The following is a 55,115-nucleotide window of genomic DNA, read 5'->3' as shown; positions in this document are numbered from 1 at the left end:
TCCAGGTGATCGGCGCTGCCAGCTATGCGGCGCCGCTTCTGTCCACCATCATCCTTGTCCTGTCTGGATTTGCCGAACCAAGTTGGCGAATCCTGCTTGCCTGCGTGCTGATCACCGGTGGCGCTCTATTGGCCGCGCGCGACATGCTCCGGCCGGGCAGCCGTACTGCGCCGGCTGAATAGATTAGCCCGGACACACTCTAGCCCGGTTCCCAGCCGGGCGGCGCCATTTCGAAGCTTGAGAATTCGAAGGCAGGCGCCACTGTGCATCCGACAAGCGTAAAAGCGCCAAACGGCTCCGCAGACTGCCAGACATCTGCCGGAACTACGGCCTGCGGGCGCTGGCCTGCCGCGATGTCGGCACCGAGAACGACTTCGTCCATGGACGTGCCATCGGACATCCTCAGCCTCAGAGGGTCGCCCGCATAGAAATGCCAGACCTCGGCTGCATCGCGCACCCGGTGCCAATGAGATCGCTGTCCGGCCTCCAGCAGGTAGTAGATCGCAGTCGATCTTCCGCGACCGCTTCCATCCTGATCGCGAAAGGTTTCGACAAACCATCCACCCTCCGGGTGCGGCTGCATCCCGAGGGCCTGGACGATATCGAGTGCTTGTGACGCGGTTTCGGCCATTGAAGTCGGGCCTGCCCTAATCAGAAATTGTCCTTGCGCTTACGGATCTCCGTAAAGACTTCCTCGTTGGTCTTGCTCTCCATCACAAGGTTGCGGCGGATGGCCGGGTCGGCGGCTCGCAGGAAGGGATTGGTTTCCTTCTCCAGCCCCATCATGGTCGGGATGGTGAACTTGCCTTGCGCGCGGTCTGCTTCGATCTGCTCGGCCCGCGCCTTCAGCCGCTCGTTGTCGGGATCGATGGTCACCGCAAAACGGGCGTTCGACAGTGTATATTCATGGCCGAAATAGATGGCCGTCTCATCCGGCAGGACAGAGAGCTTCTGAAGCGAATGCCACATGTCAGCTGCCGTGCGTTCGAAGAGCCGTCCGCAGCCGAGAGCAAATAGCGTGTCTGCGGCAAACAGGATCTTGTCGTCGGGGAAATGATAGCAGATGTGTCCGGCAGTATGTCCGGGCGTCTCGATCACACGCACGAGGTGTTCGCCGAAATGGAATTCGTCACCATCGGCCATGGTCTTGTCCAGGCCGGGAATGGCAAGGGCCTCGTTGACCGGTCCGATGATCTCGCAGCCGAACTTCTCCTTCAGCGCGAGATTGGCTTCCACGTGATCGATGTGATGATGGGTGGTGAAGATATGGGTGATCTTCCAGCCGCGCCGCGCCGCGGCCTCGAGGATCGGTCCCTCTTCCGGTGCATCGATTGTGGCGGTCAGGTCCGTTTCGGGATCGTGGACGAGAACGCCATAGTTATCTGTCCGACACGAGAAAACTTCGATTTCCAACGCACGCATCCAAAGACCCCATTCATGAAAACATTGGCGGCAATGTAGGGGTTGAAGACTTGAAGTCCAACCGCTGTCCGGTATCATTTCGCAAATGTCTGCCGATATCGTCGATCTCCGAGAATTCTACCATTCCCCGCTCGGCCTGGTTGCCGAGCAGTCGATTACCGTGGCGCTGTCTTCGCTCTGGGCGCGGCTGCCGGAGGAGAGGCTGGTGGGCCTGGGTTACGCAGTGCCCTACCTAGATCGTTTCCGCGCGGATACGGAGCGCACCTTTGCCTTCATGCCGGCAGGGCAGGGGGCGGTGAACTGGCCGGCCGGAGAGCGCTCGTCTACGGCCCTCGTCTTCGATGAGGAGTTGCCGCTGCCCGATTCCTCGGTGGATCGGGTGCTGATGGTGCATTCGCTTGAGTTTGCCGAAAACCCGCGCGAAAGCCTGAAGGAGATCTGGCGGGTACTGGCACCCGGCGGGCGGCTGGTGATCGTCGTGCCGAACCGGCGCGGTGTCTGGGCGCGCATGGAGCATACGCCGTTCGGATCCGGCCGACCCTATTCGCGCGGCCAGCTGACGTCGCTGCTGCGGGAAGCGAATTTTACGCCGGGCGCAAGCTCGGAGGCTTTGTTCTTTCCGCCGTCCAGGATACGCACGCTGCTGAAGCTGCGCCACGTCTTCGACCGTATCGGGCGTCGCTTCTGGCCGGTCTTTTCCGGCGTTCTGGTGATCGAAGCGCAAAAGCGGCTCTACCAGGGACTTCCGGTTGCGGCGCGCGCCTCGCGGCGGGTCTTCGTGCCCGTCCTGGCGCCGCAGGGCGTGCCGACGACGAGGAACCGGTAAGGCATCGTTTCGCCGGTGGCGCCGACCATTCCTCGCCCCTCGACAAAGGCCGTTTCCGGCGCTAATCCCCTTGATCACCGCCCCCAAGGCATAGTCAGAAGGTTGATACGATGAGCATCGTCACGAGTGAGCCCGTTCCGCGTCCCGGCATTCTCGATATTGCCGCTTACGTGCCGGGCAAGGAACATGCTCCCGGCGCCGCCCGTGTCTTCAAGCTTTCTTCCAACGAGACGCCGCTTGGGGCCAGCCCAAAGGCGATCGAGGCCTTCCAGCAGGCGGCCAGCCACCTCGAACTCTACCCGGACGGTCAGGCTATGGCGCTGCGCGAGGCCATCGCTTCCGTCTATGGTCTCAACGTCGCCAACATCATCTGCGGCAACGGGTCCGACGAACTTCTCGGCCTGCTCTGCCATGTCTACCTGGCGCCGGGCGACGAGGCGATCATCACCCAGCATGGGTTCCTCGTCTACAAGATCCAGATCATGGGCGCTGGCGCACAGCCGGTCGAGGTGAAGGAAAACGATTGCCAGGTCGATGTGGATGCCATTCTGGCAGCCGTGACCGACAGGACGAAGATGGTCTTCATCGCCAATCCGGGAAATCCCACCGGAACTTACGTTCCCGTTTCGGAGATCCGCCGCCTGCATGCCGGTCTGCCGAAGAATGTCATCCTGGTGCTTGATGCCGCCTATGCGGAATATGTGCGCAGGAACGACTATGAGGCTGGCCTGGAACTCGTTTCCGCCAACAGCAATGTCGTGATGTGCCGCACCTTCTCCAAGGTCTACGGGCTGGCGGCGCTGCGTGTCGGCTGGATGTACGGCCCGGCTGCGATTCTCGATGCGCTCAACCGGGTGCGCGGGCCGTTCAACATGAATGCGCCGGCCATAGCCGCCGGTGCGGCTGCCGTGCGCGACAGGGCGTTTGTCGAAAAGGCCGTCGAGCACAACACGCTCTGGCTCGACAAGCTCACTCATGCCTTCGAGACGATAGGCCTCAAGGTCACGCCTTCCGTCACCAACTTTGTCCTCATCCATTTTCCTGACGTGGACGGCAAGCGGGCGCCGGATGCGGATGCCTTTCTGACGAGCCGCGGCTATATCCTGCGCGCCGTCAAAGGCTACGGGCTGCCGAACGCGCTGCGCATGACAGTCGGCTCCGAAGAGGCCAATCGCGGCGTCATCGAAACCCTCGGAGAATTCATGGGGCGCAGTGCATGACGAAGCCCTTTTTCGACCGCATAGCGCTGATCGGCATCGGGCTGATCGGCTCGTCGATCGCGCGCGACGTCAAGGATCTCGGCCTGGCGGGTGAGGTGGTGATTTCGACGCGCAGCATCGAGACCCTGAAACGCGCCGAGGAACTGGGTCTCGGGGACCGCTATACGCCGTCCGCCGCAGAGGCGGTCAAGGATGCCGATCTGGTCATCGTGTCGGTTCCCGTTGGGGCCTCCGAAGCCGTTGCACAGCAGATTGCCGGCAGCCTGAAACCCGGCGCCATCGTCACCGATGTCGGTTCCACCAAGGCGTCGGTCATCGCACAGATGGCGCCGCATATGCCGGAACATGTGCATTTCATCCCCGGGCATCCCTTGGCGGGTACTGAAAAATCCGGCCCGGACGCCGGCTTCAGCGGACTTTTCCGCGAGCGCTGGTGCATTTTCACGCCGCTGCCGGATACCGATCCCGTAGCGCTCGAGCGGCTGAAGGATTTCTGGACGGCTCTCGGTTCGCGGATAGACGAAATGGATCCGCAGCATCACGACAAGGTGCTGGCTATCGTCTCGCATCTGCCGCACATCATCGCCTACAACATCGTCGGCACGGCGGACGACCTGGAAACGGTGACCGAATCGGAAGTCATCAAATACTCGGCTTCGGGCTTTCGCGATTTCACGCGTCTCGCGGCCTCCGATCCTACCATGTGGCGGGATGTCTGCTTGCACAACAAGGACGCGATCCTCGAAATGCTGGCGCGGTTTTCAGAGGACCTCGCCTATCTCCAGAGGGCGATCCGCTGGGGCGAGGGCGATAAGCTGTTCGAACTCTTCAGCCGTACCCGCGAAATCCGCCGCTCCATCGTCCAAGCCGGTCAGGACGTGGACGCGCCGGACTTCGGCCGCCACGCGCTGGACGTCAAGAAATAGGCTCAGGATCAGACCGGCGGAATCTCGCCGATCGGGATCAGGCCACCGGCCAGGATCTTGCCGCGCTTGATGGTGATATCGAGCGAGGCATTGGCGCCGCCACCAAGGGCCGACAGCATGCTGGTCGCCGTCTGCAGCATCGGGCCAAGATCCGGGAAAGCCTGACTCAGGCTTTCCTGCCAGGCGGCGAGCTTTTCCACCCGCAGTTTCAGCTTGCCCGACATGCGGCCTTCGTCGTCAAAGGAAAAGGGTCCCGACAGAAGCAGCACCCGTCCCTCGCCGAGATCGGCCCGGAACTCGCGCATCTCGCCCTTGGTCTGACGCAGGGAGATGCCGTTGGGATCGCTGCCGTCGATCATCCCGGCGCGCCCGACAAGCGTCAGATCGGCGCTCGTCGTCAGGCGGGGCAAAAGCTGCTGCAGGCCTTCCATAGCCGTGTCTGTGCCGTCAAGGGTGACGGCAGCGTCGAGATCCGGGCCGTTCTGGCGCAGGTGGATTTCGGCACGGTCCGCATTGATGTCGAAACTCTGCCCGTTCGCCGAAGACACGATGTGGGTCTTCGGGTTCTGCAGCACCAGGGCCGCCCGCTCTACCCCCTTGAGCTTGGTCACGACGCTGGATTGTAGGCTCTTCCAGGAGGTGGAGACGATGAGGCCACGGCTGGAGCGCAGCTCGGCCGGCGAATCCATCTCCCATACGATATGGCCGGGATCATAAACCTGAGCTGCAGAGCGCAGGGCGCCGAAGCTGGCCGAGATGCCATTGGCCCTATCGTCAACTGAGACCTTGGAGCAAAACAGGCCGATGCGGAAAGGATAGCCGCGGTAATCTGCATCGGCGCATTCAGCGGCAAAACCATCGGATGCGCGACTGCCGAGCATGGCCAGCGTCTTTTCCCGCAGGAGCGATGCCGCGTAGAACCAGCCTGCGGTGTAGAGCGCAATGAAGAGGACGACGAGGCAGGCAAGCAGCCACAATTTTCCGCTGACGCCGGTTCGGCTTGACGCTGCCATGATCTTCTCCAATGCTTGTCGCGATCGCGCGCGGTATGCGCACGAGGAAACGGCATGGCGCGCGATATGGACGAATTTTGGGTGTTTGGCTACAGGTCGCTGATGTGGAACCCAGGCTTTGTCTTCGAGGAGAGGATTCCTGCGCGTGTCTTCGGCTTTCGCCGCTCGCTCTGCGTCTGGTCACATGTGCATCGTGGCACACCGCAACAGCCCGGGCTCGTGCTTGGGCTGGATCGAGGCGGCTCCTGCCTGGGGGTGGCATTCCGGGTTAGCGATGGGCAGCGCGTGGAAGTCCTCAACTATCTGCGCCGCCGGGAACTCGTCACCAATGTCTATCTTGAACGCGTCCTGCCTGCCTCATTGCAAGACCGGCGGCAGGTCAGGGCGGTGAGCTACATCGTCGATCGGCATCATCCGCAATATGCGGGTGCGCTTGCGGTCGAGGATGCCGCTGAGGTCGTCTACCGATCGCATGGCCAGTCCGGTCCGAACCAGGCTTATGTCTCCAACACGCTTGCGCATATGAAGGAAATGGGGATCCGCGATCCCTGGCTGGAAAGGGTTAGCGCTGCTGTTTCCGATTGTGCTCAGGCGGCTGGCTGAGCGCGGAGTTCGGCAACGCGTCTGGCGGCCTCAGGCGGCAGCGGCAGATGCGGATTGGCGTCGACCGTTTCGATCAGCAGTCTGTCGCTTGCCGTTTCCAGCGTCTCGATCAACAGCGCGTAGAAGGCATCCGGGTCCAGGCCCGGCTGGATGGGTGGCAGGATCTTCACCTTGAAGCGGCCGGGATGCTTGATCAGCTTGCGGCGGCCCCAGAACAGCCCCCAATGGGCGACGATCGGCACGACGGGCACCTGCACGTCGCGATAGATGCGGGCGATACCGTAGCGGTATTGCGGTTCGGCACCGGGAGGGCGACGGGTGCCTTCCGGGTAGATGATCAATTGGCGTCCATCGGCCATCTCAGCCTTGGTCCGCTGCATGACGTCCACCATCACCTTGCCGCGGGCGCCCCGGTTGACGGGGATCATCTTCTGCTTGGCGACATACCAGCCGAACAGCGGGATCCACATCAGCTCCCGTTTCAGGATGTAGACGGGGTCGCGCTGGTAGGGCAGGAGCGCGAACGTATCCCAGGCGGACTGGTGCTTGGGCGCAAAGATGCAGCCGCCTTCCGGAATGTTTTCCATCCCTTCGATCTCGAAGGTCGCACCGACGATCTTTGCCATCAGCCAGTTGTTGGAGGCCGCCCATGCCTTCGGGATGCGATAGGCAGCCTTGCGGGGCATCAGGAAATAGAAGGGCGACAACACCAGCATCCGCACGATGATGTTGGTATAGAAGGCGATGTTGAAGAGGACCGAACGCACCAGCAACATGAAAAGGCATCCCACTTAAGCAGTCGTTGCCTACACGAGATCGGGCAAGGAAAAAAGCGTCCCGTGGCGATGCAGGCAAAGAGTTAGAGTGTGTCCAGGTTAAATGGAAACAGTTCTGTTGGCTCAAGTGGGAGCAGATGCGAGGAGAGCGGCGCCGCGTCGTAGCCATAGCATACGGCCAAGCCGCTATCCGAAGCAGGTGACCCGCTTCAGCCAACCCGAAGGGCGCCATACCGAGGGGGTATGCCCATCGCCAAAAACCTTGATCCTGACTGAAAGTCTCTCCGGCAGAACGATTCTATTTAGCCGGGACGCACTCTAGCGCACCGGTGCCGGGGCGCCGGGCTTGAGCGCGTCCTCTTCAGTTCGCAGCCCGCTTCCCCGATCGACGCCGAACACGTCACGCAGTGTCGCCAGGACGACCTTTCCGTATTCGGACAGCATGGTGCGCAACGTGTCCGGTTCTGCGAACCAGGCGCGGCGGGTCAAGTCGGCGTTGATCACCGGGTAGGGAATGAACCGGGTGACCGGGTCGGCGCGTCGCAGCTCAAGCAGGCTGCGCGGCATGTGATAGTTGTTGGTGACGACGAGCACGGACCGATAGTTGTGGCTGTGGATCCAGCGGGCGATTTCGTTGGCATTGCCGATCGTGTCCAGCGCGTCATAGCCAATATCGACGCAGCAGGCGAAAAGATCCGACGAGGCCTGCGTGGCTTTGCGGATCTGGGTCGGTGTGGTCGAAGGATGGGCGCCGGAGATCAGAAGGCGTTGACCCGCCCCGTCGCGCAAAAGGCCGAGCGCCTGCTCGATGCGCAGATATCCGCCTGTCAGGACGACGATCGCATCCGCTTTCACGCCATCCGGGGCTTTCTGGGAGGTGACGGTATCGGCAAACCAGAGAAAGCCGCCAACGACGATCGCGGCCAGCAGGAAGGCGACGAGAAACAGCCGACGGGCAAGGCGCCGCGCCCTGCTCTTGCGCGAAAACCAGCCGCGTTGCACCTGCTTTGGCGCATGAGGCTCGGTGTTCTCCGGGTTGGTCTGGTCCACAGTCATGATTCGTCACTAACGATTACAGGCAGGCCGCGGCCTTCGAGCCGAATACCGGTGGCTGCCGACCCAGTTATCCGCCGGGCAGGCCATCCGAACGTGAGGGATCGGCCCTGATCAGGTCGATCTCATCGATTGTCCGCATCACCGTAAAGCGGGCGGTGAGCGTCGTCAGCAGGGCAATCACCAGCATGGTCGCGAAAATTCCGAGATAACCGGTCATGCCGATCGTAAACGATCCGAACAGTGCCGTCGCCTGATCACTTTCCGGTGTTGCCCGCGAATTCGATTGCCAGATGTTGGCCAGGGCGAACAGCGCTGCCGCAAGTGCTCCGCCGGCTGCCGAACCCTTGATGCTGATCATCAGGAAGTGTTTCTGAAATTCCTTTGCCACAAAGGCGCTTTCGGCGCCCACGAAATGCAGCACTTCCACGATGTGCCGGTTTCCGGACAGAGCGCCTCGGGTTGCAAAGATCACCGTCAGGATCATGGCTGTAAAAACCAGGACGAGGACGCCGGTGCCGATCAGCACGGTGGTTCTCGCCATCGAAACGAGCCGGTCCACCCAGGTCCGGTGATCGTCAAGAAAGGCCTGGGGCACTTCCGTCTTCAGAAGGTCGCGCATGGCTGCGAAGTCGGGTGGGTTCTGCTCATCGATGGTGATGATGACGAGGCGCGGAACCGGCAGGTCCGCCAAATTGAGGCCGGTGCCCAGCCACGGTTCCAGCAGTCGCGCCGTGGCACTGTCGTCCATGATGGTGCCGTCCTTCGTGCCGACGAAGGTGAACGCCACGTCACGCGCCCTCTTCAGGGCGGAGGCCATGTCCAGGCCGTCGTCCGGCTTGATTTGGATGGTGATCTCACGGGAGATCTGGCTCTGCCAACTGGACGCGGTGGCCCGCACCATGCTGACGGCCCCAAGGGTCAGACAGGCAAGGAAAGCCATGATGGCGATGACCACCATCAGCGCATTGCCCTGGATGTTGGAGGGTGGCAGGATGGGCGCCGTTGGGCGGACGCGCATTTCGGCACGGCGGGGGGATTGCCGCGATTCGGGTGCCGTCACCTTCGGCTGGCCGGGCGGGCGACCAGGCTTTTGCGATTTCGGGGTTTTGGCGCGGCTCATCTCATTCATAGATGTCGAGCCGCCCTTCGGTGAGGATCATTCGGCGGGCATCTACCTGATCCATCAGGGCCAGATCGTGGGTCGCGATGACCACGGCGGTGCCGAGACGGTTGAGCTCCAGGAAAAGATTGAGCAGCCGCTTGGCCATAGGCGGGTCCACGTTGCCGGTTGGCTCGTCCGCCAGCAGAATTTCGGGCCGGTCCATGAGGGCGCGGGCGATTGCCGCCCGCTGCTTCTCCCCGCCGGATAGAACCGGCGGCAGGACGTTGATCCGTTCGCCGAGACCAACCCATTTCAGCAGCTCGATGACGTCGTTGCGGTAGGAACTTTCGTCCTTGCCGCGGACACGCAAGGGGAGCGCGACGTTTTCGTAGGTCGTCAGATGATCGAGAAGCCGGAAGTCCTGGAAGACGATCCCGACCCGGCGCCGCAGCATGGGCAGCTCGGAACGCGGGATCTGCGAAAGATCGCGCCCGAACATGTTGATGATGCCGCGCGTGGGGAGGAGGGACAGGAAAAGCAGGCGCAGCAGCGTGGTCTTGCCGGCGCCGGATGGCCCTGTGAGGAACTGGAACGAGCGTTTCGGGATGTCAAACGTCATGTCCCGGAGAATCTCCGGGCCCATTCCATAACGCAGGCCGACATTTTCGAAGTGAATCAACGGAGGATCCAGTCCCTGGACATAGAGCAAAAACTCTCAGGTGCCTGCTATCTCTTAACGACAGGCGTAAACAAAAGGTAAATCGCCTGCGGAAGTGGGCCGTTTTCAGGCCGAATTTGCGAAGCATTAACCATTCCCCTTTACGACTGAGCGGGATTCGTTTCAATGCCTAGGTGCCTCGCGAGGGGTCATGGGCAAAGGGGGTCCATGAACACCTTCCGCCGCCAGCATGGCAAGACCATCATCCGCATGGATATACTGCCGCCTGAGCGCAAGGCGGGGAGTGTCTTTCGCGCGCCGCAGCGGCATGCCGAAGTCGTCGATGCGCAGTTCGAGCCCGTTCAGGAGCGCCGGGGCAGCACCCGGGCGCCACGCAGTCACAACGACAATCGCAAATCCCGCGCCGCGTCCGCCGGCATGGCCGCGCCTTGTCTCGCGCACGTCGAAGCCGTTCTGAAGCGGCTTCCGCCGGACGCCTTTTCCGCCCTGGTGGCTGCAGCTTTCGTCGCAGTCTTTGCCCTTGCCGGCGGCTTTTCCTTTCTGTTTCAGAACGCGGCAGCAGTCGAGGCTGCGCCGGCATTCGACATCACCCATGTCAGCATGGTCCCGCAGGACGCCGATGGAATGCGCGTGCTTCTGATCAACGGCATCGTGGAAAACCGCGGCAGCGACAAACGCGCCATGCCCTCCATTCGTGCGGACCTGATCTCGGGCGAGGTGGTTCTTGCCAGCACCATGATCAATCCTCCGCAAGGGGTGCTTGAAGGCCGCCAAAGTCGCGGGTTTACCGCGAAGGTGCCTCATCCGGGCGGAAAACTGCCGGACTTGAGGCTTTCGGTGGCGGGACGGGGTGTCTCCGGCTCCTGATTGTGCTATCGCGGCGGCTTGATCACGATCAGGAGTTTCCGCACATGCCCGTCGTCCGCGGCAAGCTCATCGAGCCGCTCTTCACCGCCGAACAGATTGCAGAGCGCAATCGGGCGATCGCTGCTCAGATCGCCACTCGGCCCGCCAAGGACCTGCTGGTCATCGCCATCCTGAAGGGCTCCTTCATCTTCGCAGCCGACCTTCTGCGCGCGTTGCACGATGTCGGTCTTGCGCCGGAAGTCGAGTTCATCACCCTGTCCAGTTATGGCACAGGTACTGTCTCGCAAGGTGTGCGGATCGTGAAGGATATCGACAGCGACGTGAAGGACCGCGACGTCCTGCTGATCGACGACATCCTGGAATCCGGCCGTACGCTGCTGTTTGCGAAGCAGATGCTCTACGAGCGCGGTGCAAACAGCGTGTCCATCGCGGTGCTGCTGGACAAGCGCGTCAAGCGCAAGGAGGACTTGGAGGCTGACTTCGTAGGCTTCGAATGCCCAGATTATTTCGTCGTCGGCTACGGCATGGACGCGGCCTATGCCTTCCGCGAGCTGCCCTTCGTCGGCGTCGTCACCGGCGACGCTTAGGAGAGGAATGGTGGCAAGTCGTTAACCATGGCTGCCATGCCTTGAGCGACGTTTACTCCTCGACAAGGAAACTCTGTTGATTTGCTCCCACATGAATAGGCAGGGAGCGATGATCGCTATGGCAAGAATCCTGATTACCGAAGACGAGGCCGCGTTGCGCATGTTCGTCGCACGAGCGCTCCGTCTCGATGGTCACGAGACTCATGAGGCCGGCGATGGGGCAGAGGGCCTCGAAAAGCTGGACGAGGGTGCTTTCGATCTGCTGCTTTCGGATATCCGCATGCCTGTGATGGACGGGATCGAACTTGTACACCAGGCAGCGGCCAAATTTCCCGACCTGAAGATCCTGCTGATGACCGGTTATGCCGAGCAGCGGGAACGTGCGGACGATCTTTCGGCCAAGATCATCGACGTCGTCCAGAAGCCTTTCGCGCTGCCCGAGATCCGCAAGGCGGTGGCCATGGCGCTGGCAACGCCGAGCTGTGAAGCGGCCTGATCTCCTCCTACTAGCGCATCTCCAGAAGACGCTCGAGATATTGCCGCTCGGCGTCGCCTGACAGGGTGTTGCCGAGCTTTTCGCGGATGGCGTCGAGAATTTCCCGAGCCCGCTGGACATCGATCTCGTCCGGCACTTTAACCTGGTCGCCAAAATCCGGCCCGGTCTGCGAGCGCGGGCGACCAAGCGGATCGCGCCCGTTCTGCCCGCCTTCGGAGGCCATGCTCTCGCCCTGACCTTCGCGTCCCTGTCCCGGCTGACCCTGGCCTTGGCCCTGCATGGCCTGCATCATCTGCTGCATCATGTTCTGGGCGCCTTGGCGCAAAGCATTCAAGGCCTTGCCCTGGCCATCGACCGCCTGCTCCCCTTGAGCGTCGCCGAGTGCCTTGCCGGCATTGCCCATTTCTCGCTGCGCCTGGCCGAAACCCTCGCTCGGCTGCATGCCGAGCCCTTTCAGGCCCTTCTGCAACTCGTCCAGCTTCTTGCCGAGACCTTCCTGCTGCGCCCGCAGGTTCTTTAGCGCTTCGCGTAGCTGCTCCTGGGTCATCTGGTCGGAATTCTGCTCGCCGCCCTGGGCCTGCTGCTCCTGCTGATCCGGTTTGCCTTGCTTCCCTTGCTGACTTTGAGGGTCCTGCTGCTGGCCCTCGTCGTCCATCTCCTGGTCGGGATCGCCGCGCTGCATGCGGTCGCGCAGGGCCTGGTCCAGCTTGAAGGTCTGGTCCATCAGCCGCTGCTGCTCCTGCATGATCTGACCGAGCTTGTCGATCTGCTGGCGCATCTGGCTGTTGTCCTGGCGGCCCTGCTGATTTCTCTGCGGTTTTCCCGCTTGCAAGTTGTTCATCATCCGCTGCATTTCGGACAGAAGCTGTTGAGCGGCATCCTTGTTGCCCGAGCGCGCCAGATTTTCGATCTGGTCCATCATGTTCTGCAGGTCGCGCTGGCGGATGACGTTCTGCGCCTGCATATTGTTCTGCGCCCGAGGCGCATTCTGCATGCGTTGCGCCAGTTCGTTCATATATTGCTGCATCGCCTCGCGTAGCTCCTTCATGAGCTTGGCGATTTCCTGGTCATTGGCGCCGTTCTTGAGCGCATCGGACAGATTGCTCTGCGCATCGCGCAGACGCTTTTCCGCCTGTGAAAGATCGCCGTCCTCGATGCCGAGGGCAATTTCCCACAGATAATCTGCCGTATCCTTCAGTTGCTCTTCGGTCTGGGCAAGCTCCATTCGTTGATGCGCAGAACGGATCAGCAGGAAATGGCCGAGGTTGGGAATGGTCTCGTCCGGACGCAGCGTCAGCGCCTCGTTCAGTGCGATGGCGCGGGGCATCTGGCGGGTATCGAGTGCGAATACCTGCCGTTCTTCGGCGACAGCCGCCGCTAGCGGCTCGGAGAAGCTGCGAGAAGGAAGCAGCATTTCGATCGTCGGGCTACGGCCGGTCTGGCCGGCACCGTCCTTGGCGACCAGGGTGATCTTGACGCGCTTGCCAGCCAGCGGATGCTCCGTGAGGTTACGGCTGGTCAACCCCTTGATCTCCTTGCCGTTCTGGCGTGGAAGGTCGAGCCGGTATTCAGGCAGAGGATAAAGCGGCGTCGCTCCCAGCTCCTGCGGTTCCGCAGGTTCGATGAGCGCCTGAGCGTCACGGATGCTGTAATCGTCCTTGCCCTTGAAGGCGATCTCCAGAGCGCCGTTTACCGCGCGTTTGGGTTGGCCGTCAAAAGCTATCTCAGGTGGTCGGTCGGGAATGATATTGAATGCCCAAGTCTGACCATTGGCGGTGAGGCTGCCGCTTTCCGTCACGTTCAGCGCGTAATTGCGCGGGACCGGCTGCGGCTTGCCCGCAACGGCTCTGGTTTCCGCTGGGGGCGTTTGCTGCGGCACCTCGGCTTTCTTCGCCTCCTCATTGGCGAGAGTGACCGGTTCTCCGCCATTGCTCGGGGTGAAGACTACTGCCTCTGCGCCCCCGCCACCTGTTACCCGGACAGCAAGGGCCGAGTTCTGAGGAACGGCAACGGTATCCAGCTTGGCGGCCTGGCCTCCGGTCAGAAAGATCGGCGCCTTGCCTGTATAGGACGGCGGCGTCAGCCAGGCGTCGATGCGCAGATCCGGATTGGTCTTCGGCGCCGGAGGTGCCGGGCGAAACGCATCGGTAACAGAGCCACCGCCGTTCGAGAAGGAATAGCCAAGCGCGACGGCAAAGAGCAGTGCCGGCACGGCGCGCAGGGCCATCCGGTCATGGCGGGCGATATCGGGGCGCGGCAGGCCGGCGTCCAGATCGGCAATCCGCCTCGCCATCCGCAGCTGGTGTTCTTTCCACAATGCGCGGGAGAGGGGGGTTTCGAAGGCCGGTGAATCTTCCTGCACGGCGACGGGCTGGTGCTGCAGGTTGTTACGGGCTTCGAGATGGCGGTCCGCCTCCGCCGCTGTCGGCCAGCGTAGCCGGGAGAAGGGAAGGAGCGACCAGCAAAGCGCGAGAGCAAAACCGGCGAGTGCAAGCCAGCGCGCCGTCTCGGGGACAATCCGGAACAGGCCGAACCAGCCTGCGGACATGAAGACGGCAATAACCGCCACCGGTAACAGCGCCAAAGGCAGCACGTATTCGGCAAACAGGACCGCGCGTGCCAAGGACCGCTTCAAGGCAACCTTGCGGGCAAGCAGAGGATGGGCGTCGAAAGCACCTTTGCGGGGAAGGTTCATACGGTCCGTCTCCAATCGTGGCGGCCCAGGATTCAACCTTGAAGATAACAGTCTTTGTGGCGAAGGCGAGGGCACCGGGCAAGAGAGGGGGCTATTTTCCCCGCCACTCCGTCAAAAGTGAATGGTGAGACCCTTCAAGCGAGCCAGGACGGCAGGGAATCAAGTCCGATCAGCTCGTCATAGGTCCCGCGTGGCCGGATGACGTGGAATTCGCTGCCTCGCACCAGCACTTCCGGAATCAGAAGGCGCGAATTGTAGGTGCCGGCCTGAACCGCACCATAGGCGCCGGCCGATCCGATAGCGATGAGGTCGCCCGGCTTGGGTTCCGCCATTTCCCGGTCGAGCGCCAGGTAGTCGCCCGTCTCGCAGACGGGGCCGACCACATCTCCCTTGATACGTGGCGCCTCGGAAGGCGGTACGACCACCGGACGGATGGAATGGTAGGCATCGTAGAGCGTCGGGCGGATGAGATCGTTCATTGCGCCATCGACGATGACGAAGGTCTTCTCGCCGCCGTCCTTCACGTAGATGACCTCCGTCACCAGGATACCGGCATTGCCGACAATAAGCCGGCCGGGTTCGGTGACGATCTTGCAATTCAGCGAGCGCAGCTGGCGCTTGACGGTCTCTGCATAGGCGTCCGGCTGGGGTGGCGGGTTGTTGTCGTCCTTGTAGGGAATGCCAAGCCCGCCGCCGACATCGACGTGATGGATGTGGTGACCATCCGTTCGCAGCGTTTCCACGAGTTCCCGCAACAGGCGGAAAGCTTCCTCGAACGGTTGCAGTTCCGTGATCTGACTGCCGATGTGCATGTCTATGCCGGTGATTTCGATCCCCGGCAACGTGGCGGCATGCGCATAGATGTCGCGCGCGCTCTGGTAGGAGATTCCGAACTTGTTCTCCTTCTTGCCGGTCGAGATCTTCGCGTGAGTGCCCGCATCGACATCCGGATTGATGCGGAAGGAGACGTGGGCTTTCTTGCCAGCCTTCTGCGCGCGAAGATTGAGGACTTCCAGTTCCGGTTCGGACTCCACGTTGAAGCAGTAGATGCCCGCTTCCAGTGCAAGATCCAGTTCTGGCACCGTCTTGCCGACGCCCGAGAACATGATGCGGTTGGCGGGAATGCCGGCAGCCATGGCCCGGCGAAGCTCGCCGCCCGAGACGACGTCCACACCGGCCCCGAGACGTCCCAGCGTCTTCAGCACCGCCTGGTTGGAGTTTGCCTTCATGGCGTAACAGACTATGGCATCCACGTCGGCAAAGGCCTTAGCAAACACCTTGTAGTGCCGCTCCAGGGTGGCCGTCGAATACACATAGAAAGGGGTGCCGACGGCTTTGGCGATTTCGGGAACGGGCACGTTCTCGGCATGCAGCACGCCGTCGATATACTGGAAATGGTTCACGTCAGAGACCGGATGTCAGAGCAGCGGATCGAGAAGGAATTTCCGGTCGGGAGCCGGAGCGGGGTGTTTCTCGCTTTCCTTGATGTTCTTGCGGATATTCTGCTGCTCGACCGGCGTGCTCGGGCGGTCGAGGTCGCCCTTGCGGCCGCAGCCAACGGCAGCGATGCCGATCACGCCCAAAACAAGGGTGAGGCGGGCGGTGGTTAGCAGGGAATTGGCCATTCTGTCTCTGTCTCCGGCAGCTGCGGAAATGTGTCTCAAGGAAGCTGTGCCCACTTGTGCAGACTTATCCTCATGAGTTCAAGTCTCAGTTTCTGGCGCGCCACCAGGCGATCTGCTTCTTCACCTCGGCCGGTGCGGTGCCGCCGAAGCTCTGGCGGCTGGCGACAGACGCGTCTACCGAAAGGACGTCGAACACTTTGTCGGTGATGTTCGGATCGATGGCCTGCAACTCTTCCAGCGACAGATCCGCAAGGCCGCAGCTCTTGCTTTCGGCGAGTGCCACGACCCTGCCGGTCACGTGATGGGCTTCGCGGAAGGGAAGACCCACTTCTCGCACCAGCCAATCGGCCAGATCTGTCGCGGTCGAGAAGCCGGCGCCGGCTGCCGCGCGCATGCGGTCCACGCGGATCTCCATGTCCCGGATCATGCCGGTCATGGCAGCAATGGCCAGTTCCAGGTTTTCCGCGGCGTCGAAGACCTGTTCCTTGTCTTCCTGCATGTCCTTGGAATAGGCGAGCGGCAGGCCCTTCATGATGGTGAGGAGTGCCACCAACGAGCCGTTGATGCGGCCGGTCTTGGCGCGCACCAGTTCGGCGGCATCCGGGTTCTTCTTCTGCGGCATGATGGAGGAGCCGGTGGAAAAGGCGTCCGAGAGCCGCACGAAGCCGAATTGCGGGGTCGACCAGATGACGATCTCTTCGGCAAGGCGAGAAAGGTGGACGGCGCAGATGGCGGCCACCGACAGGAATTCCAGAGCGAAGTCGCGATCGGAAACGGTGTCGATCGAATTGCGCGTCGGCTCGCGGAAGCCAAGCGCCTTTGCCGTCATGTGGCGGTCGATCGGATAGGGCGTGCCGGCAAGGGCTGCGGCCCCGATCGGGCTTTCGTCCAGGTGGTCGATAGCGTGGCGGACACGGGCACGGTCACGGCCGAACATTTCCACATAGGCCATGCAATGGTGACCGAAGGTGACGGGCTGGGCTGCCTGCAGGTGCGTGAAGCCGGGCATCACGGTTTCGGCATGTTCTTCGGCCCGATCGAGAAAGGCGCCGACCAGGTCGGTCAGCATCTTTTCGCACTTGACGAGCTCTTCCTTGACCCAGAGGCGGAAATCGAGTGCCACCTGGTCGTTACGTGAGCGGGCCGTGTGCAGCCGGCCGGCTGCGGGACCGATGAGCGTCGCCAGCCGCGCCTCGATATTCATGTGGATGTCTTCGAGCTTACGGGAGAATTCGAACTCGCCGCTTTTGATCTCTGACAGGATCGTGTTCAGACCCGCGACGATCTTGTCTTTATCTTCGTGGGAAATAATGCCCTTCTCCGCCAGCATGGTCGCATGCGCTATAGAGCCGCGGATATCCTGGGCATAGAGCTTCTTGTCGAAACCGATCGAGGCATTTATCTCCTCCATGATCGCGTCCGGCCCTGAGGCGAAGCGGCCACCCCACATCTGGTTGGATGATGTCGCGTCCTTGATGCCATCGGCCATGTGTGACAAGTCCTGGAGTGTTACATGACGTCGAAAAGACCCTTAGGCCTTCCGTTCGTCCGGTTGATCCTGATCGCCGGCATTGCGGGAATTCTCGCCGGTGCCGTGGCGGTATACGTGACGAATACGGGGTCTGGCAATGCTGCCGGAGCCCTGTTCGAAGCCTCGTCCGGCACTTGCGAAGGATCGGTGGAGACGGTGAAGGCGGTCTCCCGTTTCGCCAAGGGGGAAGTGGCGGCCATGGTGCCCGCGCAACCGCCGCGCCCGCTCGAGCTTAACTTCAAAGGACCGGCCGGACAGAATATGACGACTGCTGATTTGTCCGGCAAGACGGTGCTGCTTAATCTCTGGGCGACCTGGTGCGGTCCCTGCCGCCAGGAAATGCCCGCCCTCAATGCGCTGCAGAAGGAGATGGGCGGACCGGGCTTCGAAGTTGTCGCCGTCAACATCGATACGGGCGGCGATGAGAAGCCGAAGGCCTTCATGGCGGAATATGGCATCGACGGGCTGGGCTATTACCGCGACAGTTCCATGGGCGTGTTCAACAAGCTGAAGAAGGAAGGACTTGCCTTCGGGCTGCCCGTCACGCTGGTGATCGACGGCAAGGGCTGCCTGATCTCCGCCATGAACGGCCCGGCCGCCTGGGACAGCGCCGACGGCAAGGCGTTGATCATGGCGGCGAAGGGGTCGTAGGAACCATTTAGCATCACGTTTACCATACGGAAAACCCGCACGAACTGGCAGGCAAGCGTGCGGGTTCTAATCCGAAGGTGATCTACAGGAGGCGGGCGAAAAGCTCGCCTCCCACTCCGTCAATAGAATTCCTGTAGACCTGATTGACAAGACAAAGCGACTGCTACCGCGTCGGGACCGGTGTCTCGCCGCGGTAGTCGTAGAAGCCGCGGCCGGACTTGCGGCCGAGCCAGCCGGCCTCGACATATTTTACGAGAAGCGGGCAGGGACGGTATTTGGAGTCCGCCAGTCCGTCATAGAGCACCTGCATGATCGACAGACAGGTGTCCAGCCCGATGAAATCCGCCAGTTGTAACGGTCCCATGGGATGATTTGCGCCAAGCTTCATGGCCGTGTCGATCGCCTCGACGGAGCCGACGCCCTCGTAGAGGGTGTAGATCGCTTCGTTGATCATCGGCAGCAGGATGCGGTTGACGATGAAGGCAGGGAAATCCTCGGCAACCGTTGCCGTCTTGTCCAGCTTGGCGACATATTGCTTGGCAGCGCTGAAGGTCGGTTCGCCGGTTGCGATACCACGTACGAGCTCGACGAGCTTCATGACGGGTACAGGATTCATGAAGTGGATGCCCATGAAGCGCTCCGGCCGGTCGGTCGCCGAGGCAAGACGGGTAATGGAGAGCGACGAAGTATTGGTGGCGAGCATGGCGTCCGGCTTCAAGACCGGGCAGACCTGGGCATAGATCCTGCGCTTCACGCTTTCGTCTTCGGTTGCAGCCTCGATGACTAAGTCCATCGGCGCCAGGTCGTTGACGTCTGCCGATCCCGAAATGAGTGAGAGGGCCGCCGTTCGGCTCTCGTCGGTCAGCTTTCCGCCGCTTACCTGTCGGGCTAGGTTGCCGTTGATCGTGGCAAGCGCCGTTTCGATCCGATCCTGCGAGACATCGTAGATCTGGACCTTGTAGCCGGCAAGAGCGGAGACATGCGCAATGCCGCAGCCCATCTGACCGGCTCCGACGATCCCAATACTCTCGATGACCGGTATCATTTACTCGCTCCCTTAGCAGCCTTGCGCCCTCTGCCGAGCGTCTGTTCATGAAAATGCCGAGCTGCATGCATACAGCCCGGCAATTTTTATTCTGCTAACGCGTATTTTGCCAATCTTTTTCGCAACTGCGGCGGCAAGTGCTCAAAGAGCCTTCTCAAGCTGAGGCAGAAGTTCGAAGAGATCACCGACCAGGCCATAGTCGGCAACCTGGAAGATGGGCGCTTCCTCGTCCTTGTTGATGGCGACGATCACCTTTGAGTCCTTCATGCCGGCCAGATGCTGAATGGCGCCGGAAATGCCAACCGCGATGTAGAGTGCAGGTGCTACGACCTTGCCGGTCTGGCCCACCTGCCAGTCGTTCGGAGCGTAGCCGGCATCGACGGCGGCGCGGGACGCACCCACTGCAGCACCCAGCTTGTCGGCCACGGGCAGGATGACTTCCTTGAATTTTTCTGAGGAACCAAGCGCGCGGCCGCCGGAGATGATGATCTTGGCCGAGGTCAGTTCCGGGCGTTCGGACGAAGAGAGCGCGTCGGTCACAAAGGTGGAAACCCCAGGATTTGCAGCGGCTGCAATCGTTTCCACCGTTGCAGAACCGCCTTCGCCCGTGGCGGTGAAGGATGCCGTGCGCACGGTGATCACCTTCGTCGCGTCGGTTGCCTGTACCGTCTGGATCGCGTTGCCGGCATAGATCGGCCGCTTGAACGTGTCGGACGACACGACATCGGTGATTTCCGAGACCTGCATAACGTCGAGAAGCGCTGCCACCCGCGGCATGACGTTCTTGGCGGAAGCGGTTGCGGCCGCGATAATGGTATCATAACCGCCGGCGAGCGAGACGATCAGGGCTGCGAGCGGTTCTGCCAGGTTGTTGGCAAGGCTGGGGTCGTCGGCCAGCAGGACCTTGTTGACGCCCGTGAGCTTGGCAGCTGCATCGGCTGCACCTTGCGCACCGGCACCGGCAACGAGGATGTGAACGTCAGCGCCGATCTGCGTTGCCGCCGTCAGCGCCTTGGCGGTCTGATCGGAAATGGTGTTGCTGTCGTGTTCAGCCAGAAGAAGAATGGCCATGATATATGTCTCCTAGTTCTTCCGGTGGCGCTTAGAGAATGCCGGCGGTTTTCAGGTTAGCGACGAGTTCTTCTACCGTCTTGACCTTTATGCCAGCCTTGCGGCCGCCCGGCTCTTCCGTCTTCAGAACCTTCAATCGGGGTGCCGTATCCACACCGAAGTCTGCCGGCGTCTTCTTGTCGAGCGGCTTCTTCTTGGCCTTCATGATGTTCGGCAGAGATGCGTAGCGGGGCTCGTTCAGCCGAAGATCCGTCGTGACGACGGCGGGCAGCTTGACCTCGATCGTCTGGAGGCCGCCATCGACTTCGCGGGTCACTTTCGCGGAACCCTCGCCGAGCTCGATCTTCGAGGCGAAGGTTGCTTGGGCGGTGCCCAGAAGCGCCGCCAGCATCTGGCCGGTCTGGTTGCTGTCGTCGTCAATCGCCTGTTTGCCGACGATGATCAGTCCCGGCTGTTCGGCATCTATTATGCCTTTAAGGATCTTGGCGACGGCGAGCGGCTCTACGGCATCCTCGGTCTCGACAAGAATAGCACGGTCGGCGCCCATGGCGAGCGCGGTGCGCAATGTTTCCTCGGCCTTGGCCGGTCCGATGGAAACGACGACAACTTCCTCTGCCTTGCCGGCTTCCTTGATGCGCAGGGCCTCTTCGACGGAGATTTCATCGAACGGGTTCATCGACATCTTGACGTTGGCAAGTTCTACGCCCGAGCCATCCGGCTTGACACGGATCTTGACGTTGTAATCGACCACTCGCTTCACAGGCACCAGGATCTTCATGGGGTCCTTCCTTGACTATTTCCCGCCGCAGACTGCGCCATCAGCGGCCCATCCATTTGTCAGTGGGCGACATGGATACGCATTTTTTGCCCGATTACAACGTGGATCTGCGGCCGCGGGCTTACCGATTTCTCATAACTCTATTCTCTCGCGGCTGCGATCCGGGGCACGCTCGGCTGGTGCCTGACCGCCTTCGGCGTCACGATGGTACGGTCGAACAGCGGCACGCCTTTGCGGCGCATGAAGAGCACGAGGATGGCGCCGCAGACGATGCCCCCGACATGGGCACCCCAGGAAACCATGCCATCGAGATCGAGCGCCAGCATTACGAACTGCTGGACGATCCAGAGCGCGAGCGGAATGAAAGCCGGGAGCGGCAGCGGGATGCGGAAAAGAACCAGAACCCAAACCCTGACACGCGGGTGCAGCAGAAAATAAGCGGCGACTACGCCGGAAATGGCGCCTGAAGCGCCGATCAACGGGCCTTCCGCGGCTGGCCCTACGAGTCCGTGCAGCAGGGCGCCGCCTGCCGCGCAGAGCAGATAGAAGACCGCATACTTCACATGGCCGAGGGCGTCTTCGACATTGTCTCCAAACACCCAGAGGAACAGCATGTTCGAAGCCAGATGCCAGAAATCGAGATGCAGGAAGGCATAGGTCAGGAAGGTGGCGTCTGCCGGCACCAGGACGACTGAAGGATCGAGAACCGCATAATGGAATATGACCGCCGGAATGAACCCAAGGCCAAGCGAGGCCCGTTCCGCGGTTTCGGGATTGGCCAGAGAGGTGAAAGCCCAGCTCAGCACGTTGATCGCGATGATGCCGATCGTTACCCACTGCACGCGGATGTATTTCAGCTCGACGGCATCGTGCAGAGGGATGAACATGCCTTGCTTCTCCTCCCGCCGGGGGCTTTAGCGGTTCTTGCCGGGCACCCAAAGAATATCGGCCTCGCCCCGATCATTCGCATAACGCGCCGCGACGAAAAGGAAGTCCGAGAGGCGATTGATGTATTTGAGAGCCGCTTCACCGACCGGCTCCTCCCGCGACAGCTCCACCATGACCCGTTCAGCCCTTCGCGCAACCGTTCGCGCCAAGTGAAGATAGGCCGCTGCCGGCGAACCACCCGGAAGCACGAAGGACCGCAGCGGCTGCAGTTCCGAGTTCAGAAAGTCGATCTCGCCTTCCAACCGCGTCGCCTGCGCTTCGAGCACCCTTAGCGGCTCGTAGTCCGGCTTCTGCCCGGTCTCCGGCGTGGCAAGGTCTGCGCCGAGGTCGAAAAGATCGTTCTGGATGCGCAACAGCATCCCATCCAGCTGCGGCATGTCGCGGGTATGGAGGCGGGCGATGCCGATGGCCGAATTGGTCTCGTCGATCTCGCCGTAAGAATCGACGCGCAGATCGTGCTTGTCGCGCCGTGGTCCCGCAACGAGCGCCGTGGTGCCGTCATCGCCGGTGCGCGTATAGATCTTGTTGAGCTTTACCATATCCTGTCCCGCCGTCAGCTCGGCCGTCCGCCGCCGGTCAGCCAGAGCGTCAGCATGATGAGTGCGATGGCGATCGCCTGCAAGAGCAGGCGCAGTTGCATCAACTTGTTCGACCGGTTGGCATCGGTGCCTTTCAGCATGTTGAACAGACCGCGGATCAGCACAAGAACGACAAGCCCCATGACGATCAGGGCCAGAATGGTGGTGAAACTCGACATCGCGGATATTCGCCTTTCAGTCCAGCCGGCGCATAAGCTTGTAGAACAGCGCGGCCGGAAGCAGTCTCTTCAGGAAAGCGCCCTGTTTGGCGGGCGTCGTGACCAGATAATGGGGCTTGGGGCGAGGCGAGGTCAAGGCGTGCTGCAACACGCTGTAGACTGCCTCGGGCCCGAGCTTGTGCCGGTTGACCGGTCCGCTGCCGTCAAGCCGCCGGAGTTGGCGTTTGTATTCTGCCGCATGGGCAGAGCCTTCGAGATCGACATGCTCGTTGATCTTGGCCAAAGCATTGGCGGTGAAGCGGGAGGCGATCGGGCCGGGCTCGATCAGGCTCACTCCGATACCGCTCCCCTCAAGTTCCATGCGCAGCGTGATCGTCAGGCCCTCCAACGCGTATTTTGAGGCTGTGTAGGCGCCCCGGTAACGATAGGGCAGGAGGCCGAGGATGGACGAGCAGTTGACGATGCGGCCATGTCCTCGAGCGCGCATGAGCGGGATAACCTGCCGGGTCAACTCGTGCCAACCGAAGAAGTTGGTTTCGAATTGCTGGCGCAGGACGTCCGTCGAGAGGTCCTCCACCGCACCCGGCTGGCCATAGGCGCCGTTGTTGAAAAGCGCATCGATCCGCCCGCCGGTGCGGCTCTTTACCGCATCCACCAGAGCCGTGATGGTTTCGGCTCGGGCGTAGTCCATCAGCAGCGCTTCCAGCCCGTTCGCCTCCAGGGCAGCAAGATCCTCCTGCTTGCGCACGGTTGCAAAGACCCGCCAGCCGTCACGCTTCAGGGCCCGGGCGCAATGGGCGCCGATGCCGGAGGAACAGCCGGTGACGATGATCGTTCTTTCTTCGGCCATTCGAGGAGCCTCTCTGTACAAGTGTAGGGGTTCCTCCCATATTTCGCCGAAGGCCACAACGGAGTTGCCATTGTCCGATCAAGATCCCCCCGTCAGATGGCACCGATTGGCCTTCAAGGTTCTTTGGGATGCCTACTGGCATTTTACGGAGGATGACGGTTGGGCGATGGCAAGCCATGTCGCGCTGTCGGGCCTGCTGGCACTTTTCCCTTTCCTGATCTTCGGAACGGCTCTGGCGGGTTTTCTGGGCGCGGGCGGATTTTCTGCGACCGCGGTACATCTGCTTTTCGATGCCTGGCCGGCCGATATCGCAGAGCCGATCGCTTCGGAAATCCAGCGGGTACTGTTGATCCCCCGCGGCGGGCTGCTGACCGTCTCGGTCCTGGCAGCCGCTTACTTCGCATCGAACGGGGTGGAGGCGCTTCGGATTTCGCTCAACCGCGCCTATCGGGTCACCGAACATCGGCCCTGGTATGTGACGCGTCTGGCAAGTCTCGGCTATGTGATCGTGGCAGTGGTGATCTTTGCGGTCATCAGCATTGTTCTCGTCGCCGTGCCTGTAACGATGCGATTTGCCGAAACGCGGTTTCCCTGGCTGATCTCGGACCTGAATGCCGCTGCCAACTGGGGCCTTGTGGGAACCGGTTTCCTTCTGATGATCGGCCTCCTCTTGTCCCACAAGTGGCTGCCGGCGGGCAACCGCAGGATCATCGACATCCTTCCCGGCGTGCTGATGACCATCGTCATCTGGACAGCGTTCGGCTTCGGTTTCGCGGCCTATCTCTCGACCTTTGCGAATTACGCCGCGACCTATGCCGGTCTGGCATCAATCATGATCGTGCTGGTCTTCCTGTATATGGTGGGCGTGATCTTCATGCTGGGGGCGGAGCTCAATGCCGCCCTGATGAAATACCGGATCTATTCCGTGTTCTCACGCTTTCGCCGGGAGCGGCGGCTGCGCGAACAGGACCAGCTAAAGGCCGACCAATCGGCGGATGGCGTCCGGCCCGAGCCCCTGGCTGCGAAGGGCCGCGAGTCCCGTTGAACCCTCGCTCTTCGAGAGCTTGCGGCCATCGGCCCCAAGGACAAGTCGATGGTGATGATAACAGGGCTCCGGAAGGTCCAGAAGCGCCTGCAACAGTCGGTGGACGGAGGTTGCCGCGAAGAGATCCAGCCCCCTCACCACATGGGTGATGCCCTGCGCTGCATCGTCCACCGTAACCGATAGGTGGTAGCTCGACGCGGCATCGGAGCGGGAGAGGATCACGTCTCCCCAAGCGGCGGGATCGGCTTCTATGCTGCCCTTTCGCCCATCTCCGGTTTCCGTCCAGAACAAGGGCCGGTTTACCTGCTCCAGGGCTTTGTGCATGTCCAGCCGGAACGCATGGCGCAGGCCTTTTTCGATGAGGGTCCGGCGCTCCGTTTCGCTGCGATGCCGATCGTCTTCCGGATAGAGCGGTGAGCCATCCGGATCGCGCGGCCAGACGCCGCCCATCGCTTCCAGGGCCGCAACCCGCGCTTTCACCTCGCCGCGGGTCATGAAGGCGGGGTAGATGAGCCCTATCTCGTTCAAGCGGCCCAGTGCAGCAGCGTAGAAGGTGAAGTGTTCCGACTGTCGCCGGACCGGGTTTTCCCATTCCAGTCCCAGCCAAGCGAGGTCGCGGTAGATTCGAGCTTCGAATTCCGGCGTGCATCGGGCGGTGTCGATATCCTCGATCCGCAGCAGGAAGCGGCCGCCCGCTCCTCTTGCCAGGTCGTGGTTGAGAAAAGCGGAGAGCGCGTGGCCGAGATGCAGGTTTCCGTTTGGGCTTGGCGCAAACCGATAGACGGGTTTATCAGGTGACGGTACGGGCATGGCCTCTTTCTGGCATGCTTTACGGAAAACGGCCATGGTGGAGAGGCTTGGTGAATGTCATCCGCGACCAGTCGGATATAGATCGGGGCGTGGAGACGCTTGTCCGTCTCGATGCTCGGCTTTTGCCGGTGGTAGAGGCGGCGGGGCCGATCCCGTTGCGGCTGAGCGCGCCGGGCTTTGCCGGCCTTGCCACCATCATCGTCTCGCAGATGGTGTCGCGGGCCAGCGCGCAGGCTATCTGGCGGCGCATCGAGGCTTGCGGGCCGGTGACGGCATCCAGCTATGGTGCCCACACTCCAGAGATCATAGCGACGTTCGGTCTATCTCGGGCCAAGGCCGCGACTTTGCAGGGGTTGGCGTTAGCAGTCATGGAGGATCGAGTCGATCTGGATAGAGTCTGCCGGATGGAGACAAGCGACGCCATTCGCCAATTGACGGCGCTGCCCGGCGTCGGTCCCTGGTCCGCCGAGGTCTATCTGATGTTCTGTGCCGGGCATCCGGATATATTCCCGGTCGGAGATGTGGCGCTGCAGGCAGCCGTAGGGCACGCGCTGGGGCTGAAAGAGCGGCCAATGCCCAAGGATCTGGCCGAAATGGCGCAGGCATGGCGCCCCTGGCGCTCGGTGGCCGCACGGGTTTTCTGGGCCTATTACGCCTCGCGGATGCGGCGCGAAACCATGCCTGTGGTGTGACGCCGCAGGTCTTTAATTCTTCACATTTATTGGGCTTCACAATGCTGTAACAACGGACCTAATATAGAATGCGTACATGGCGAATCTGGTAGGAGCGTCATTTGACGATTGCAGTTTCCCCGCAGGCCCTGCCGGCGCTCGTACTGAACGCTGACTACCGGCCACTGAGTTATTATCCCTTGTCGCTCTGGTCCTGGCAGGACGCGATCAAGGCGGTTTTCCTTGATCGTGTGAATATCATCGCGGAATACGAGCATTCGGTCTGCTCGCCCAGCTTTTCGATGAAGCTGCCGAGCGTCGTCAGCCTCAAGACCTATGTGCAGCCGACCCGAAATCCCGCCTTCACCCGCTTCAACGTCTTCCTGCGCGACAAGTTCGAGTGCCAGTATTGCGGCGAGCGGGACGACCTGACCTTCGACCATGTCATTCCGCGCGCTCATGGCGGTGAAACGACCTGGGAAAATGTCGTGGCCGCCTGTTCTCCCTGCAATCTGCGGAAAGGCAGCAAGCTTCCGAAGCAGGCGAACATGTTCCCGCACCAGCACCCCTACCAGCCGACGGTGCAGGACCTGCACAATAATGGCAGGCTCTTTCCCCCGAACTACCTGCATGAAAGCTGGATGGACTATCTTTACTGGGACAGCGAGCTGCAGCCGTAAAAGCCTGCCGGCGCGGGCCGCGTCACGCGGCCTTTTTTGCGCCCACGAATGCGATAGCGGCCAAGATCAGGCTTGCGACCGCGTTCCAGCCCGCCAGCGACAATCCAAGAATGCGCAGCGCCGCCTGGTCGCATTGCGGACCGTGAACCGTATTGAGCGACGAGAGCAGATCGCCGGCGCTGGCGGTTCCAGCGCCGGGCGTGCTGGTGCAGCTCGACGGGCCGGGCCAGAAACCCCATTCGATGCCGGAATGGTAGATGCCCATGCCAGCGCCAACCAGCATCATCACGCCGATGACGACAAGCAGTCCGCGCGGGACCCAGCCGGGCAGGCGGAATTGAGATGCAAGCAAGGCCAGCAGGCCAAGCGGAATGCCGTAGTAATAGGGGTTACGTTCGATCAGGCAGAGATGGCAGGGTATGTACCCTCCGAAATATTCGAAGCATAGTGCCGACCCGACGGTGACCGCCATGCCGAGCGTGACAATGGCGGCAAAGCTGGCGGCTTCGCGGCGGGAGGTGGCGGTCGGTTCCATGTGCGTCTCCGGGTCGGGCACTGCGTCGATTTCTGCTTAGCAGATGCGCACATGCTGTAAACGCCGGCTATCGTCATCGTTCTAACTTTGCCGTGTTCGCACTGTGTCCACCGAAGAACGGTGTGCAGGAGACCGCGGTCCTCGTTATCCGACCTGACCGCCGCCTAGGCCGCCGCAGATCATGAGCGCAGGCCGGCGACCTTTCGGAGGTCGTCGTTCATTCGGCTTTGCCAGCCTTTGCCTGTGGCCTTGTAATGTTCGACCAGATCGGGATCCAGTCGGATAGTAACAGACTGTTTGGTCTGCTCTGCCTTCGGGCGCCCGCGCTTGGCGATTTCGCCGTCGATGCTCGCGGCAAGATTGGGGAACGCTTCTCTGAAGGGTTTTGCCTGGGCAAGCTCTTCGTCGGAAGCCTCTGGAGCATCCGGGTCCGACGCAATCATATCCTGAATTTCGGCCTCCTCCTTATCGGTGAGGGGGCGATGTGCGGAAAACTTAGTCGTCATGGATTTTCCTTTCCTTGCCGCTGGCGAGACGCATGGAGATCACCGACAGCGCTTCCGATCCAAGCGAGTGGAAGACAACGGCTATGATAACCCGACCTTCGAACAGACCAATAGCCATAGACCGACCGGCCTTTGCGGGGATGACGGCCGAGGCAGCGAAGAACTCCAGAGACAGGTCAGCGAAGTCCATGCCGTGCTTGGCAAGGTTGGCTTCGCGCTTCGGTTCGTCCCAGGTGATCTTCATAAACTGTATGTACGATAAATCATGCTAGACTGCAATGAATATTTGTACGTACAATAAATAGCGGAAGTTGTTAGCCAGCAGCCGTCAGAATGGAATTATGCTCTGATTTTTATTTAAGTGGTGCCCCGTGCCGGAATCGAACCAGCACTCCTCTCGGAACCTGATTTTGAGTCAGGCGCGTCTACCAATTCCGCCAACGGGGCACTTCAGTAGATGGACCGCGTCTAACATGCCCTTCATTAACTGCGCAAGAAGGAAGTAGACCAAATCCAGCCACGAATGGTGGGGTGCGGGTGTCGGCCGGCTGCGGCCCTTTCCAGTCGAAAGCGGTCACGGGCAGATCAAAAATCGCGGCCGGCGATCGAGAGGATCTTTTCGCGCAGTAGCCGGGCCACGTTGCGGGTGTTGCGATAGAGGTGAAGCTGTGCGGCGACCTGGCGGATATCGCGGTCGCTGTTACGTGTGAGACCGATCACCAGCGTTCCCATCTCTTCCCGCTCTTCCCAGAGCCGGCTCATGATGGGGTGGTCGGGAACGGCGCAGCTATCGGTACGCATGATATTGGCGTCGTCGAGGTGCCAGTCGGTCAGTCTCATGATGAGGAGCTTGCCTGGGGAATACTGTCCCAGTTCCTCGTCATAGGCTGTCTTCCAAGTATAGGCTTCGCCGGCCATCAGGAAGACGATGATCGAGGCAATCGCGTGGCCGTCCAGATCGATCGTGTGGATACGGACGGCATCGACCTCGGCGAGATTGGTGATGGCTTCGCGGGCAAAGGCGGCCCGGTAGCGGTCGCTGACAAGGGCCGAACGCTTTTTCCCTTTCCAGCCCTTGGCTTCCAACGCCAGGAACTCTTCCATCCGCAGCCGAACCTCCTCCGGCTGGCGGGCGACGGAATAGGTGAGTTGCCCGAGCCGTTCGAGGCGGCGCCACTGACGGCGCATTTCGCGGAAATGATGTGCCGATACCGATTGTTTCAGATAGGTCTCGCCATCGTCCGTGCTTTCCAGCATGGGCCTGCGGAAAGGATCGGTCACCGTCACGGGCAGGTCGCGGCTAATGGCGACGGCTCTCGCCAGCTGGGCGAAGCGGCCTTGAAGGCGAACGTCCGGGACGACCAGCACGGAGGGCAGGCGTGCCTGCGGCAAAGCAAGCACTTCGAACAGGTTGTCGATGGTTTCGGCAGCATCCTCTCCATCGACCAGCGGCGTGCCGAGCGGGCCGAAGGGGTTTGCCCAGGCGCGGATGATAGGTGCGCCCACGGCAAACCCAGGTCTTTCCACCGTAAACGGCATGAGAAGACGAAGCCGGCTGCGTTTCTCCGTTTCGTCGCGGATCAAGGCAAACCGCACCTGCTTGTCTTCGACCCGCGGCATGGCGGGAGCCAGCAACCGCGCTGAGAAGAAGATATTCGGCTCCATGGCCCGGTGAGAGAGAAATTCCAGTTCTTCCTGCAGGTCGTAACCGAGAGCTGCGGGATAAAGGGAGAGTGCGCGGCCGGGCCGTCCCACCTCCAGCCGCGTTTCGGCCTCGGGTCTCGTCGAACGCAGGCCCGGCAGCAAAGGCGATGTGCGACGGCTGCCTTCGCTCATGTCGGTTTCGACCGGTGGTAGCGCCATGACTAGGATGCCTCCGACGAGGGTTTGGATGCCGGATTGGCAAAGGCGAAAAGCACGATCCCTAGCGTTCGGCGGACGGCAATATGCAGCAGAACAGCCTCCACCATCATGGCCAAGGCCGTTGCCATGGCCGCACCCGCCAGTCCGAAGCGGGGGATCAGCAGCACGTAGAACAGGATGCCCGCGGACAGGGTGACGGCATAAAGAAGGACGCAGAGTTTCTGGCGGCCGGCCATGCTCAAAAGCACTTCGCCCGGGCCGACCATTGCTTTGGCGAGAATGCCGCAGAAAAGAATCGCCATCAAGCTGTAACCAGCAGTGAAGCCGGGACCGAACAGCGATAGCAGGAATTGGCCGGCAGCCAGGGCGGCGAGGCCGACCGCCAGCGAAGGCCAGAAGACCCACCGCGTCGTCTGCACCGCGAAACCGGCAAGCGTTTGCGTATCGCCTTCCGCCAGCAGGGCGGAAAAGCGAGGGCCGGCAGCGGCCTTGACGGAGAAGTAGACGAACTGCACCAACACGATCGTCTTGGCGGCCGCGTAATAGATCCCGACCTGATCCGGCGGCAGATAGAGGCCAACGACCACCACATCGGCATTGGTCAGCAGGAAGCCTATGCCGTCCACAAGAAAAAGCGGCAGGGAATAGCGAAGCCAGGCGCCAAGCGCAAACTGGCGTGGACCGTGGCCGTGCAAGCGCCGGAGCCGGAGGCTGACGCGCACCAGCTGGGAAAGCGTCGATACATACGTGGCGACCAGGGCCGCTTCCATGGCCGTCACTGCCGTATGCGGAGCACCCATCCAGATGGCGAGCAGCATGAAAAGCAGGATCAGCGTTGGCCGGAAGAGATAGGTCGGGCTCAGCGCCATCGCCGTCCAGCCGGCGGAGCGGGCGGTGCCGTCCAGAACGTCGCCCAGCGCAATCATCGGCATGGTGAAGAAGGCTAGCGAGACGGGGATAAGGTAGTAGGCTTCCATCCGGTCCCCGAAGAGATGCAGAAAGAGAAGCCCGAGACAGCCGACCGTGCTCGACGACGCAAGCGCGATCAGTCGGGCGGCCAGCGTCAGTCCCCGCACGGCGGGAAGATCACCCTCTACCCTGTGCTGGTGCAGAAACCGGATGATGGAGGTGTGGAAGCCGAGGCAGGACAGGTTTCCGGCCAGCACCACGATCACCCAGACAAAGGCAAATATGCCGTATTCGAATTCGCCCATGACCCGTGCGAGCACAATCTGGGAGACGAAGGCGATGGCGGCGCTGAGGATGCGGATCAGGAAAGCGGTGAGAGCCTGGCGTTGTGCGCGTGCATTTTCGCTGTCATCGGCCAATAGCGTGCCAAGCCGACGGGTTAGAGGTGCAAGCCTCACACGCAGACGTGGCGGAAGCAATCTCTCCGCTGTTTCGATGACCGCCATATCGGTACGCACTACTCGCAATGACGCAGGAAGACTTCAGGGGCACAGTGGCAGGGCGCGGTTAAGAAACAGTTGGTGCGGGTCGGTTCCCCATCGGTCGTCCGTGCCAAACGACAAACGCCGCCCCTAAGAGGCGGCGTAAGCTGATGAGTAAAAGGGGGTTGTTAGGCCTGCTCGAAGGCACCGTGGCAGTGCTTGTATTTCTTGCCGGAGCCGCAGGGGCAGGTTTCATTCCGCCCGATCCTGCCCCAGGTGGAGGGATCTTCCGGACGACGGTCCTGCGGTGCTGCGGTAAAGTTTCCCGCATCCTGGCCCGACATTTCGTCTTCGCCGGTCCTCGGGTCAACGTGATGTTCCGAGAACAGGGGCGGCGGCGCCGGCGGTTCGGGGTTCTGCACGAGTTCGACCCGCATGAGCTGGGCCGTTACGGCCTCACGCAGATTGGCGAGCAGGGCCTGGAAGAGCTCGAAGGCTTCGGCCTTGTATTCCTGCAACGGGTCGCGCTGTGCATAGCCACGGAAGCCGATGACCGAGCGCAGATGGTCGAGGTTGACGATATGCTCCCTCCAAAGAGTATCGAGGGTCTGGAGCAAGATCGACCGTTCGACATAGTTCATGATCTCGTTGCCGAAACGTTCGCGCCGGTCCGCCGCAGCCTTGTTCGCTGCCTCGGTAACCCGCTCGCGGATATCCGTTTCGCCTATACCTTCTTCCTTGACCCAATCCGCAATCGGCAGATCCAGGTTCAGGAGGCGCTGGACGTCTTCGTAGAGCCCGGCACCGTTCCATTGTTCGGCATAGGCGCGCTCGGGAATGTGCTTGGTCACCAGGACGTCGATCACTTCGGTGCGCATGTCTTCGACGGTTTCCGAAACGTCTTCGGAATCCATGACCTCGATACGCTGTTCGAAGATCACCTTGCGCTGGTCGTTGGTGACGTCGTCGTATTTCAGAAGGTTCTTTCGGGTGTCGAAGTTACGCGCTTCGACCTTCTTTTGAGCGCGTTCGAGCGCCTTGTTGATCCAGGGATGGACGATTGCCTCGCCTTCCTTGAGGCCGAGTTTCTGCAGCATCCCGTCCATACGGTCGGAGCCGAAGATGCGCATCAGGTCGTCCTGGAGGGAAAGGTAGAACTTGGAACGGCCGGGGTCGCCCTGGCGTCCGGAGCGGCCGCGCAGCTGGTTGTCGATGCGCCGGCTTTCGTGACGTTCGGTCGCGATGACGTAAAGGCCGCCGGCGGCCAGCGCCTTTTCCTTGAGCGCTTTCACTTCTTCGCGGATAGCCGCTTCCTTGGCCGTGCGCTCAGCTTCGTCCTCGATGCCTTCGAGCTCACGCTCGAGGCGCATGTCGATGTTGCCGCCGAGCTGGATGTCCGTTCCGCGGCCCGCCATGTTGGTGGCGATGGTCACAGCACCCGGGACGCCGGCCTGGCTGACGATATAGGCTTCCTGTTCATGGTAGCGGGCGTTCAGCACGTGGAACTTGTCGAAGCCGGAATTGCGCAGCATCGTCGCCAGAAGTTCGGACTTTTCGATGGAGGTCGTGCCGACGAGAACCGGCTGGCCGCGTTCGTGCGCCGCCTTGATCTCCTCGATGATCGCCTTGAACTTTTCTTCGAAGGTCCGGTAGACCTCGTCGTCCTCGTCGATGCGCTGGATCGGCAGGTTGGTCGGCACTTCGACCACTTCGAGCTTGTAGATGTTGCCGAATTCTTCCGCTTCGGTCGAAGCCGTACCGGTCATGCCGGCCAGCTTGGAATACATGCGGAAATAGTTCTGGAAAGTGATGGACGAGAGGGTCTGGTTTTCCGGCTGGATCGTCACCTTCTCCTTGGCTTCCAGCGCCTGGTGCTGGCCTTCGGAGTAGCGGCGGCCCGGCATCATGCGGCCGGTGAACTCGTCGATGATGACGATCTCGTCGTTGCGGACGATATAGTCCTTGTCGCGGGTAAAGAGCTTGTGGGCTTTCAGGGCGTTGTTGATGTGGTGGACGATCGCGACGTTCTCGACGTCGTAAAGCGATTCGCCCTTGAGCAGCCCGGCCTGGCGCAGCAGGTTTTCCAGCTTCTCCGTGCCGATTTCGGAAAAGTTCGCCGAGCGCTGCTTTTCGTCGATCTCGTAATCTTCCGGGGTCAGCGCCGGGATGAAGGCGTCGATCGTGGTGTAGAGGTCCGAGCGATCGTCTAGCGGGCCGGAAATGATCAGCGGCGTGCGGGCTTCGTCGACGAGGATGGAGTCCACTTCGTCGACGATCGCGTAGTTGTGGCCGCGCTGGACCATCTGCGAGCGCTCATACTTCATGTTATCGCGCAGATAATCGAAACCGAGTTCGTTATTGGTGGCGTAGGTGATGTCGCAGGCATAGGCGGCGCGGCGTTCGTCGTCGCTCAGCCCGTGCATGATGACGCCCGTGGTCATCCCGAGAAAGCCATAGAGACGGCCCATGATGGCGGCGTCGCGGCTGGCGAGGTAGTCGTTGACGGTGACGACGTGGACGCCCTTGCCGGCCAGCGCATTGAGGTAGACCGGAAGGGTTCCCACGAGCGTCTTGCCTTCGCCGGTCTTCATCTCGGCAATCGCGCCGTCATGGAGGATCATGCCGCCGGTCAGCTGGACATCGAAGGGACGCATGCCGAGCACACGGCGCGAGGCTTCGCGCACAACTGCAAATGCCGGAACGAGGATGTCTTCGAGAGACTTGCCGTCGGCCAGCATCTGCCGGAACTCGACGGTCTTATGAGCGAGTTGCTCATCCGTCAGAGCCTTTGCCTTTTCCTCATAGGCATTGATGGCATCGATCGTCGGATTGTATCCGCGTATGCGGCGGTCGTTTGACGAACCGAACAGTTTGCGGGCAATGCCGCCGAGGCTGACCATGCGAATGGTCCTTTCTGATATCAGTCCCATGGGATCGCGAGCCCGGTTGTCGGTCGTTCCGGTCCCGACAAAATGACCCGCCGCGCCCGGAAAGCTTCTGGACGCGAAGTTGCGTGACAGATAAGAGGGGGGTCGAATGATGTCAACGGTGACGGCCGATACAGAATGGCCACAATCCGATGTTTTTGAGGGTTTTCCGGCCGGAATCAGGCAATTCTGAAACCGGCATTTCAGCCGAAAGGTAACTCGATGTTGCGCCACAAATTTCTCGTAACGGCCGCGCTCGCCGCTGCGATCTTCTCCCAGGCTCCGGTTTTTGCGGCGGACGATCCTGTCGTTGCCACAGTCGGCAGCCTGGAAATTCATCAGTCCGAGCTTGATCTGGCCGTCCAGAACCTCGATCCGCAGCTGGCCCAGTTGCCGGACGAGCAGAAAAAGGTCGCGGCTCTCTCCGGCGCCATCGACGTGAAGCTGCTGGCCAGCGGCGCGATGTCCGAAGGGATCAAGGACACCGAAGACTTCAAGAAGCGCATGGCCTATATCGGCGATCGCGAACTCCACAACGCCTATTTCCGCAAGCATGTCGTCGATGCGACGACGCCTGAAGAGATCAAGGCTCGCTACGACAAGGAAGTCGCGGCTCTGCCGAAGCAGCAGGAAGTGCATGCCCGCCATATCCTCGTGAAGACCGAGGACGAAGCAAAGGCTGTCATCGCCGACCTCGACAAGGGCAAGGATTTCGCCGAAATCGCCAAGGAAAAGTCGCAGGATTCCAACAAGGATGAAGGCGGCGATCTCGGCTGGTTCGGCCCGGGCCGCATGGTCCCGGAATTCGAGGAAGCGGCCTTCGCGCTCGACAAGGGCCAGTACACGAAGACCCCGGTCAAGACGCAGTTCGGCTATCATGTCATCAAGATCGAAGACAAGCGCGACGCCGCTCCGCCTCCGTTCGATCAGGTCCAGGATCAGGTCAAGCAGCTCGTCATGCGCGACAAGTATGTCGCCTTGATCGAGAAGGCCAAGGCCGACCAGAAGATCGACATCAAGGACGAAGCCCTCAAGAAGGGCTATGACGAAGTCAGCAAGATGCAGGACGCGGGCGGCAACGTTCCGGCAGTTCAGCCCTGATCGAGGCAAGGCCCGGGTTTCCCGGGCCTTGCCTTGCCCGCATATTCCTTTGACACAGACCCAGGTGATCTGACGATGTCCGGTGCCGTTTCGCCGCTTGCCCCCAAATCCTATCCCGAAATGCCGGCATTGCGCGGAGTGCGCATGGCCACCGCTGCTGCGGGCATCAAGTACAAGAACCGCACCGACGTGCTGCTGATGGTCTTTGACCAGCCGGCCACGGTTGCGGGCGTCTTCACCCGCTCCAAATGCCCATCCGCTCCAGTCGATTTCTGCCGGGCCAATCTGCCGCACGGTACCGCGCGGGCGGTGGTCGTCAATTCCGGCAATGCCAATGCCTTTACCGGGCAGAAGGGGAAGGCTGCAACCGAACTGACGGCAAAATCGGCAGCGCAGGCCGTCGGTTGCGGCGAAAACGAAGTCTACCTGGCCTCGACGGGTGTGATTGGAGAACCTCTCGACGCCACCAAATTTGCAGGCGTACTCGGCGAAATGAACGAGCAGGCGCATGGCGATTTCTGGCAGGACGCCGCCAAGGCCATCATGACCACGGATACCTATCCCAAGGTTGCGACGCGCACGGCGGAGATTGGCGGCGTTACGGTTACCATCAATGGCATCGCCAAGGGTGCCGGCATGATCGCGCCTGATATGGCGACGATGCTGTCCTTCGTCGTGACAGATGCCGATATCGCGTCGTCTGCCTTGCAGAGCCTGCTTTCGGCCGGCGTCGGTCCTAGCTTCAACTCCGTCACCGTGGATAGCGACACCTCGACCTCCGACACATTAATGCTGTTTGCGACCGGCGCTGCGGCTTCAGACGGTCAGGCGAAGATCGAGACGGCGGACGATCCGCGCCTGGAGAGCTTCCGTGCGGCGCTGAACGATCTTCTGAAAGATCTGGCATTGCAAGTGGTACGGGACGGCGAAGGCGCCCGCAAGATGGTGGAAGTCACCGTCACCGGTGCCGAAACAGATGTCGCTGCCAAGCGGATCGCGCTTTCGATCGCCAATTCGCCGCTGGTCAAGACAGCGGTTGCCGGCGAGGACGCCAATTGGGGACGCATCGTCATGGCTGTCGGCAAGTCCGGTGAAATGGCGGATCGGGACCGGTTGGCCATCTGGTTCGGCGACGTCCGCGTGGCCGTGAACGGCGAGCGCGACCCCGCCTATTCGGAAGCGGAAACCACTGCCGTCATGCAGCAGGAAGACATTCCGGTCCGGGTCGATATCGGGCTCGGCAGCGGCAAGGCCACCGTCTGGACCTGCGACCTCACCAAGGAATATGTCGCCATCAACGGCGATTACCGGAGCTGACGGAGAGTGACGCTGGCGAATTCCATGCCCCACGATCTGCCGACGGTGCGGCGCCTGGAAGCGGTCGGCTTTCGGGCATGGCCGGCCGCGTCCGTGGCGTATGACGGCAGCTGGCAGATCAGGCTCACGGGCGGGCATCCGTCCAAACGCCTCAACTGCGTCGTGCCGCTCGACCCATCCGATCATCGGGATCTCGCCCTGCGGCTGCAGAAGGCGGCCAAACGTTTCGATTCCTATGGGCGCAAGCTGATCGTTCGGGAGACCCCGCTTATCCCGCCGCAGCTCCTTTCCTTCATGGAGGCGGAGGGCTGGGCACCGTTTGAGACGGCTGACGTGATGACGGTGGATCTCACGGAATTGGCGCTGCCGGATACGCTGGATTACCTTCCGAGCCACGACATCGGCCGCTTCATCGACGCCAGCCTTGTGCTCGACAAGGACGAGGCGAGCCTCAAGCCGGCCCTGGCCGAGATCCTCAGCTCGATCAAACCGCAGACCGGCTTCTTCATCAAGGAAGTTCCGAAGGATGGTGCAGTTGCGGTCGCACTCTGCGTTCAGGACAACGACCTTGCGGGAATCATGTCCTTTGCGGTCGCTGCCGACCGGCGCCGGGGCGGCTTAGGAACAGAAATTCTGTCCGCTGCCCTTCGGTGGGCGCGTCTCAGCGGTGCGCGTGGCGCCTGGCTGCAGGTCGTTTCTACCAACGATCCGGCCATCGCGCTTTACCGCAAATTCGGCTTCCGGAAAGTCTACGAGTACCGCTACTGGCGACAGGGCGTGATGGCATGAGCCAGTCGCCCCGCAAGATGCTGCTGGTGGTCGCTTGCGCGCTGATCGATACGGATGGGCGCATTCTTCTGGCGCAGCGGCCGGAGGGCAAATCATTGGCCGGCCTTTGGGAATTTCCGGGGGGCAAGGTGGAGCCAGGCGAGACGCCGGAGGAAACCCTCATTCGCGAACTCGACGAAGAACTGGGCGTGAAGACCAAGGCGGCTTGCCTCGCGCCGCTGACTTTCGCCAGCCATAACTACGAGAGCTTCCATCTTCTGATGCCGCTCTATGTCTGCCGGCGCTTCGAGGGGGTGCCCTATGGCCGGGAAGGTCAAGCCGTCAAATGGGTGCGGCCCAAGGCCCTGCGCGATTATCCCATGCCGCCAGCCGACGAGCCGCTCATTCCGATCCTGCAGGATCTGCTTTAACCCTGAAGCGCTCCAACTATTTAAATTAACCCTGAAGCGCTCCAACTATTTAAATTAGAGTCTTCGGATTCAGACGCTGTTAACACATCGTTCAATCCGATGTGGCAGTTTGGCCTCTTATCTTTGAGTGCGTTTATGAGGCCCTGAGGCATGGACGAGGAATTGTGGAAAACTGTGCGGGTCCGCCAGCGGGCAACGTACAGATCCGGCAAGACCGGCGCGCTCAATCTCGCGCTTCTCTTCGGCACAGCCGTAATCGCCCTTTCGCTGATCATCACTCCCATGCTTGCGGGACGTGAGGACCAGAAGCGGCTGGCGCATGTCCAGGAAGATTTCGACATGATCAGCACCGGCTCGATCAAGCCATCTGACGGCACTTCCAAGCATTACACGATCCGCCGAAGCATTTTGCAGGAAACGCCAGGCTCCGTCTGTATTGTTCAAGGGTATAGTTCCGGCAATGACTGCTGATTAACTCTTCACATGTAGTATGGCGCTGGTTCACTTCCATGAAGAGGAAATCGGATGCGTCTGCTGCAATCCTTCCTGCGTGACACGCAAGGCGCGACAGCCGTCGAATATGGTCTGGTCCTCGGCCTCATCTGCATGGTTATGATCGTCGCCTTCGGCACTCTGACCAACACGCTCACCGACCTGTTCGGACTGATCCAGAGCAAGCTCGATACACCAGTTCCCTAGGACCAATCGACGTCATTCGTCCTTCATCGTGCGCAGTGCGTCGGCAAGCCGTATCTTGGCCGATCCCGGCTTCAGCGGCTGCTGCTGGCTCTCATGGGGCGCCCATCCGGACGCATAGATGATCGAGAAGGTCGCGCGGACGCGGCCGTCCGGATCGGAATAGCGCTCGGCATAGAGCTCCGCTGCCCGTAGGAAGAAGCGCCTTGTCAGCGGCACCCGGCTGCGCCCGACCAGCGGGTTGGCCATGCCCATGGCGCGAAGATCCTGCATCAGCGCAAACAGGGAATCGTATCGCACGGTATAGGTTTCGGTATCGACGACGGGCAGCGCAAACCCTGCCCGCTGCAGAAGCGCGCCGGCATCGCGCACGTCGATGAAGGGGATGACGCGAGGGCTTGCGCCGCCCATCAGTTCGGCTTCTGCCGACAGCAGGGCGTCACGCAGCTCGTTCAGCGTGCCCGCGCCCGGTATGGCGGCCAGCAGAAGGCCATCAGGCTTCAGCGCGCGGCGGATCTGGATCAGCGTGCCGGGCAGGTCGTTGACGAGATGCAGCGAAAGCGGTGAGAGCACAAGATTGGTGGAAGCAGCCTCCAAGGGCACTTCGCCCAGGCCGGCCGCAAGGATAGGAGACTGGCCCGCGCCAAATATCTCGCTCGTTTCTGCGCGGCGGATGGCATTGACCTTGCCTGTTTCAAGCGCATATCGGGCTGCAAGGCCATTGCCGCCATGCAGTTCAACCGCTTCATCGAAATGGCGCTCGACGACGGCCAGGCGCTCCGAAAGCTCTTGAGCGGCGATGTCCAGAAGAAAGGCCGCACCCTGACCTTTCTGCAACGCCCGCTCCCGCCTGGCAGCAACAAGTTTTTCATCGAACAGAATTTCCATGCCGGTCTCTTTTCCCTATTCTCAAACGGCGGCTCCACCGATTACTGTGAAGGCCATGCCGAGTATGACGTCGCCTGCGGCCTTCCGCCTGATCATGTCGCTTGCCCAGAACTGGGTAGGCCGCCTGGGTGATATTGTCTATCCGCCGAGATGTCCGGGCTGCGGCGTCGGGACCGGGAGCCATGCAGGTTTTTGCCCCGCCTGCTGGAGCGATATTCGTTTTATCGAGCGGCCCTTTTGCGAAGTCCTGGGTCTGCCTTTCTCCTATGACCCCGGCCCGGGCATATTGTCGGCCCAGGCGATTGCCGACCCCCCTGTTTTCGACCGCCTCCGTTCGGTCGTTCTCCACGAAGGCGCTGCACGCCGGCTTGTTCATGCGCTCAAATATAAGGATCGCACCGACCTTGCCGCAATGATGGCCGGGTGGATGCGGCGCGCCGGCGAGCCCTATCTCGAAAGTTGCGATGGGATCATTCCCGTGCCTCTCCACCGAACACGGCTGGCGATGCGAAAGTTCAACCAGGCGGCCGAACTCGGACGCCATCTGGCGCTGTTGTCCGACCGGCCGTTCCTGCCATTGACGCTGATCCGCACCAAGCGGACAAGCCGCCAGGTCGGGCTCAGCGCAAGAGCGCGGCAAGACAATGTTCGCGCGGCCTTTGCCATTGCTCCCGGCCAGGAGGCAGATGTCTGGGGCAAGCGGCTCGTTCTCGTTGATGACGTCTATACGACAGGTGCCACGGTTTCGTCCGCAAGCCGTGCCCTTAAGAAGGCAGGGGCAGCCGAGGTCACGGTTTTGACCTTTGCAACGGCCATTTCGGGACCTATATGACAGAAACCCCAAGACTGAGCGCGGACATGTATTCCCGCCTGCCGCGCGCCGGAGATGATCATGGCAGATGTCACCATTTATACCCGCGAATATTGCGGCTACTGCGCTCGTGCCAAGTCCCTGCTGGATGCCAAGGGCGTGGCTTTTACGGAGCATGATGCAACCTATTCCAAGGAATTGCGCGAAGAAATGATCGGCAAGGCCAATGGCCGCTCGACCTTCCCGCAGATTTTCATCGACGGTCAGCATGTGGGTGGCTGCGACGATCTCCACGCACTCGATCGCGCCGGCAAGCTTGACTCCATGCTCGCCGGCTGAGGTTACATCATGTCTCTCAAGGTCGCCGCTATCCAGACGTGCTCCGGAACCGATCCAGAGCGAAATGCCGCTTGCATGGCGCGCCTTGTCCGAGATGCGGCGGCGCAAGGCGCTCGTTATCCCCAGACGTCTGGGAGGACTGCGGTGTGATCAAGTATTCGCTGTCCTGCGACCATGGTCATGCGTTTGAAGGATGGTTTTCCGGAAGCGCGGACTTTGATCGCCAGGTGGAAATCGGATTTCTGACCTGCCCCGTCTGCAATTCCTCGTCCGTTTCCAAAATGCTCATGGCGCCAGCTGTTTCCACTGCCCGCAAGAAGGAAGAGAAACAAGCGATGGTCATGGATCTTGCGCGACAGGAGGCCCTGGCGAAGATCCGCGAAGCTGTCGCTTCCATCAAGGCCAATGCCGAAGATGTCGGAGACCGGTTCCCCGAAGAAGCCCGAAAGATCCATTACGGCGAGAGAGACGCGCGCGGCATTGTCGGTCAGGCAAGCATCTTGGACCTGCACGAGCTTCTGGAAGAAGGCATAGCGGTGGCGCCGTTGCCGGTTCTGCCCGAAGACGCCAACTGATTCTCTAAGAGCTGCGATTTATGCCGGCCGCTTGGCGAGCAGCATGTAGTTCACGTCCATATCCGGGGACAGGTTCCAGCGATCCTGGAGCGGATTGTAGAACACGCCCGTCCGGTGGATGATCTCGAGTCCCGCCTGGTGCAGCGGGCCCTCGACCTCCTGCGGACGCACGAGCTTTTCATATTGATGTGTGCCTTTGGGCAGCCAGCGCAGTACGTTTTCGGCGGCGAAGATGGCAAGTGCGCGCGCTTTCAAGGTGCGGTTGATGGTGGCGATGAACATCAGGCCTCCTGGGCGAACCATGCCGGCGCAGGTGCCCATGAACAAGGGCACGTCAGCAACATGCTCGACCACTTCCATGTTGAGCACGACATCGAAAGCTTCTCCGGCCTCGGATAGTTGCTCCGCCGTCACGGCGCGGTAATCGACGGAGGTGCCGCTTTCGGCCGCATGGGTGGAGGCGATGCCGATATTCTTCTCGGAAGGGTCGGCACCGACGACGGTCGCGCCCATGCGGGCGATGGGCTCCGAGAGAAGGCCCCCGCCGCAGCCGATATCAAGAACGCGCAGCCCGCTCAGCGGCTGGTGGCCACGCGGGTCCCGGCCAAAATTGTCGCAGATGCGGTCTCGAATATAGGCGAGGCGAACAGGGTTGAACTTGTGAAGCGGTTTGAACTTGCCGTTCGGGTTCCACCACTCCGCTGCCATTTTGGAAAACCACTCGACTTGGCTCGGATCTACGGTGGTTCTTGCCGCTTCGCTCATGCTCGCGCTCCTGGTTTTGCCGATGAAGTCGGACGTGGCAGACTGGAAGTCAAGGGTAAACCTCGAATGGCCGGCTGCGGCATGTCGCGCTTGTTTCGCTTCTCGAAGCGGGGTTCTACATGTTCCAACGGACCGTTCATGCGTCGTTCAGTCGAAAGCTGGAACAATAAGGCCCGATCGAACATTGAAACGGGTCGTTCGCGGCCCGCTGACGGTTTGGGACGATATATGTTCCTCAGGAGGAAACAGTGAAGAAATTTTTGATGAGTGCTGCAGCGCTTTTTGCCCTGCTGGCGGCGCCATCGATCGCTGACGCTGCCGTGCGAGGTATCGCAATCGCAAACGTCAATATGCGGTCGGGCCCAAGCACGGCATATCCGGCGGTGGCGGTGGTTCCTGTCGGCGCTCCCGTAACGATCAATGGCTGCATGAGCAGCGTCAATTGGTGCGACGTCTCCTTCGTCGGCGGTCGTGGCTGGGTCTCCGGCAACTATGTGAAGGCGAACTACCGTTCCAATCGCGTATATGTGGCGCCGAACTATTATCAGGGTCTCGGCATTCCGAGTGTGACCTTCGAGGTGGACAACTACTGGGATCGCTATTATCGCGACCGCAACTTCTACCGCGAACGGGATCGTTGGCGCCGGTATGACTGGCGCTCCGAGCGGCCCCTGCCGCCTCCGCCGCCGCGCTGGAACGATGATCGCCGCCCGCCGCCGCCACGTTGGGACGACGACAATCGCCGTCCACCACCGCGATGGGATGACGACCGCCGCCCGCCACCTCGCTGGGACGACGAAAATCGCCGTCCGCCGCGATGGGATGATGAGAACCGGCGTCCGCCACGGTGGGACCGTGATGAAGGCCGGGATCAGGATCGCGATGATCGGCGCCCTCCGCCGCCGCCGCGTGTGGACGGTGACAATCGACCGCCGCGACCTGATCGGGACCCCGGCCGGAACAGGGATGAACGTCCGCAACCGCCCCAGGAAAGCCGCGACCAGAACCAGAACCAGAACCAGGACGATCAACCTCGTCGTCCCTGGGGTGGGATGCGGAGCCAGGACGGTGGCGCAGTCTGCACCGGCCCGGCCCGGGATTGCCGCTAAACCGAGCTATTCATGATGAAAGGCGCGTCTCGATCGAGGCGCGCCTTTTTCTCTTGGGTGCCCAGGCCAAAACACATACGCGCTGCCATTGCACGGCCTTCCCCTTTTCGATAAGACACGCCGCAATTCGGTGCCCCGCACAGGGGCTGGTCAGGCATACGTTTCCGGCAAATCCGGAATCGATGGGTGGTAGTGGCAGGTATGGCTCGCATTGTGATGAAGTTCGGCGGCACGTCGGTCGCTAATCTTGAACGCATTCATAACGTTGCGCGCCATGTGAAACGCGAGGTCGAGGCCGGCCACGAAGTGGCGGTGGTCGTTTCGGCCATGTCTGGGAAAACCAATGAACTGGTTTCCTGGGTGCAGGATACGCCGAAAGCGAACGGTGCCAATTCCCCCTTCTATGACGCTCGCGAGTACGACACGGTCGTCGCGTCCGGTGAGCAGGTAACGTCGGGTCTGGTTGCTATCGCGCTGCAATCCATGGGCATCAATGCGCGCTCCTGGCAGGGATGGCAGATCCCGATCCGCACGGATAATTCCCATGGCGCCGCCCGCATCATGGAGATCGACGGAACCGAAATCATCAAGCGTATGGGCGAAGGCCAGGTGGCCGTCATTGCCGGCTTCCAGGGCATCGGGCCTGACAATCGTATCGCCACGCTCGGCCGCGGCGGCTCCGACACTTCGGCCGTCGCGATCGCGGCGTCTGTCAAGGCAGACCGCTGCGACATCTACACGGACGTGGATGGCGTCTACACCACAGACCCGCGCATCGTGCCGCAGGCGCGCCGCATGAAGAAAGTGTCCTTCGAGGAGATGCTGGAAATGGCGTCGCTCGGATCGAAGGTACTGCAGGTGCGTTCGGTCGAGCTCGCCATGGTATTCAAGGTGCGCACCTTCGTACGCTCCAGTTTTGAGGACCCAGATGCGCCGGGCATGGGTGACCTGCTCAATCCTCCCGGCACTTTGATTTGCGACGAGGAAGAAATCGTGGAACAGGAAGTCGTCACCGGCATCGCTTTTGCCAAGGATGAAGCACAGATCTCGCTGCGGCGGCTTTCCGACCGTCCGGGTGTTTCGGCAGCCATTTTCGGACCGCTGGCCGAAGCGCATATCAATGTCGATATGATCGTCCAGAACATTTCCGAGGACGGTTCCAAGACCGACATGACCTTCACCGTGCCTTACGGCGACGTTCAGAAGGCCATCAAGGTTCTGGAGGACAATAAGGAAAAGATCGGCTTCGACGTCGTCCAGAGCGAATCGGGTCTGGCCAAGGTTTCCGTCATCGGCATCGGCATGCGCAGCCATGCCGGCGTGGCAGCGCTGGCCTTCAAGGCACTTGCTGAAAAATCGATCAACATCAAGGCGATCACGACGTCCGAAATCAAGATTTCGATCCTGATCGACGGCGCCTATTCCGAACTTGCAGTTCGTACTTTGCATTCCGCTTACGGTCTCGATAAGAGTTAAAGGTGAACCGGTCGAGTGCGTCGTGAGCAGCGGCGCGCCGTCTTCCGGAAGGATGATCTTGTTTCGGGAGAACTCATGCCGATGAGAGACCTGTCGGCAGGTCCGCGCGTGCTTTTGAAGCGGCTGCGCGAGTTGATGGCGGAGCCGCTCGAGCCCCAAGAGCGCCTGGATAGGATCGTCCGTCAAATCGCCAGCAACATGGTGGCGGAGGTATGCTCCGTTTATGTGTTGCGGTCTGACGGTGTCCTGGAACTCTACGCAACAGAAGGCCTCAACAAGGAGGCGGTGCATCTTTCGCAACTGAAGATGGGGCAGGGCCTCGTCGGCACGATCGCCGCCTCGGCTCAACCGCTCAATCTTTCGGACGCTCAGGCCCATCCCGCCTTCCGCTACCTTCCCGAGACCGGTGAAGAAATCTACCACTCCTTCCTCGGTGTTCCGATCCTGCGGGCTGGCCGTACGCTCGGCGTTCTGGTCGTCCAGAACAAGGCGAGCCGCAACTACCGCGAGGACGAGCTCGAGGCTCTCGAAACGACGGCGATGGTCATCGCCGAGATGATTGCCACCGGCGAGCTCAAGAAGATTACGCGACCCGGGCTGGAGCTCGATCTCACTCGCGCCGTCACCATCAACGGAGACGGCTATAACGAAGGTATCGGCCTCGGTCATGTGGTTCTGCACGAGCCGCGCATCGTGGTCACGAACCTTCTGAACGAAGATGCCGATAAGGAAATCAAGCGTCTTGCGGAAGCGCTGGGGTCCTTGCGCATTTCGATTGACGACATGCTGTCGCGCCGCGAAGTTTCCATGGAGGGAGAGCATCGCGAGGTTCTGGAAACCTACCGAATGTTCGCCCACGACCAGGGCTGGGTGCGGCGCATGGAGGAGGCGATCCGGAACGGCCTGACGGCGGAAGCCGCGGTCGAAAAAGTCCAGAGCGACACCAAAGCCCGCATGATGCGCCTTACCGATCCCTATCTCAGGGAGCGGATGCATGATTTCGACGATCTTGCGAACCGCCTGCTGCGCCAGCTCACCGGTTTCACCGGCCGCGTCGGCGATGAAAACTTCCCCGTCGATGCGATTATCCTCGCGCGCGCCATGGGTGCGGCAGAACTTCTGGACTATCCGCGGGATCGCTTGCGCGGCCTGATCCTGGAAGACGGCGCGGTGACGAGCCATGTCGTTATCGTTGCAAGGGCCATGGGCATTCCGGTGGTGGGCCAGGCGACCGGCGTGGTGGCGCTGGCTGAAAACGGCGACCCCATCATTATCGACGGCGACGACGGACAGGTCCACTTGCGGCCGATGTCGGACCTGCAGAAGGCCTACGAGGAAAAGGTTCGCCTGCGCGCCCGTCGCCAGGAACAGTTCCGCGCGCTTCGCCTGGTGGAGCCGATTACAAAGGATGGCAAGCGGATCAACCTTCAGATGAATGCGGGGCTTCTCGTCGATCTGCCGCAGTTGGCGGAGTCGGGTGCGAGCGGCATCGGGCTGTTCCGCACAGAGCTTCAGTTCATGATCGCATCCACCATGCCGAAGCTGGAGGAGCAGGAAAGCTTTTACCGCAACGTACTGAAGCAGGCGGGCGGACGGCCGGTCACCTTCCGAACGCTGGATATCGGCGGCGATAAGGTCGTGCCTTATTTCCGGGCGCAAGAAGAAGAAAATCCGGCCCTCGGCTGGCGCGCCATACGGTTGTCACTCGACAGGCCGGGCCTCTTGCGGACGCAACTGCGTGCGCTGCTGCGTGCGTCGGCAGGCGCAGAGCTGAAAATGATGCTTCCGATGGTGACGGAGGTTTCGGAAATCCATGCCGTCCGCGACTTGATGCAGAAGGAAGTCCAGCATCTTTCCAAGTTCGGTCACAGCCTGCCACGCAAGCTGCAATTCGGCGCTATGCTGGAAGTGCCGGCGCTGATGTGGCAGCTGGACGAATTGATGGCGGAAGTGGATTTCGTGTCGGTCGGCTCGAACGATCTGTTCCAGTTCGCCATGGCGGCAGATCGCGGCAATGCCCGAGTGGCGGATCGGTTCGATACGCTCGGCAAGCCTTTCCTGCGCATCCTCCGTGACATCGCCAGGGCCGGCGAACGCAACAACACATCCGTCACGCTGTGTGGCGAAATGGCAGGAAAGCCGCTTTCTGCCATGGCGCTGATCGGTATCGGTTTCCGGTCCGTTTCGATGGCTGCGACATCGATTGGCCCGGTGAAGGCCATGCTTCTGGGGTTGAATGTGGAGCAACTGGCCTCGGAGCTGAACGCCGCCCTCGACGACGGGCGTTCCTCGATTCCGATCCGCGACCTGCTCATGAAGTTCGCCGAAGCCAACAACATCCCGCTCTAGCGGTATAAAAGAATACGGAGCACACAAAAGGTGGCGAAGCTTCCTGTCGAAAAAATGCGCGAGTTGGAACGCCGCTTCGGCGAGATCGAGGCGCGCATGTCCGAAGGGCCGGCGGCCGACGTTTACGTGAAGCTCGCCTCCGAATACTCCGAGCTGCAGCCGGTCGTGCGCAAAATCCGCGAGTATGAAAAGACGCTTGGGGAAGTGGCCGATCTGAAGGCCATGCTTTCGGACAAGACGACGGATCGCGACATGCGCGAGCTGGCGGAACTGGAGCTTCCGGAAGCCGAGGAGAAGATAGAGGGGCTGGAAAAGGACATGCAGATCCTGCTCCTGCCCAAGGATGCCGCCGACGAGAAAAGCGCTATCCTGGAAATCCGGGCGGGGACGGGAGGCAACGAGGCCGCCCTTTTTGCCGGCGATCTCTTCCGGATGTATGAGCGCTACGCGGCGACCAAAGGCTGGAAGGTCGAAGTTCTGTCTGCCAGCGAAGGGGAAGCGGGCGGCTACAAGGAAATCATCGCGACCGTTACCGGGCGCGGCGTTTTTTCCAAGCTCAAGTTCGAATCCGGGGTTCACCGCGTGCAGCGAGTGCCCGACACGGAAACCCAAGGACGCATCCATACGTCTGCGGCGACCGTCGCCGTGCTGCCGGAGGCTGAGGATATCGACATCGAGATCCGCGCGGAGGATATCCGCATCGATACCATGCGGTCGTCCGGCGCCGGCGGTCAGCACGTCAACACGACAGACTCCGCGGTTCGGATCACGCATATGCCAAGCGGCATCGTCGTCACCAGTTCGGAGAAGTCCCAGCATCAGAACAGGGCAAAGGCCATGCAGGTGCTGCGCTCTCGTCTCTACGACATGGAGCGGCAGAAGATCGACAGCGAACGGTCGGCGAACCGCAAGAGCCAGGTCGGCTCCGGTGACCGTTCCGAGCGCATCCGCACCTACAACTTCCCGCAGGGTCGGATTACCGATCACCGCATCAACCTGACCCTCTACAAGCTGGACAAGATGATCGAAGGAGACATCGATGAAATGGTCGATGCCCTGATCGCGGACTATCAGGCCGGGCAATTGGCGCAGCTAAGCGAGATCCAGGGATGACGACCCTTGCTGCGGCTGTGATGGAAGCTCGCAGCCGGTTTTCCGAGGCTGAGCTGGCTGATGCTGGCATCGAGGCGCGGCTGCTCCTGGCCGGTCTGCTCAAGCTTTCGCCGACGGAAGTTTTCGTTGGTGGCGATCGCGTCCTCACCGAAGAGGAAGAGGCCCTGATCGAGGTGGCGATCGGGCGGCGATTGAAACGCGAGCCGGTTCACCGCATATTGGGATCACGCGAGTTTCATGGGATGGATCTTCTGATCTCACGCGAAACGCTGGAGCCCCGGCCGGACACGGAAGTTCTTGTCGATGCGATGATCCCGCATTTGCGGCGCATCGTGATGGACAAGGGTTCTGCCCGTATTCTGGATCTCGGCACCGGCACCGGCGCAATCCTTCTGGCACTGCTCAAGGAAATTCCGGCTGCAAGCGGTGTCGGAACGGATATATCGGAAGATGCGCTTGCAACGGCGCAACGGAATGCGGAACGCTTGGGACTTGGTGACCGGTTCGGCACGCTCCGCAGCCGGTGGTTCGACAATGTTTCGGAGCGGTTTGACATAATCGTGTCAAATCCGCCTTATATACGTAGCGATGTTATCCCTAGACTGGATCCTGAAGTTCGCAACTTCGATCCGCTGGCTGCCTTGGATGGTGGCCCGGATGGTCTCTATCCCTATCGAGACATCGCCGCTGATGCGGCCCGTTTTCTCGAGCCGGAAGGCCTGATTGGAGTAGAGATAGGTTTCGACCAGCAACTTGCCGTCACGGAGATATTTACTTCCGCCGAATTCATCGTAGCGCAAGCTGAACGTGACTATGGTGGAAATGATCGCGCCCTCATCTTCAAGCTTCGCAATCGTTGATATTGCATAGCAAAAGAAAAGGCTTGGAATCCAGAAGGAAGCGGGATAGCTTGAAGGCACGCATCGGGGCGGCTGAGAATGAACAGCGATTCGTTCGGGTTACAGGTCAACCCTGTTCCATGCCTTTTCGAAGGTTTGCGAAGGTTGAACAAATTCCGGTGCGTGAATCAGTTAATTTAACTTTGAATGCGGCAGGCCGCCTGGGTCGATCTGCGCGCTTCACGCGAAGTCCTGCTACGGCTTTGAGTGCCGGACCGCGTGACCCTATCAGCGAAGACAGAGAGTTGGTGAAGGATAGATGAGGCCAGGACAGCAGAATAAACGCGGTCGAGGTCGCGGTACCAATAATAATAACAACGGTGGCAGCGGCGGAGGCAATAACAACTTCAATCGCAAGGGCGGCAACCCGCTCAGCCGGACCTACGATAGTTCCGGTCCCGATGTGAAGATCCGCGGAACTGCTCAGCACATCGCCGAAAAGTATTCGACGCTCGCACGCGACGCCCAGAGTTCCGGCGACCGTGTCATGGCGGAAAACTATCTGCAGCACGCCGAACACTATAACCGCATTATTGCGGCCGCGCAGGCTCAGATGCAGGATCGCTTCCCGCGTGACGAACGTGGTGAAATGCAGGATCGCGACGGAAACGTGCTGGACCAGGACGATCTGGACGGCTCGGACGGTGACGATTTCGGATACGCGCCGCAGCCCGGCATGGACGAGCAGCCTCGCCGAGAGCAGCACACCCAGGGCCAGAATATCCAGGGCCAGGGCGGCCAGCAGGCCTCGGGCACTCCTCAGGGTCAGGTTTCTGAAGGCCGCGAGCAGCCGCCGCGTGAAAACCGCCGTGAGCCGCGCCGTGAACGCCGGCCGGACCGCCCGGAACGTGTCGTGCAGCAGCCGAACCAGCAGCCTGCCGAGATTTCCGCCCCCGTGGCCGATCCGGATGGCCCGCAGCCGGTAATCGAAGGTACGCCTGCAGAAGTTGCTGTCGAAGAAGAAGCACAGGCGGAAGCCGCGCCCCGTCGTCGTCGCAATGCCGGCAACCGTCCACGGCGCCCGCGTCGTGGCGAAGCTGGCGCTGAAGAAGGTGAAGCATCCGGCGACGATCAGCCTGCTTTGGCCGAAGCGGCCGGCGAATAAACCTAGTTTTAGGTTCGCATATCCAAGAAAACTCCGGCCAAGAGCCGGAGTTTTTGCGTTTGAAGATGGTGCGGAAGACGCGTTCCAGGAACACCTGCTTTTTACCATCACGGCAACGCACACACCCTTCCCAAGGCCTTGGTGAAATGCGCAAGCTGCCGTCTTTAAAATCACGACATCCCCTCCCATATTTTTGTGGAAGCCGAGCATTCGGCAGAGCTTGCCTTTGAGGGAGCTCAATCTCAATCATCGGCCTGTGCCTTATAAGGGCAGGGCGAGCCAGGAGGTATAACTATGAATATCGAGAAATATTCCGAGCGAGTTCGTGGGTTCCTGCAGTCTGCTCAGACTCAGGCGCTAACCATCGGAAACCAGCAGTTCACGCCAGAGCATGTCTTGAAGGTTCTGCTCGACGACGACCAGGGCATGGCATCTTCCCTGATCGAACGTGCGGGCGGCAGCGCCAAAGAAGCCCGGATCGCCAATGATGCTGCACTCGCGAAACTTCCCAAGGTTTCCGGCGGCAATGGCGAGATCTACCTCGCGCAGCCGCTCGCCAAGGTTTTCGCGACTGCGGAAGAGGCAGCCAAGAAGGCCGGCGACAGCTTCGTTACTGTCGAACGCCTGCTGCTGGCGCTTGCCATAGAAAGCTCCGCTTCCACCTCTGCGACCTTGAAGAAGGCTGGCGTGACTGCGCAAGGCCTGAACCAGGTGATCAATGACATCCGCAAGGGCCGCACGGCGGATGGCGCCAATGCCGAAGCCGGTTTCGAGGCCTTGAAGAAATTTGCGCGAGACCTGACGGCGGAAGCCCGCGAAGGCAAGCTCGACCCGGTGATTGGCCGTGACGACGAAATTCGCCGCACGATCCAGGTCCTATCGCGCCGCACCAAGAACAACCCGGTCCTAATCGGTGAGCCGGGCGTCGGCAAGACGGCGATTGCCGAAGGCCTGGCGCTGCGCATCGTCAATGGGGACGTGCCGGAAAGCCTTAAAGACAAGCGGCTGATGGCACTCGACATGGGCTCGCTGATTGCGGGTGCGAAGTATCGGGGTGAGTTCGAGGAGCGCCTGAAGAGCGTGCTGAACGAGGTCCAGTCTGAAAATGGCGAGATCATCCTCTTCATCGACGAGATGCATACGCTGGTCGGTGCCGGTAAGGGCGACGGCGCAATGGATGCCTCCAACCTGCTGAAGCCGGCTCTTGCGCGCGGCGAATTGCATTGCGTCGGTGCTACCACGCTCGACGAATACCGCAAGCATGTGGAAAAGGATCCCGCACTTGCCCGCCGCTTCCAGCCTGTGATGGTTGACGAGCCGACGGTCGAGGACACGATCTCGATCCTGCGCGGCCTCAAGGAGAAATATGAGCAGCACCACAAGGTGCGCATCTCGGATTCGGCGCTGGTCGCCGCAGCAACGCTGTCGAACCGCTATATCACGGATCGTTTCCTGCCGGACAAGGCGATCGACCTGATGGACGAAGCTGCGTCGCGTCTTCGCATGCAGGTGGATTCCAAACCCGAGGAGCTGGACGAACTCGACCGGCGCATCATGCAGCTCAAGATCGAGCGAGAAGCCCTGAAGCGGGAGACGGACAGTGCATCGGCTGACCGGCTGATGCGGCTCGAATCCGAAGTTACCGCGCTCGAAGAGCAGGCGGATGCGCTCACGGCACGCTGGCAGGCTGAAAAGCAGAAGCTCGGCCTCGCCGCCGATCTGAAGCGGCAGCTCGACGAAGCTCGCAATGACCTGGCCATTGCCCAGCGCAAAGGCGAGTTCCAGCGAGCAGGGGAACTGACCTATGGGGTCATTCCTGAATTGGAAAAACGTCTCGTAGACGCCGAAGCTCAGGACAGCTCGACAAATGCCATGGTGCAGGAAGTCGTCAACCCCGACGCGATCGCCCATGTCATCTCCCGCTGGACCGGTATCCCGGTGGACAAGATGCTGGAAGGCGAACGGGACAAGCTGCTTCGGATGGAAGACGAGCTTGCCAAATCGGTCGTTGGGCAGGGCGATGCCGTGCAGGCGGTTTCGCGTGCAGTGCGTCGGTCCCGCGCCGGTTTGCAGGATCCCAACCGGCCGATCGGCTCGTTCATCTTCCTCGGTCCGACCGGGGTGGGCAAGACCGAGTTGACGAAATCGCTCGCGCGCTTCCTATTCGACGACGAGACGGCGATGGTGCGCATGGATATGTCAGAATACATGGAGAAACACTCCGTGGCCCGGCTGATCGGTGCGCCTCCTGGCTATGTCGGTTATGAGGAAGGCGGCGCATTGACCGAAGCCGTCAGGCGCAAGCCCTACCAGGTCGTGCTGTTCGACGAGATCGAGAAGGCGCATCCGGATGTGTTCAACGTTCTCCTGCAGGTGCTCGACGACGGGCGCCTGACGGACGGTCAAGGGCGCACAGTCGATTTCAAGAACACGATCATCATCATGACCTCAAATCTGGGGGCGGAATACCTGACCAACCTTGGTGAAAACGAGGATACGGACAGTGTTCGCGAACAGGTGATGGGTGTGGTGCGGGCGTCGTTCCGGCCGGAATTCCTGAACCGCGTCGACGAGATCATCCTTTTCCATCGCCTGCGCCGCAGTGAGATGGGCACAATCGTCGATATCCAGATGCTGCGCCTGCTCAAGCTCCTGTCGGATCGTAAGATCACGCTGGATCTCGGAGAAGACGCCCGTGAATGGCTGGCCGACAAGGGTTATGATCCGGTGTATGGCGCTCGTCCGCTGAAGCGGGTGATCCAGAAACACGTTCAGGATCCGCTTGCCGAGCAGATCCTGGGCGGCCAGATCCCTGACGGTTCCACCGTTGCCGTGACTGCGGGCTCGGACCGCCTGCTGTTCCGCGTGCGCAACCAGCATATCAGCGAAGCCGCTTAAAGCGACCTCACTCGAACACGAGAATGCCGCGCCGGATTTCTTCTGGCGCGGCATTTTTGTTTTAGGAACTACGAGGTGCTTCGCAACCGTTCAGGCGGCGCTTTATCGACTTGCGACTTCGTCCGGCTTCGGATTGTTGAGGAAGGCGTCGATGCGTTTCCGCTCACCCTCGAATTTCGCAAGCGCCTCGCCCTTCAACGACTGGCCGCCAGGCAAACGGACCTTCATCGGATCCACCTTGGTGCCATTCACGATGAGCTCGTAATGGAGATGAGCGCCAGTCGATTCTCCGCTCGTTCCCACATAGCCGATGACCTGGCCTTGGGTAACCTTGGCACCTTCCCGCACGTTGGGCGCGATGGCGCTTTGGTGATTATAGGATGAGACGTAGCCGTTGGCGTGGCGGATCAGGGTCTGGTTGCCATAACCGCCGGAATCCCAGCCTGCCTTTTCCACGATGCCGTTACCGGCGGCAATGATCGGGGTGCCACGAGGGGCTGCCCAGTCCGTTCCCGTGTGCATGCGCGAATAGCCGAGCAGCGGATGGCGGCGCATGCCGAAACCAGAGGTCATGCGCCCATTGGGCAAAGGATTGCGCAAGAGGAATTGTCGGATGCTGCGGCCATCCTGATCGAAGTAGTCGACTGAATCATCGTCCGCATCCTGGAAGCGGTAGAAGCGGGTGGACGTGTCGCCAAAATGAGCATTCACGAAGAGGAGCTCAGAATCTTTCGTCGCCTGACCCTTTTCGTCTGCGACGGAGAAGAAGGCTTCAATGGAATCCGTCGGCTTCAACTGGGCCTGGAGATCGACACTGCTTGCCAGCAGCTTCACCACCAGTGCCGTCATTTCCTTGCTCATCCCATAAGAAAGCGCAGCGCGATAAATTCCGTCATAGACGCTGGGCAATTCCCGTCCGGCCATGACTTGAGGCGGCTGGTCGCTGAAGGCGCTCGCCACGGCATCCAGCATGGCAGGTTCCTGCGCATCCACGAAATGGTTGTGATCGTCTGCCGCGACCGTCACCAGATGGGAACCTCGACGATAGACGCTGGCGCGCACGACCAGCACCATCTGGCCTTCCTGGATGACGCCGATCCGTAGGACATCTCCAGGGATCAGGCCGGGCTGGCCGACGCGCCCCTGTAGGTAGCCGGAAATTTCGCGGGCCTTGTTGTCGGGGTAGCCGACCTCCGTCATGGCTTCCACAACGGTCATCTGTCGGCGGACCGGAATGACGTCGTCGGCATATTCACGGGTGTGAGACGTGATCGGCTCGGGCGTCGAAACCGACATGTTCTCCTCTACCACACGGGCCGAGATGCCGGATGTCACATCCACATCGTCGCCAGCCGATGAGAAGCGTTGAGGATCGACGTAATAGAGCGCGGAAAGCTGCGCATTGCCCGAGGTCAGGACCGAGCCGTTGGAGCGGACGTTCTCCTCCACTTCCTCCAGCGTCATGGACGCCGCATAAGGAAGGTTGGAGCCTTTGGTCGGGAAAGCCACCGTCTGCAAGCTGACCTCGGACTCCACGTTGGAGCCGTAGATGACGCCGGTGCGGTTCGATGGCGGAGGAGGTGCCTCGTCGGAGACGAATATGCTCAAGGGATCGAAGGACGGGTAAGCCTCCGGTGCCACGTGATTGACGGCAAGGTTCATCTTCACATGCGCAAACGGCTTGCGCCGGACGACTTCCTTATTGCCTTCGTGAACGACAGTAGAGACTTCCATGATCTTGCGGTCTGTCGGCATGGCCACGATGTTGCCGGCGAGCAGTCTTTTGCCGCGGGAGGCGGTGTCGTCATGCCCGGTATCGGCAAGCGGAACGGAAGCTTCAGCAGGCGTGGCCAGTTGTTGACGGCCATCAAGCGCTGCAAACAACGCGACGCCCATCAGAATGGAAGAGGTGATCCCGGTCAGGAATGTGCCGGACAGCCAGCGAAGCGAAATCTCACGACGATCCGGCGCCCGGCGGCCATCGGCCAGGATAGGCGGCTCGTTGCCAAGCGAGCGGATCATGCTTCGGGCGGTGTTCATGCTTGTCTAAACCAGTCCCAGAAACTCGTTATACCGCATGCAATTCATCATTCTGCGTGAGGAACCTTGGGTCAACCATGTGCCCCTTTCGAGGAGGAGAGTCAAATCATGGGGCCTTGCCGCAGGTCACGAATGCCTGCCGGCCGATTTCTTCATGACCAATGGTAACCATCAGAATGTGGAATTGTGTGGGCGCAATTGCCTGCAGTTATCACGACTTTAACCGCTCTCGGCAAAGCGGGCGTGTTGCCATGTCTTAAGGAGGTTTTTAGTGCTGCAAGCAGGGTTTTGGGGTTTTGCGCCGTGGCTTCGGGTAGATTACCGTTATAAATCAGAGGCTTATTTGTTTTGTTGAGGTTTTGCGAAAAAGTATGTTGACGTTGAAAATGTGTAGGACTATAACGCCGCTCACTGACGAGGGCGGCGGCGCTGCTAGCGACGAAGTTCTTCGTTCTGAAGAAATCCAAGAGAGATTGGCATTTT

57 protein-coding genes, 1 tRNA gene and 1 pseudogene (1 of these 59 running past the window's edge) are annotated in these 55,115 nt (G+C 60.9%); 29 read left to right on the top strand and 30 right to left on the bottom strand.

Annotation, left to right across the window (positions count from 1 at the left end; all coding sequences use genetic code 11):
- A protein-coding gene (yddG, locus tag EPK99_RS24785; protein ID WP_128445775.1) for an aromatic amino acid exporter YddG crosses the window boundary here: on the top strand, positions 1 to 182 show its final stretch. 703 nt of this gene lie to the left of the window's left edge; the window shows 182 of its 885 coding nt (coding positions 704–885); its start codon lies beyond the left edge, outside the window; the stop codon is at positions 180 to 182.
- Positions 183 to 199: 17 nt separating this feature from the next.
- Here the strand turns inward: yddG and EPK99_RS24780 are convergent, their stop codons facing one another.
- Positions 200 to 631, bottom strand: coding sequence for a cupin domain-containing protein (locus EPK99_RS24780; protein ID WP_128445774.1), 432 nt, complete (start codon positions 629 to 631; stop codon positions 200 to 202).
- Between the two features lie 20 nt (positions 632 to 651).
- Positions 652 to 1,422: a hydroxyacylglutathione hydrolase gene (gene gloB, locus EPK99_RS24775; protein ID WP_128445773.1), complete on the bottom strand. Its 771-nt coding sequence runs from the start codon at positions 1,420 to 1,422 to the stop codon at positions 652 to 654.
- 85 nt (positions 1,423 to 1,507) lie between these two features.
- On the opposite strand from gloB, the gene EPK99_RS24770 reads away from it, so the two are divergent.
- The 3 genes from EPK99_RS24770 to EPK99_RS24760 all read left to right on the top strand — a co-directional run bounded on the left by EPK99_RS24770 (position 1,508) and on the right by EPK99_RS24760 (position 4,394).
- The gene (locus EPK99_RS24770; RefSeq protein WP_128445772.1) at positions 1,508 to 2,248 is read left to right on the top strand and encodes a class I SAM-dependent methyltransferase; all 741 of its coding nucleotides are present in this window, start codon (positions 1,508 to 1,510) and stop codon (positions 2,246 to 2,248) included.
- A gap of 110 nt (positions 2,249 to 2,358) precedes the next feature.
- Positions 2,359 to 3,468, top strand: coding sequence for a histidinol-phosphate transaminase (gene hisC / locus EPK99_RS24765; RefSeq protein ID WP_128445771.1), 1,110 nt, complete (start codon positions 2,359 to 2,361; stop codon positions 3,466 to 3,468).
- Positions 3,465 to 4,394, top strand: coding sequence for a prephenate/arogenate dehydrogenase family protein (locus EPK99_RS24760; RefSeq protein ID WP_128445770.1), 930 nt, complete (start codon positions 3,465 to 3,467; stop codon positions 4,392 to 4,394). The genes hisC and EPK99_RS24760 overlap by 4 nt, the downstream gene beginning before the upstream one ends.
- Before the next feature lie 8 nt (positions 4,395 to 4,402).
- Here the strand turns inward: EPK99_RS24760 and EPK99_RS24755 are convergent, their stop codons facing one another.
- Positions 4,403 to 5,407 (bottom strand): DUF2125 domain-containing protein, encoded by a 1,005-nt coding sequence (locus tag EPK99_RS24755; protein WP_128445769.1) that lies wholly within the window; start codon positions 5,405 to 5,407, stop codon positions 4,403 to 4,405.
- A gap of 54 nt (positions 5,408 to 5,461) precedes the next feature.
- Here EPK99_RS24755 and EPK99_RS24750 point away from each other — a divergent pair, with 54 nt between their 5' ends.
- A complete protein-coding gene (locus EPK99_RS24750) occupies positions 5,462 to 6,010 on the top strand; it encodes a gamma-glutamylcyclotransferase (protein ID WP_128445768.1) in 549 nt (182 codons plus the stop codon).
- On the opposite strand, the gene EPK99_RS24745 is transcribed toward EPK99_RS24750, so the two are convergent.
- The 4 genes from EPK99_RS24745 to ftsE all read right to left on the bottom strand — a co-directional run bounded on the left by EPK99_RS24745 (position 5,995) and on the right by ftsE (position 9,623).
- Entirely contained in the window at positions 5,995 to 6,786 is a 792-nt protein-coding gene (locus EPK99_RS24745; protein WP_128445767.1) for a lysophospholipid acyltransferase family protein, read from the bottom strand. The genes EPK99_RS24750 and EPK99_RS24745 overlap by 16 nt on opposite strands.
- 318 nt (positions 6,787 to 7,104) lie before the next feature.
- Positions 7,105 to 7,842 carry a YdcF family protein gene (locus EPK99_RS24740; protein WP_128445766.1) on the bottom strand — a complete coding sequence of 246 codons (738 nt, stop codon included), beginning with the start codon at positions 7,840 to 7,842 and terminating at the stop codon, positions 7,105 to 7,107.
- A gap of 67 nt (positions 7,843 to 7,909) precedes the next feature.
- Positions 7,910 to 8,860, bottom strand: coding sequence for a cell division protein FtsX (locus EPK99_RS24735; RefSeq protein ID WP_245582570.1), 951 nt, complete (start codon positions 8,858 to 8,860; stop codon positions 7,910 to 7,912).
- 103 nt (positions 8,861 to 8,963) lie between these two features.
- A complete protein-coding gene (gene ftsE / locus EPK99_RS24730; protein ID WP_164901889.1) occupies positions 8,964 to 9,623 on the bottom strand; it encodes a cell division ATP-binding protein FtsE in 660 nt (219 codons plus the stop codon).
- 207 nt (positions 9,624 to 9,830) lie between these two features.
- On the opposite strand from ftsE, the gene EPK99_RS24725 reads away from it, so the two are divergent.
- From EPK99_RS24725 to EPK99_RS24715, 3 genes are all read left to right on the top strand, one after another.
- Positions 9,831 to 10,490: a hypothetical protein gene (locus EPK99_RS24725; protein WP_128445764.1), complete on the top strand. Its 660-nt coding sequence runs from the start codon at positions 9,831 to 9,833 to the stop codon at positions 10,488 to 10,490.
- A 44-nt stretch (positions 10,491 to 10,534) separates the two neighbouring features.
- Positions 10,535 to 11,077 (top strand): hypoxanthine phosphoribosyltransferase, encoded by a 543-nt coding sequence (gene hpt, locus EPK99_RS24720; RefSeq protein WP_128445763.1) that lies wholly within the window; start codon positions 10,535 to 10,537, stop codon positions 11,075 to 11,077.
- Positions 11,078 to 11,195: 118 nt separating this feature from the next.
- A complete protein-coding gene (locus EPK99_RS24715; protein WP_128445762.1) occupies positions 11,196 to 11,573 on the top strand; it encodes a response regulator in 378 nt (125 codons plus the stop codon).
- A 10-nt stretch (positions 11,574 to 11,583) separates the two neighbouring features.
- On the opposite strand, the gene EPK99_RS24710 is transcribed toward EPK99_RS24715, so the two are convergent.
- The 4 genes from EPK99_RS24710 to argH form a co-directional block, all read right to left on the bottom strand.
- Positions 11,584 to 14,268 carry a TIGR02302 family protein gene (locus EPK99_RS24710; RefSeq protein ID WP_128445761.1) on the bottom strand — a complete coding sequence of 895 codons (2,685 nt, stop codon included), beginning with the start codon at positions 14,266 to 14,268 and terminating at the stop codon, positions 11,584 to 11,586.
- A gap of 134 nt (positions 14,269 to 14,402) precedes the next feature.
- A complete protein-coding gene (lysA, locus tag EPK99_RS24705; protein WP_128445760.1) occupies positions 14,403 to 15,671 on the bottom strand; it encodes a diaminopimelate decarboxylase in 1,269 nt (422 codons plus the stop codon).
- A 15-nt stretch (positions 15,672 to 15,686) separates the two neighbouring features.
- Entirely contained in the window at positions 15,687 to 15,893 is a 207-nt protein-coding gene (locus EPK99_RS24700) for a hypothetical protein (RefSeq protein WP_128445759.1), read from the bottom strand.
- A gap of 85 nt (positions 15,894 to 15,978) precedes the next feature.
- Positions 15,979 to 17,382, bottom strand: a complete 1,404-nt coding sequence (gene argH / locus EPK99_RS24695) for an argininosuccinate lyase (RefSeq protein ID WP_128445758.1) — start codon at positions 17,380 to 17,382, stop codon at positions 15,979 to 15,981.
- Between the two features lie 24 nt (positions 17,383 to 17,406).
- On the opposite strand from argH, the gene tlpA reads away from it, so the two are divergent.
- Complete coding sequence (tlpA, locus tag EPK99_RS24690; protein ID WP_128445757.1) at positions 17,407 to 18,075, top strand: thiol:disulfide interchange protein TlpA; 669 nt, start codon at positions 17,407 to 17,409, stop codon at positions 18,073 to 18,075.
- A gap of 163 nt (positions 18,076 to 18,238) precedes the next feature.
- Here tlpA and EPK99_RS24685 read toward each other — a convergent pair whose 3' ends face one another.
- The 7 genes from EPK99_RS24685 to EPK99_RS24655 form a co-directional block, all read right to left on the bottom strand.
- Positions 18,239 to 19,120 (bottom strand): 3-hydroxybutyryl-CoA dehydrogenase, encoded by an 882-nt coding sequence (locus tag EPK99_RS24685; RefSeq protein WP_128445756.1) that lies wholly within the window; start codon positions 19,118 to 19,120, stop codon positions 18,239 to 18,241.
- A gap of 141 nt (positions 19,121 to 19,261) precedes the next feature.
- Entirely contained in the window at positions 19,262 to 20,191 is a 930-nt protein-coding gene (locus tag EPK99_RS24680; RefSeq protein WP_128445755.1) for an electron transfer flavoprotein subunit alpha/FixB family protein, read from the bottom strand.
- 31 nt (positions 20,192 to 20,222) lie between these two features.
- Positions 20,223 to 20,969, bottom strand: a complete 747-nt coding sequence (locus tag EPK99_RS24675; RefSeq protein WP_128445754.1) for an electron transfer flavoprotein subunit beta/FixA family protein — start codon at positions 20,967 to 20,969, stop codon at positions 20,223 to 20,225.
- A 140-nt stretch (positions 20,970 to 21,109) separates the two neighbouring features.
- Positions 21,110 to 21,856 (bottom strand): rhomboid family intramembrane serine protease, encoded by a 747-nt coding sequence (locus tag EPK99_RS24670; RefSeq protein ID WP_128445753.1) that lies wholly within the window; start codon positions 21,854 to 21,856, stop codon positions 21,110 to 21,112.
- Between the two features lie 27 nt (positions 21,857 to 21,883).
- Positions 21,884 to 22,456 carry a cob(I)yrinic acid a,c-diamide adenosyltransferase gene (locus EPK99_RS24665; RefSeq protein ID WP_128445752.1) on the bottom strand — a complete coding sequence of 191 codons (573 nt, stop codon included), beginning with the start codon at positions 22,454 to 22,456 and terminating at the stop codon, positions 21,884 to 21,886.
- Positions 22,457 to 22,470: 14 nt separating this feature from the next.
- On the bottom strand, positions 22,471 to 22,674 hold the full coding sequence (locus EPK99_RS24660) for a twin transmembrane helix small protein (RefSeq protein WP_128445751.1): 204 nt from the start codon (positions 22,672 to 22,674) through the stop codon (positions 22,471 to 22,473).
- 16 nt (positions 22,675 to 22,690) lie between these two features.
- Positions 22,691 to 23,524, bottom strand: a complete 834-nt coding sequence (locus tag EPK99_RS24655; RefSeq protein ID WP_128445750.1) for an SDR family oxidoreductase — start codon at positions 23,522 to 23,524, stop codon at positions 22,691 to 22,693.
- A gap of 64 nt (positions 23,525 to 23,588) precedes the next feature.
- Here EPK99_RS24655 and EPK99_RS24650 point away from each other — a divergent pair, with 64 nt between their 5' ends.
- On the top strand, positions 23,589 to 24,569 hold the full coding sequence (locus EPK99_RS24650; RefSeq protein ID WP_425374245.1) for a YihY/virulence factor BrkB family protein: 981 nt from the start codon (positions 23,589 to 23,591) through the stop codon (positions 24,567 to 24,569).
- Here EPK99_RS24650 and gluQRS read toward each other — a convergent pair.
- Positions 24,498 to 25,379 (bottom strand): tRNA glutamyl-Q(34) synthetase GluQRS, encoded by an 882-nt coding sequence (gene gluQRS / locus EPK99_RS24645; protein ID WP_128445749.1) that lies wholly within the window; start codon positions 25,377 to 25,379, stop codon positions 24,498 to 24,500. The genes EPK99_RS24650 and gluQRS overlap by 72 nt on opposite strands.
- A 14-nt stretch (positions 25,380 to 25,393) precedes the next feature.
- Here gluQRS and EPK99_RS24640 point away from each other — a divergent pair, with 14 nt between their 5' ends.
- Together EPK99_RS24640 and EPK99_RS24635 are read left to right on the top strand one after the other, a co-directional pair.
- Positions 25,394 to 26,071, top strand: a complete 678-nt coding sequence (locus EPK99_RS24640) for a DNA-3-methyladenine glycosylase family protein (protein ID WP_128445833.1) — start codon at positions 25,394 to 25,396, stop codon at positions 26,069 to 26,071.
- Positions 26,072 to 26,172: 101 nt separating this feature from the next.
- Positions 26,173 to 26,730: an HNH endonuclease gene (locus EPK99_RS24635; RefSeq protein ID WP_128445748.1), complete on the top strand. Its 558-nt coding sequence runs from the start codon at positions 26,173 to 26,175 to the stop codon at positions 26,728 to 26,730.
- A 22-nt stretch (positions 26,731 to 26,752) separates the two neighbouring features.
- On the opposite strand, the gene EPK99_RS24630 is transcribed toward EPK99_RS24635, so the two are convergent.
- The 7 genes from EPK99_RS24630 to secA all read right to left on the bottom strand — a co-directional run bounded on the left by EPK99_RS24630 (position 26,753) and on the right by secA (position 33,925).
- Positions 26,753 to 27,265 (bottom strand): disulfide bond formation protein B, encoded by a 513-nt coding sequence (locus EPK99_RS24630; protein ID WP_128445747.1) that lies wholly within the window; start codon positions 27,263 to 27,265, stop codon positions 26,753 to 26,755.
- Positions 27,266 to 27,444: 179 nt separating this feature from the next.
- A complete protein-coding gene (locus EPK99_RS24625) occupies positions 27,445 to 27,771 on the bottom strand; it encodes a BrnA antitoxin family protein (protein WP_128445746.1) in 327 nt (108 codons plus the stop codon).
- On the bottom strand, positions 27,761 to 28,015 hold the full coding sequence (locus tag EPK99_RS24620; RefSeq protein ID WP_128445745.1) for a BrnT family toxin: 255 nt from the start codon (positions 28,013 to 28,015) through the stop codon (positions 27,761 to 27,763). The genes EPK99_RS24625 and EPK99_RS24620 overlap by 11 nt, the downstream gene beginning before the upstream one ends.
- A gap of 118 nt (positions 28,016 to 28,133) precedes the next feature.
- Positions 28,134 to 28,218, bottom strand: a tRNA-Leu gene (locus EPK99_RS24615).
- 138 nt (positions 28,219 to 28,356) lie between these two features.
- Positions 28,357 to 29,607 (bottom strand): GNAT family N-acetyltransferase, encoded by a 1,251-nt coding sequence (locus EPK99_RS24610; protein WP_245582569.1) that lies wholly within the window; start codon positions 29,605 to 29,607, stop codon positions 28,357 to 28,359.
- A gap of 29 nt (positions 29,608 to 29,636) precedes the next feature.
- Entirely contained in the window at positions 29,637 to 31,049 is a 1,413-nt protein-coding gene (locus EPK99_RS24605; protein WP_128445743.1) for a lipopolysaccharide biosynthesis protein, read from the bottom strand.
- 164 nt (positions 31,050 to 31,213) lie between these two features.
- On the bottom strand, positions 31,214 to 33,925 hold the full coding sequence (gene secA, locus EPK99_RS24600; protein ID WP_128445742.1) for a preprotein translocase subunit SecA: 2,712 nt from the start codon (positions 33,923 to 33,925) through the stop codon (positions 31,214 to 31,216).
- Positions 33,926 to 34,174: 249 nt separating this feature from the next.
- On the opposite strand from secA, the gene EPK99_RS24595 reads away from it, so the two are divergent.
- From EPK99_RS24595 to EPK99_RS24570, 6 genes are all read left to right on the top strand, one after another.
- Complete coding sequence (locus tag EPK99_RS24595; protein WP_128445741.1) at positions 34,175 to 35,053, top strand: peptidylprolyl isomerase; 879 nt, start codon at positions 34,175 to 34,177, stop codon at positions 35,051 to 35,053.
- A gap of 75 nt (positions 35,054 to 35,128) precedes the next feature.
- Positions 35,129 to 36,370 (top strand): bifunctional glutamate N-acetyltransferase/amino-acid acetyltransferase ArgJ, encoded by a 1,242-nt coding sequence (gene argJ / locus EPK99_RS24590; protein WP_128445740.1) that lies wholly within the window; start codon positions 35,129 to 35,131, stop codon positions 36,368 to 36,370.
- A gap of 24 nt (positions 36,371 to 36,394) precedes the next feature.
- Positions 36,395 to 37,159: a GNAT family N-acetyltransferase gene (locus EPK99_RS24585; RefSeq protein WP_128445739.1), complete on the top strand. Its 765-nt coding sequence runs from the start codon at positions 36,395 to 36,397 to the stop codon at positions 37,157 to 37,159.
- Positions 37,156 to 37,569: an 8-oxo-dGTP diphosphatase MutT gene (gene mutT / locus EPK99_RS24580; RefSeq protein WP_128445738.1), complete on the top strand. Its 414-nt coding sequence runs from the start codon at positions 37,156 to 37,158 to the stop codon at positions 37,567 to 37,569. The genes EPK99_RS24585 and mutT overlap by 4 nt, the downstream gene beginning before the upstream one ends.
- Before the next feature lie 150 nt (positions 37,570 to 37,719).
- Positions 37,720 to 38,040 carry a hypothetical protein gene (locus EPK99_RS24575; RefSeq protein ID WP_128445737.1) on the top strand — a complete coding sequence of 107 codons (321 nt, stop codon included), beginning with the start codon at positions 37,720 to 37,722 and terminating at the stop codon, positions 38,038 to 38,040.
- A gap of 54 nt (positions 38,041 to 38,094) precedes the next feature.
- A complete protein-coding gene (locus EPK99_RS24570) occupies positions 38,095 to 38,268 on the top strand; it encodes a Flp family type IVb pilin (RefSeq protein WP_128445736.1) in 174 nt (57 codons plus the stop codon).
- Positions 38,269 to 38,280: 12 nt separating this feature from the next.
- Here the strand turns inward: EPK99_RS24570 and EPK99_RS24565 are convergent, their stop codons facing one another.
- Positions 38,281 to 39,153, bottom strand: a complete 873-nt coding sequence (locus EPK99_RS24565; RefSeq protein ID WP_128445735.1) for a methyltransferase domain-containing protein — start codon at positions 39,151 to 39,153, stop codon at positions 38,281 to 38,283.
- Positions 39,154 to 39,217: 64 nt separating this feature from the next.
- Here EPK99_RS24565 and EPK99_RS24560 point away from each other — a divergent pair, with 64 nt between their 5' ends.
- From EPK99_RS24560 to EPK99_RS24545, 4 genes and pseudogenes are all read left to right on the top strand, one after another.
- Positions 39,218 to 39,985: a ComF family protein gene (locus EPK99_RS24560; protein WP_425374246.1), complete on the top strand. Its 768-nt coding sequence runs from the start codon at positions 39,218 to 39,220 to the stop codon at positions 39,983 to 39,985.
- Positions 39,986 to 40,045: 60 nt separating this feature from the next.
- On the top strand, positions 40,046 to 40,303 hold the full coding sequence (grxC, locus tag EPK99_RS24555) for a glutaredoxin 3 (protein WP_128445733.1): 258 nt from the start codon (positions 40,046 to 40,048) through the stop codon (positions 40,301 to 40,303).
- 9 nt (positions 40,304 to 40,312) lie between these two features.
- A pseudogene (locus tag EPK99_RS25850) lies at positions 40,313 to 40,450 on the top strand (carbon-nitrogen hydrolase family protein); the annotation flags it as partial.
- Positions 40,450 to 40,878, top strand: a complete 429-nt coding sequence (locus EPK99_RS24545) for a DUF1178 family protein (RefSeq protein WP_128445732.1) — start codon at positions 40,450 to 40,452, stop codon at positions 40,876 to 40,878. The pseudogene EPK99_RS25850 and the gene EPK99_RS24545, both read left to right, overlap by 1 nt.
- Before the next feature lie 18 nt (positions 40,879 to 40,896).
- On the opposite strand, the gene ubiG is transcribed toward EPK99_RS24545, so the two are convergent.
- A complete protein-coding gene (gene ubiG / locus EPK99_RS24540) occupies positions 40,897 to 41,643 on the bottom strand; it encodes a bifunctional 2-polyprenyl-6-hydroxyphenol methylase/3-demethylubiquinol 3-O-methyltransferase UbiG (protein ID WP_128445731.1) in 747 nt (248 codons plus the stop codon).
- A 248-nt stretch (positions 41,644 to 41,891) separates the two neighbouring features.
- Here ubiG and EPK99_RS24535 point away from each other — a divergent pair, with 248 nt between their 5' ends.
- From EPK99_RS24535 to clpB, 7 genes are all read left to right on the top strand, one after another.
- A complete protein-coding gene (locus tag EPK99_RS24535) occupies positions 41,892 to 42,752 on the top strand; it encodes an SH3 domain-containing protein (RefSeq protein ID WP_245582563.1) in 861 nt (286 codons plus the stop codon).
- Positions 42,753 to 42,953: 201 nt separating this feature from the next.
- Entirely contained in the window at positions 42,954 to 44,228 is a 1,275-nt protein-coding gene (locus EPK99_RS24530; protein WP_128445730.1) for an aspartate kinase, read from the top strand.
- A gap of 81 nt (positions 44,229 to 44,309) precedes the next feature.
- Entirely contained in the window at positions 44,310 to 46,577 is a 2,268-nt protein-coding gene (ptsP, locus tag EPK99_RS24525) for a phosphoenolpyruvate--protein phosphotransferase (protein ID WP_128445831.1), read from the top strand.
- 30 nt (positions 46,578 to 46,607) lie between these two features.
- The gene (gene prfA, locus EPK99_RS24520) at positions 46,608 to 47,690 is read left to right on the top strand and encodes a peptide chain release factor 1 (RefSeq protein WP_128445729.1); all 1,083 of its coding nucleotides are present in this window, start codon (positions 46,608 to 46,610) and stop codon (positions 47,688 to 47,690) included.
- Positions 47,687 to 48,550, top strand: a complete 864-nt coding sequence (prmC, locus tag EPK99_RS24515; protein WP_128445728.1) for a peptide chain release factor N(5)-glutamine methyltransferase — start codon at positions 47,687 to 47,689, stop codon at positions 48,548 to 48,550. The genes prfA and prmC overlap by 4 nt, the downstream gene beginning before the upstream one ends.
- Positions 48,551 to 48,848: 298 nt before the next feature.
- Positions 48,849 to 49,694 carry a DUF4167 domain-containing protein gene (locus EPK99_RS24510; protein WP_128445727.1) on the top strand — a complete coding sequence of 282 codons (846 nt, stop codon included), beginning with the start codon at positions 48,849 to 48,851 and terminating at the stop codon, positions 49,692 to 49,694.
- A 294-nt stretch (positions 49,695 to 49,988) separates the two neighbouring features.
- Complete coding sequence (gene clpB, locus EPK99_RS24505) at positions 49,989 to 52,592, top strand: ATP-dependent chaperone ClpB (RefSeq protein WP_128445726.1); 2,604 nt, start codon at positions 49,989 to 49,991, stop codon at positions 52,590 to 52,592.
- 102 nt (positions 52,593 to 52,694) lie between these two features.
- Here clpB and EPK99_RS24500 read toward each other — a convergent pair whose 3' ends face one another.
- On the bottom strand, positions 52,695 to 54,632 hold the full coding sequence (locus tag EPK99_RS24500) for a M23 family metallopeptidase (RefSeq protein ID WP_128445725.1): 1,938 nt from the start codon (positions 54,630 to 54,632) through the stop codon (positions 52,695 to 52,697).
- 152 nt (positions 54,633 to 54,784) lie between these two features.
- On the bottom strand, positions 54,785 to 55,115 hold a 331-nt coding region (locus EPK99_RS25550; RefSeq protein WP_205909137.1), incomplete at its 5' end, for a hypothetical protein.

This window comes from Neorhizobium lilium, assembly GCF_004053875.1.
In the GTDB taxonomy this organism is placed as follows: Bacteria; Pseudomonadota; Alphaproteobacteria; order Rhizobiales; family Rhizobiaceae; genus Neorhizobium; species Neorhizobium lilii.
The sequence above is the reverse complement of the archived record's forward strand: the minus strand, read 5'-3'. Positions and strand labels throughout refer to the sequence as shown.

Coding starts and splice junctions, on each gene's coding strand:
- EPK99_RS24780 (WP_128445774.1), bottom strand. CDS start 631: ATGGCCGAAACCGCGTCACAAGCACTCGATATCGTCCAGGCCCTCGGG.
- gloB (WP_128445773.1), bottom strand. CDS start 1,422: ATGCGTGCGTTGGAAATCGAAGTTTTCTCGTGTCGGACAGATAACTAT.
- EPK99_RS24770 (WP_128445772.1), top strand. CDS start 1,508: ATGTCTGCCGATATCGTCGATCTCCGAGAATTCTACCATTCCCCGCTC.
- hisC (WP_128445771.1), top strand. CDS start 2,359: ATGAGCATCGTCACGAGTGAGCCCGTTCCGCGTCCCGGCATTCTCGAT.
- EPK99_RS24760 (WP_128445770.1), top strand. CDS start 3,465: ATGACGAAGCCCTTTTTCGACCGCATAGCGCTGATCGGCATCGGGCTG.
- EPK99_RS24755 (WP_128445769.1), bottom strand. CDS start 5,407: ATGGCAGCGTCAAGCCGAACCGGCGTCAGCGGAAAATTGTGGCTGCTT.
- EPK99_RS24750 (WP_128445768.1), top strand. CDS start 5,462: ATGGCGCGCGATATGGACGAATTTTGGGTGTTTGGCTACAGGTCGCTG.
- EPK99_RS24745 (WP_128445767.1), bottom strand. CDS start 6,786: ATGTTGCTGGTGCGTTCGGTCCTCTTCAACATCGCCTTCTATACCAAC.
- EPK99_RS24740 (WP_128445766.1), bottom strand. CDS start 7,842: ATGACTGTGGACCAGACCAACCCGGAGAACACCGAGCCTCATGCGCCA.
- EPK99_RS24735 (WP_245582570.1), bottom strand. CDS start 8,860: ATGCGCGTCCGCCCAACGGCGCCCATCCTGCCACCCTCCAACATCCAG.
- EPK99_RS24725 (WP_128445764.1), top strand. CDS start 9,831: ATGAACACCTTCCGCCGCCAGCATGGCAAGACCATCATCCGCATGGAT.
- hpt (WP_128445763.1), top strand. CDS start 10,535: ATGCCCGTCGTCCGCGGCAAGCTCATCGAGCCGCTCTTCACCGCCGAA.
- EPK99_RS24715 (WP_128445762.1), top strand. CDS start 11,196: ATGGCAAGAATCCTGATTACCGAAGACGAGGCCGCGTTGCGCATGTTC.
- EPK99_RS24710 (WP_128445761.1), bottom strand. CDS start 14,268: ATGAACCTTCCCCGCAAAGGTGCTTTCGACGCCCATCCTCTGCTTGCC.
- EPK99_RS24700 (WP_128445759.1), bottom strand. CDS start 15,893: ATGGCCAATTCCCTGCTAACCACCGCCCGCCTCACCCTTGTTTTGGGC.
- argH (WP_128445758.1), bottom strand. CDS start 17,382: ATGGCCGATGGCATCAAGGACGCGACATCATCCAACCAGATGTGGGGT.
- tlpA (WP_128445757.1), top strand. CDS start 17,407: ATGACGTCGAAAAGACCCTTAGGCCTTCCGTTCGTCCGGTTGATCCTG.
- EPK99_RS24685 (WP_128445756.1), bottom strand. CDS start 19,120: ATGATACCGGTCATCGAGAGTATTGGGATCGTCGGAGCCGGTCAGATG.
- EPK99_RS24680 (WP_128445755.1), bottom strand. CDS start 20,191: ATGGCCATTCTTCTTCTGGCTGAACACGACAGCAACACCATTTCCGAT.
- EPK99_RS24675 (WP_128445754.1), bottom strand. CDS start 20,969: ATGAAGATCCTGGTGCCTGTGAAGCGAGTGGTCGATTACAACGTCAAG.
- EPK99_RS24670 (WP_128445753.1), bottom strand. CDS start 21,856: ATGTTCATCCCTCTGCACGATGCCGTCGAGCTGAAATACATCCGCGTG.
- EPK99_RS24665 (WP_128445752.1), bottom strand. CDS start 22,456: ATGGTAAAGCTCAACAAGATCTATACGCGCACCGGCGATGACGGCACC.
- EPK99_RS24660 (WP_128445751.1), bottom strand. CDS start 22,674: ATGTCGAGTTTCACCACCATTCTGGCCCTGATCGTCATGGGGCTTGTC.
- EPK99_RS24655 (WP_128445750.1), bottom strand. CDS start 23,524: ATGGCCGAAGAAAGAACGATCATCGTCACCGGCTGTTCCTCCGGCATC.
- gluQRS (WP_128445749.1), bottom strand. CDS start 25,379: ATGCCCGTACCGTCACCTGATAAACCCGTCTATCGGTTTGCGCCAAGC.
- EPK99_RS24640 (WP_128445833.1), top strand. CDS start 25,394: ATGCTTTACGGAAAACGGCCATGGTGGAGAGGCTTGGTGAATGTCATC.
- EPK99_RS24630 (WP_128445747.1), bottom strand. CDS start 27,265: ATGGAACCGACCGCCACCTCCCGCCGCGAAGCCGCCAGCTTTGCCGCC.
- EPK99_RS24625 (WP_128445746.1), bottom strand. CDS start 27,771: ATGACGACTAAGTTTTCCGCACATCGCCCCCTCACCGATAAGGAGGAG.
- EPK99_RS24620 (WP_128445745.1), bottom strand. CDS start 28,015: ATGAAGATCACCTGGGACGAACCGAAGCGCGAAGCCAACCTTGCCAAG.
- EPK99_RS24610 (WP_245582569.1), bottom strand. CDS start 29,607: ATGAGCGAAGGCAGCCGTCGCACATCGCCTTTGCTGCCGGGCCTGCGT.
- EPK99_RS24605 (WP_128445743.1), bottom strand. CDS start 31,049: ATGGCGGTCATCGAAACAGCGGAGAGATTGCTTCCGCCACGTCTGCGT.
- secA (WP_128445742.1), bottom strand. CDS start 33,925: ATGGTCAGCCTCGGCGGCATTGCCCGCAAACTGTTCGGTTCGTCAAAC.
- EPK99_RS24595 (WP_128445741.1), top strand. CDS start 34,175: ATGTTGCGCCACAAATTTCTCGTAACGGCCGCGCTCGCCGCTGCGATC.
- argJ (WP_128445740.1), top strand. CDS start 35,129: ATGTCCGGTGCCGTTTCGCCGCTTGCCCCCAAATCCTATCCCGAAATG.
- EPK99_RS24585 (WP_128445739.1), top strand. CDS start 36,395: ATGCCCCACGATCTGCCGACGGTGCGGCGCCTGGAAGCGGTCGGCTTT.
- mutT (WP_128445738.1), top strand. CDS start 37,156: ATGAGCCAGTCGCCCCGCAAGATGCTGCTGGTGGTCGCTTGCGCGCTG.
- EPK99_RS24575 (WP_128445737.1), top strand. CDS start 37,720: ATGGACGAGGAATTGTGGAAAACTGTGCGGGTCCGCCAGCGGGCAACG.
- EPK99_RS24570 (WP_128445736.1), top strand. CDS start 38,095: ATGCGTCTGCTGCAATCCTTCCTGCGTGACACGCAAGGCGCGACAGCC.
- EPK99_RS24565 (WP_128445735.1), bottom strand. CDS start 39,153: ATGGAAATTCTGTTCGATGAAAAACTTGTTGCTGCCAGGCGGGAGCGG.
- EPK99_RS24560 (WP_425374246.1), top strand. CDS start 39,218: ATGACGTCGCCTGCGGCCTTCCGCCTGATCATGTCGCTTGCCCAGAAC.
- grxC (WP_128445733.1), top strand. CDS start 40,046: ATGGCAGATGTCACCATTTATACCCGCGAATATTGCGGCTACTGCGCT.
- ubiG (WP_128445731.1), bottom strand. CDS start 41,643: ATGAGCGAAGCGGCAAGAACCACCGTAGATCCGAGCCAAGTCGAGTGG.
- EPK99_RS24530 (WP_128445730.1), top strand. CDS start 42,954: ATGGCTCGCATTGTGATGAAGTTCGGCGGCACGTCGGTCGCTAATCTT.
- ptsP (WP_128445831.1), top strand. CDS start 44,310: ATGAGAGACCTGTCGGCAGGTCCGCGCGTGCTTTTGAAGCGGCTGCGC.
- prmC (WP_128445728.1), top strand. CDS start 47,687: ATGACGACCCTTGCTGCGGCTGTGATGGAAGCTCGCAGCCGGTTTTCC.
- EPK99_RS24510 (WP_128445727.1), top strand. CDS start 48,849: ATGAGGCCAGGACAGCAGAATAAACGCGGTCGAGGTCGCGGTACCAAT.
- clpB (WP_128445726.1), top strand. CDS start 49,989: ATGAATATCGAGAAATATTCCGAGCGAGTTCGTGGGTTCCTGCAGTCT.
- EPK99_RS24500 (WP_128445725.1), bottom strand. CDS start 54,632: ATGAACACCGCCCGAAGCATGATCCGCTCGCTTGGCAACGAGCCGCCT.